The sequence below is a fragment of the Campylobacter concisus genome (assembly GCF_003048445.1).
GTDB lineage: Bacteria > Campylobacterota > Campylobacteria > Campylobacterales > Campylobacteraceae > Campylobacter_A > Campylobacter_A concisus_BF.
The window spans coordinates 57672-115342 of the sequence record NZ_PIQW01000002.1 but is presented as its reverse complement, the minus strand read 5'-3'; the positions used below and the strand labels follow the sequence as shown (position 1 = coordinate 115342).

Annotated in this window: 52 protein-coding genes and 2 tRNA genes (2 of these 54 cut by a window edge); 19 read left to right on the top strand and 35 right to left on the bottom strand. The window is 39.1% G+C overall.

From position 1 onward, the window contains the following. Window positions 1-469, bottom strand: partial view of a molybdopterin molybdotransferase MoeA gene (locus CVT14_RS01795; protein ID WP_107849548.1) — the beginning only. 692 nt of this gene lie to the left of the window's left edge; 469 of the gene's 1161 nt are visible here — the first part of the coding sequence; its start codon is at window positions 467-469; the stop codon falls past the left edge of the window. Window positions 470-471: 2 nt separating this feature from the next. Then, window positions 472-1740 (bottom strand): UDP-N-acetylglucosamine 1-carboxyvinyltransferase, encoded by a 1269-nt coding sequence (gene murA, locus CVT14_RS01790; RefSeq protein WP_107849547.1) that lies wholly within the window; start codon window positions 1738-1740, stop codon window positions 472-474. 138 nt (window positions 1741-1878) lie between these two features. Here murA and CVT14_RS01785 point away from each other — a divergent pair, with 138 nt between their 5' ends. The 4 genes from CVT14_RS01785 to CVT14_RS01770 are packed head-to-tail and all read left to right on the top strand — an operon-like array spanning window position 1879 to window position 4411. Further along, window positions 1879-2559, top strand: a complete 681-nt coding sequence (locus tag CVT14_RS01785) for an NlpC/P60 family protein (protein WP_002939441.1) — start codon at window positions 1879-1881, stop codon at window positions 2557-2559. Beyond that, window positions 2543-3118 (top strand): rhomboid family intramembrane serine protease, encoded by a 576-nt coding sequence (locus tag CVT14_RS01780; RefSeq protein WP_021089154.1) that lies wholly within the window; start codon window positions 2543-2545, stop codon window positions 3116-3118. The genes CVT14_RS01785 and CVT14_RS01780 overlap by 17 nt, the downstream gene beginning before the upstream one ends. After that, window positions 3105-3917, top strand: a complete 813-nt coding sequence (locus CVT14_RS01775; protein WP_021089142.1) for a ferritin-like domain-containing protein — start codon at window positions 3105-3107, stop codon at window positions 3915-3917. Before CVT14_RS01780 ends, CVT14_RS01775 begins: the two co-directional genes overlap by 14 nt. Further along, the gene (locus CVT14_RS01770; RefSeq protein WP_107849546.1) at window positions 3914-4411 is read left to right on the top strand and encodes a SixA phosphatase family protein; all 498 of its coding nucleotides are present in this window, start codon (window positions 3914-3916) and stop codon (window positions 4409-4411) included. Before CVT14_RS01775 ends, CVT14_RS01770 begins: the two co-directional genes overlap by 4 nt. A gap of 931 nt (window positions 4412-5342) precedes the next feature. Here CVT14_RS01770 and CVT14_RS10785 read toward each other — a convergent pair. Genes CVT14_RS10785 through CVT14_RS01745 form a run of 6 tightly spaced genes read right to left on the bottom strand, consistent with a single transcriptional unit; the run spans window position 5343 to window position 12400 of the window. Next, a complete protein-coding gene (locus CVT14_RS10785; protein WP_234403103.1) occupies window positions 5343-5648 on the bottom strand; it encodes a hypothetical protein in 306 nt (101 codons plus the stop codon). A gap of 3 nt (window positions 5649-5651) precedes the next feature. Next, complete coding sequence (locus tag CVT14_RS10780; RefSeq protein ID WP_234403102.1) at window positions 5652-5834, bottom strand: hypothetical protein; 183 nt, start codon at window positions 5832-5834, stop codon at window positions 5652-5654. A 4-nt stretch (window positions 5835-5838) separates the two neighbouring features. After that, a complete protein-coding gene (locus tag CVT14_RS01760) occupies window positions 5839-7185 on the bottom strand; it encodes a TolC family protein (RefSeq protein WP_107849545.1) in 1347 nt (448 codons plus the stop codon). Window position 7186: 1 nt separating this feature from the next. Then, window positions 7187-9115, bottom strand: coding sequence for a MacB family efflux pump subunit (locus tag CVT14_RS01755; RefSeq protein ID WP_107849544.1), 1929 nt, complete (start codon window positions 9113-9115; stop codon window positions 7187-7189). Then, entirely contained in the window at window positions 9116-10312 is a 1197-nt protein-coding gene (locus tag CVT14_RS01750) for an efflux RND transporter periplasmic adaptor subunit (protein WP_107849543.1), read from the bottom strand. Window positions 10313-10366: 54 nt separating this feature from the next. Next, on the bottom strand, window positions 10367-12400 hold the full coding sequence (locus CVT14_RS01745) for an ATP-dependent helicase (RefSeq protein WP_107849542.1): 2034 nt from the start codon (window positions 12398-12400) through the stop codon (window positions 10367-10369). A gap of 65 nt (window positions 12401-12465) precedes the next feature. Here CVT14_RS01745 and pbpC point away from each other — a divergent pair, with 65 nt between their 5' ends. The 8 genes from pbpC (at window position 12466) to CVT14_RS01705 (ending at window position 26778) form a co-directional block, all read left to right on the top strand. After that, window positions 12466-14634, top strand: coding sequence for a penicillin-binding protein 1C (gene pbpC, locus CVT14_RS01740; RefSeq protein ID WP_107849541.1), 2169 nt, complete (start codon window positions 12466-12468; stop codon window positions 14632-14634). 1 nt (window position 14635) lies between these two features. Beyond that, window positions 14636-19759 (top strand): alpha-2-macroglobulin family protein, encoded by a 5124-nt coding sequence (locus tag CVT14_RS01735; protein WP_107849540.1) that lies wholly within the window; start codon window positions 14636-14638, stop codon window positions 19757-19759. A 119-nt stretch (window positions 19760-19878) separates the two neighbouring features. Beyond that, a complete protein-coding gene (locus CVT14_RS01730; protein ID WP_107849539.1) occupies window positions 19879-22503 on the top strand; it encodes a valine--tRNA ligase in 2625 nt (874 codons plus the stop codon). Then, window positions 22503-23459 carry a methionine ABC transporter ATP-binding protein gene (locus CVT14_RS01725; RefSeq protein WP_107849538.1) on the top strand — a complete coding sequence of 319 codons (957 nt, stop codon included), beginning with the start codon at window positions 22503-22505 and terminating at the stop codon, window positions 23457-23459. The genes CVT14_RS01730 and CVT14_RS01725 overlap by 1 nt, the downstream gene beginning before the upstream one ends. Then, window positions 23459-24133, top strand: coding sequence for a methionine ABC transporter permease (locus CVT14_RS01720; protein WP_021084643.1), 675 nt, complete (start codon window positions 23459-23461; stop codon window positions 24131-24133). Before CVT14_RS01725 ends, CVT14_RS01720 begins: the two co-directional genes overlap by 1 nt. Before the next feature lie 258 nt (window positions 24134-24391). Continuing rightward, window positions 24392-25174, top strand: a complete 783-nt coding sequence (locus CVT14_RS01715) for a MetQ/NlpA family ABC transporter substrate-binding protein (RefSeq protein WP_021089199.1) — start codon at window positions 24392-24394, stop codon at window positions 25172-25174. A gap of 75 nt (window positions 25175-25249) precedes the next feature. Beyond that, window positions 25250-26029: a MetQ/NlpA family ABC transporter substrate-binding protein gene (locus CVT14_RS01710; RefSeq protein ID WP_021089150.1), complete on the top strand. Its 780-nt coding sequence runs from the start codon at window positions 25250-25252 to the stop codon at window positions 26027-26029. Between the two features lie 158 nt (window positions 26030-26187). Further along, complete coding sequence (locus tag CVT14_RS01705; RefSeq protein ID WP_035169914.1) at window positions 26188-26778, top strand: DedA family protein; 591 nt, start codon at window positions 26188-26190, stop codon at window positions 26776-26778. Window positions 26779-26846: 68 nt separating this feature from the next. On the opposite strand, the gene murI is transcribed toward CVT14_RS01705, so the two are convergent. Further along, window positions 26847-27635 (bottom strand): glutamate racemase, encoded by a 789-nt coding sequence (gene murI / locus CVT14_RS01700; RefSeq protein WP_107849537.1) that lies wholly within the window; start codon window positions 27633-27635, stop codon window positions 26847-26849. Window positions 27636-27726: 91 nt separating this feature from the next. Between murI and CVT14_RS01695 the strand changes: the two genes are divergently transcribed. Together CVT14_RS01695 and murG are read left to right on the top strand one after the other, a co-directional pair. Continuing rightward, the gene (locus tag CVT14_RS01695; protein ID WP_009293817.1) at window positions 27727-28887 is read left to right on the top strand and encodes an FtsW/RodA/SpoVE family cell cycle protein; all 1161 of its coding nucleotides are present in this window, start codon (window positions 27727-27729) and stop codon (window positions 28885-28887) included. Beyond that, the gene (gene murG, locus CVT14_RS01690) at window positions 28884-29906 is read left to right on the top strand and encodes an undecaprenyldiphospho-muramoylpentapeptide beta-N-acetylglucosaminyltransferase (protein WP_107849536.1); all 1023 of its coding nucleotides are present in this window, start codon (window positions 28884-28886) and stop codon (window positions 29904-29906) included. The genes CVT14_RS01695 and murG overlap by 4 nt, the downstream gene beginning before the upstream one ends. On the opposite strand, the gene CVT14_RS01685 is transcribed toward murG, so the two are convergent. Next, on the bottom strand, window positions 29898-30632 hold the full coding sequence (locus tag CVT14_RS01685) for an imidazole glycerol phosphate synthase (protein WP_103614670.1): 735 nt from the start codon (window positions 30630-30632) through the stop codon (window positions 29898-29900). The genes murG and CVT14_RS01685 overlap by 9 nt on opposite strands. Window positions 30633-30747: 115 nt before the next feature. Between CVT14_RS01685 and CVT14_RS01680 the strand changes: the two genes are divergently transcribed. After that, window positions 30748-31515, top strand: coding sequence for a hypothetical protein (locus tag CVT14_RS01680; RefSeq protein WP_107849535.1), 768 nt, complete (start codon window positions 30748-30750; stop codon window positions 31513-31515). On the opposite strand, the gene CVT14_RS01675 is transcribed toward CVT14_RS01680, so the two are convergent. The 23 genes from CVT14_RS01675 to CVT14_RS01565 form a co-directional block, all read right to left on the bottom strand. Continuing rightward, window positions 31516-32766 (bottom strand): RNA polymerase factor sigma-54, encoded by a 1251-nt coding sequence (locus CVT14_RS01675; protein ID WP_234403106.1) that lies wholly within the window; start codon window positions 32764-32766, stop codon window positions 31516-31518. It abuts the gene before it with no gap. 3 nt (window positions 32767-32769) lie between these two features. Beyond that, entirely contained in the window at window positions 32770-33498 is a 729-nt protein-coding gene (gene lptB / locus CVT14_RS01670; protein ID WP_009293825.1) for an LPS export ABC transporter ATP-binding protein, read from the bottom strand. Further along, entirely contained in the window at window positions 33491-33889 is a 399-nt protein-coding gene (gene tsaE, locus CVT14_RS01665; protein WP_103572319.1) for a tRNA (adenosine(37)-N6)-threonylcarbamoyltransferase complex ATPase subunit type 1 TsaE, read from the bottom strand. The genes lptB and tsaE overlap by 8 nt, the downstream gene beginning before the upstream one ends. Continuing rightward, complete coding sequence (locus tag CVT14_RS01660; protein WP_002940508.1) at window positions 33889-34134, bottom strand: RNA-binding S4 domain-containing protein; 246 nt, start codon at window positions 34132-34134, stop codon at window positions 33889-33891. Before CVT14_RS01660 ends, tsaE begins: the two co-directional genes overlap by 1 nt. A 33-nt stretch (window positions 34135-34167) precedes the next feature. Continuing rightward, window positions 34168-34995 (bottom strand): alpha/beta hydrolase, encoded by an 828-nt coding sequence (locus CVT14_RS01655; protein ID WP_107849533.1) that lies wholly within the window; start codon window positions 34993-34995, stop codon window positions 34168-34170. Continuing rightward, entirely contained in the window at window positions 34989-37088 is a 2100-nt protein-coding gene (locus CVT14_RS01650) for a TonB-dependent receptor domain-containing protein (protein WP_107849532.1), read from the bottom strand. The genes CVT14_RS01655 and CVT14_RS01650 overlap by 7 nt, the downstream gene beginning before the upstream one ends. 182 nt (window positions 37089-37270) lie before the next feature. Further along, window positions 37271-38035 carry a methyl-accepting chemotaxis protein gene (locus tag CVT14_RS11005; RefSeq protein WP_413784373.1) on the bottom strand — a complete coding sequence of 255 codons (765 nt, stop codon included), beginning with the start codon at window positions 38033-38035 and terminating at the stop codon, window positions 37271-37273. A gap of 494 nt (window positions 38036-38529) precedes the next feature. Further along, window positions 38530-39030, bottom strand: a complete 501-nt coding sequence (locus CVT14_RS01640; protein ID WP_107849530.1) for a PAS domain-containing protein — start codon at window positions 39028-39030, stop codon at window positions 38530-38532. A 27-nt stretch (window positions 39031-39057) separates the two neighbouring features. Beyond that, complete coding sequence (locus CVT14_RS01635) at window positions 39058-40293, bottom strand: type II secretion system F family protein (protein ID WP_107849529.1); 1236 nt, start codon at window positions 40291-40293, stop codon at window positions 39058-39060. Next, window positions 40290-42041, bottom strand: a complete 1752-nt coding sequence (locus tag CVT14_RS01630; protein WP_107849528.1) for a GspE/PulE family protein — start codon at window positions 42039-42041, stop codon at window positions 40290-40292. Before CVT14_RS01630 ends, CVT14_RS01635 begins: the two co-directional genes overlap by 4 nt. After that, entirely contained in the window at window positions 42041-42580 is a 540-nt protein-coding gene (locus tag CVT14_RS01625) for a hypothetical protein (RefSeq protein ID WP_107849527.1), read from the bottom strand. The genes CVT14_RS01630 and CVT14_RS01625 overlap by 1 nt, the downstream gene beginning before the upstream one ends. After that, on the bottom strand, window positions 42577-43452 hold the full coding sequence (locus CVT14_RS01620; RefSeq protein WP_107849526.1) for a CDC27 family protein: 876 nt from the start codon (window positions 43450-43452) through the stop codon (window positions 42577-42579). Before CVT14_RS01620 ends, CVT14_RS01625 begins: the two co-directional genes overlap by 4 nt. Then, window positions 43445-44272, bottom strand: coding sequence for an ATP-binding protein (locus CVT14_RS01615; RefSeq protein ID WP_002940497.1), 828 nt, complete (start codon window positions 44270-44272; stop codon window positions 43445-43447). Before CVT14_RS01615 ends, CVT14_RS01620 begins: the two co-directional genes overlap by 8 nt. Then, the gene (mshL, locus tag CVT14_RS01610) at window positions 44265-45791 is read right to left on the bottom strand and encodes a pilus (MSHA type) biogenesis protein MshL (RefSeq protein WP_107849525.1); all 1527 of its coding nucleotides are present in this window, start codon (window positions 45789-45791) and stop codon (window positions 44265-44267) included. The genes CVT14_RS01615 and mshL overlap by 8 nt, the downstream gene beginning before the upstream one ends. After that, a complete protein-coding gene (locus CVT14_RS01605) occupies window positions 45769-46179 on the bottom strand; it encodes a hypothetical protein (RefSeq protein WP_103568806.1) in 411 nt (136 codons plus the stop codon). The genes mshL and CVT14_RS01605 overlap by 23 nt, the downstream gene beginning before the upstream one ends. Continuing rightward, window positions 46179-46826: a hypothetical protein gene (locus CVT14_RS01600; protein ID WP_012001744.1), complete on the bottom strand. Its 648-nt coding sequence runs from the start codon at window positions 46824-46826 to the stop codon at window positions 46179-46181. The genes CVT14_RS01605 and CVT14_RS01600 overlap by 1 nt, the downstream gene beginning before the upstream one ends. Then, the gene (locus tag CVT14_RS01595; protein WP_107849524.1) at window positions 46823-48343 is read right to left on the bottom strand and encodes a C4-dicarboxylate ABC transporter; all 1521 of its coding nucleotides are present in this window, start codon (window positions 48341-48343) and stop codon (window positions 46823-46825) included. The genes CVT14_RS01600 and CVT14_RS01595 overlap by 4 nt, the downstream gene beginning before the upstream one ends. Window positions 48344-48403: 60 nt before the next feature. Beyond that, entirely contained in the window at window positions 48404-49273 is an 870-nt protein-coding gene (era, locus tag CVT14_RS01590) for a GTPase Era (RefSeq protein ID WP_012001742.1), read from the bottom strand. Then, complete coding sequence (gene hslU / locus CVT14_RS01585; RefSeq protein ID WP_012001741.1) at window positions 49270-50592, bottom strand: HslU--HslV peptidase ATPase subunit; 1323 nt, start codon at window positions 50590-50592, stop codon at window positions 49270-49272. The genes era and hslU overlap by 4 nt, the downstream gene beginning before the upstream one ends. An 8-nt stretch (window positions 50593-50600) precedes the next feature. Next, a complete protein-coding gene (gene hslV, locus CVT14_RS01580) occupies window positions 50601-51134 on the bottom strand; it encodes an ATP-dependent protease subunit HslV (protein WP_002940451.1) in 534 nt (177 codons plus the stop codon). Further along, window positions 51135-51581, bottom strand: coding sequence for a 50S ribosomal protein L9 (rplI, locus tag CVT14_RS01575; RefSeq protein WP_087583215.1), 447 nt, complete (start codon window positions 51579-51581; stop codon window positions 51135-51137). 23 nt (window positions 51582-51604) lie between these two features. Next, window positions 51605-52828, bottom strand: coding sequence for an argininosuccinate synthase (locus CVT14_RS01570; RefSeq protein WP_087583214.1), 1224 nt, complete (start codon window positions 52826-52828; stop codon window positions 51605-51607). A 181-nt stretch (window positions 52829-53009) separates the two neighbouring features. After that, on the bottom strand, window positions 53010-54548 hold the full coding sequence (locus tag CVT14_RS01565; protein ID WP_103630673.1) for an inorganic phosphate transporter: 1539 nt from the start codon (window positions 54546-54548) through the stop codon (window positions 53010-53012). A 130-nt stretch (window positions 54549-54678) separates the two neighbouring features. Between CVT14_RS01565 and CVT14_RS01560 the strand changes: the two genes are divergently transcribed. From CVT14_RS01560 to CVT14_RS01545, 4 genes are all read left to right on the top strand, one after another. Continuing rightward, window positions 54679-55581: a disulfide bond formation protein DsbA gene (locus tag CVT14_RS01560; RefSeq protein ID WP_087583212.1), complete on the top strand. Its 903-nt coding sequence runs from the start codon at window positions 54679-54681 to the stop codon at window positions 55579-55581. Window positions 55582-55611: 30 nt separating this feature from the next. Further along, the gene (locus tag CVT14_RS01555; protein ID WP_087581693.1) at window positions 55612-56043 is read left to right on the top strand and encodes a GatB/YqeY domain-containing protein; all 432 of its coding nucleotides are present in this window, start codon (window positions 55612-55614) and stop codon (window positions 56041-56043) included. A gap of 194 nt (window positions 56044-56237) precedes the next feature. Beyond that, window positions 56238-56312 (top strand) — tRNA-Gln (locus CVT14_RS01550). Window positions 56313-56339: 27 nt separating this feature from the next. Then, window positions 56340-56414, top strand: a tRNA-Met gene (locus CVT14_RS01545). Between the two features lie 28 nt (window positions 56415-56442). On the opposite strand, the gene CVT14_RS10930 is transcribed toward CVT14_RS01545, so the two are convergent. Then, window positions 56443-56565 carry a hypothetical protein gene (locus tag CVT14_RS10930; RefSeq protein WP_261789982.1) on the bottom strand — a complete coding sequence of 41 codons (123 nt, stop codon included), beginning with the start codon at window positions 56563-56565 and terminating at the stop codon, window positions 56443-56445. A gap of 410 nt (window positions 56566-56975) precedes the next feature. Further along, on the bottom strand, window positions 56976-57671 hold the 3' portion of the coding sequence (locus CVT14_RS01540; RefSeq protein WP_021089105.1) for a hypothetical protein. The gene runs 303 nt beyond the window's last position; only the last 696 of its 999 coding nucleotides appear in the window; its start codon lies beyond the right edge, outside the window; its stop codon occupies window positions 56976-56978.

Sequence of the window (57671 nt, the reverse complement as noted above, 5' to 3'; positions counted from 1 at the left end):
CCGCTAGCATCATCACGCTTCTTGTGTTTAAAATTTCGCCACTCTTTAGTAAAATTTCACCAACCTTTGTCTCTTCGCCTTTAAAGCGGTAAGCTTCGCCTTTTTTAAGCTTAGCTGGCGCTTTTACAAACTCGCCCTCAACTAAGCAATCTTCAAACCTCATGACCGTGTCAGCGCCCTTTGGCATCTTTGCACCAGTCATTATCTTCACGCATTCGTTTTTGCCGATAGCTAGCTGCTCTTTATCGCCTGCAAAGGCACTTGCGATTATCTTATAAGGTTCATCTTTTTCATCAAATTTAACAGCAAAACCATCAAGCGCTGAGTTATCAAAGCAGGGCAGGTCTTTGACCGCTATCACGTCATTTGCTAAGGTTTTGCCAAGAGTCTCGCTAATGGGTAAAATTTCGCTCTCATTTTTTGGTTTAAATTTAGCTTTTAAAGCCTCAAGTGCGTCATTTACTAGCATTTTTACTCCTCAAGCCTAACAATTTTTGCCCCAAGGCTTTTAAATTTCTCCTCCAGCCTCTCATAACCTCTATCAAGGTGGTAAATTCTATGCACCAAGCTCTCGCCATTTGCGATAAGAGCGGCTAGTATCAGCGCTGAGCTTGCTCTAAGGTCAGTCGCCATGACATCAGCTGCATTTAAATTTGCAGGAGCATAAACGCTTGCTATGTGACCATTTAGGCGGATGTCAGCGCCCATTCTAGCTAGCTCACTAACGTGCATAAAGCGGTTTTCAAAAAGCCTCTCATCTATCGTGCTAACGCCATTTGCTGCAAGACAAAGCGCCATAAACTGAGCTTGCATATCGGTTGGAAAGCCTGGATACTCAGTCGTTCTTATCTCAACTGGTTTTATCTCATTTGTCGGTAAAATCGTGATCTTATCGCCATCGATCTCAATGCCAAAGCCCATCTCTTCAAATTTATTTAAAATGGCTGTCATGTGCGCAGCATTTGCTCTTGTGACTGAAATTTTGCTATTTGTGATAGCTCCAGCGCAAAGGTATGTGCCAGCCTCGATCCTATCTGGGATGACCTCGATATCGCAAATTTCAAGTAGCTTTTGACCGCTGCCAGTTATCTTTAGCTCGCTCGTGCCTATGCCTTCGATCTTGACACCACTTTTTGCCAAAATTTCACAAATTTGCACCACTTCGGGCTCAAGTGCGACGTTAAAAAGCTCTGTCGTGCCGTGCGCTAGAGCCGCTGCCATGATGATGTTTTCGCTGCCAGTTACGGTGATCTTGTCAAAAACGATCTTTGCGCCTTTTAGACCATTTGGTGCGGTTGCGACGACGTAACCTTGCTTTATCTCGATATTTGCGCCCATTTTCTCAAGTGCACTTAGGTGCAGATCAATAGGTCTTTGTCCGATCGCACAGCCTCCAGGAAGGCTCACCTCGCAGTGTCCAAAGCGCGCTAGAAGCGGGCCAAGCGTCAATATAGAAGCGCGCATCTTTCTAACGATGTCGTAGTTTGCTTTGGTCGAATTTACGCTGCTAGTGTCGATACATAGTGAGTTTTCATCTTTAAATTCACACTTTGCTCCAAGATTAACAAGCAACTGGCAAAGCGTCTTTATGTCAGCGACATTTGGGATATTTGTTAAATTTATCTTATTCTTAGCAAGTAGGGTTAGGGCGATGATAGGTAGGGCGGCATTTTTAGCTCCGCTGATCTTTACTTCGCCGCTTAATTTGGCATTGCCTTCTATTTTTAGATAGTGCATCATTATTTTTTGCCTTAAGAAAATATATTTTTTGCCGATTATATTGTTTTTAAACTTAGAGTAAAGAAAACAGGGCGCTATTTTCGCTTTATTTACATTTAAGAGTTAAAATTACGAAAATTAATTATTTTGGATAAAAATATGTTAAGTTTAATAAATAAAAGAATATTTTTTGCACTCTGCATTGCGCTTTTTACAGGTTGTTCTTTCACCTCAAATGAGCCTAAAATCCCACAAAATGACTACAATCAAACCGCCTCTACAAACGAAGACTTTAGCAGACAAACTTCAAGTGAGCTTTTAGACGAAGATGACGGCAGAGCCGATAAAGAATTTGGTTCATTTTTTAAAAAATACTTAAACACTAGAGCAGGGGGCGACTGCTCAGGCTTTGTATCTATCGTAAATGCAAAATATAAAAATATGTATTTTGATGAAAAAACTATCAATAACTACTACAGCAAGGGCGGCAGAAAGTCAAAAGCCATCTACAACTTCTATGAAAGCCAAAATTTGATCACTCATAAAAATCCCAAAAAAGGCGATCTTATCTTTTTTTCAAACACCCTTGGCAAAGGCATACAAAAAAATAAAGACAAGAAAAACGTCACTCACGTTGGCATCGTAACTGCCATACTCCCGGACGAGACGGTGAAATTTATCCACAACTCTGGCGGCAGGATCATCCACAGCTATATGAATTTAAAACAAAAAAACACACATCTAAAAGGCGATAAAGAGATAAATAGCTACGTTGTAAGGTGCTCAAACGCTAGCTGCCTAGCGGCAAACAGATTTGCTGGGTATGGCAAAGCTAAGTAGCCCAGCTACATTTGCGCTTATCCTTTTAAATTTAGCTGCATTTTTTAGCCTCACCTTTCTGCATTCGCGTGAGCTATGGCTCGCGCTTGGTTTAAATATCTATTTTTTAGAAAAACTCTATATATTTCAGCCCCTCACATCTATCTTTATACACGCAGGCGCAGGTCACTTGCTCATGAATATGATCTTTTTATATCAAGTTGGCACGATGAGCGAGCTATATCTTGGTACGAAGAAATTTATCATTTTTTATATCGTTGGCGGCGTTTTGACGCAAATTTTAAGCTTTATTTATATATATTTTGCATTTGAAAATGAGAAATTTATAAATTTAGTCGGTGCAAGCGGCGCTTTGTGTATGCTCTTTGGCATGCTGGCGACCTCGATGCTTTACTCAGACAAAAAGGCGTGGTTTGGCTACTTTGCCATCGTTGTTGCCATGAGCTTTTTGCCGCTACTTATGGGCATAAATGTCGCATGGTACGCGCACTTTATAGGCTGGGGCATTGGCTGTTTGTATGCTAAATTTTACTTAAAGAGAGCAGATGAGATTTTTTGATGAGATCTGGGACATTTTAAACGAGGGCGACGTGGAGCTTAAATTTTTAAAATTTGAGCTGTTTTACGAGAAATTTAGATCAAATTTAGATATTTGTTTTGATGAAATTTCTGCGCCAAATGAGCTAACTATCCCGAGCTACGCTAAATTTTGCGACGTCGTTAGCATGAAAGAGCTAAACAAAAAGGTAAAGCCAAAAGATAAAAACCTAAATTTCATCCACTCAGTCGCTCACATCGAATTTAGCGCTATCGACATCGCGCTTGATGCTTGTTATAGATTTAGAGGGCTGCCAAGGGAGTTTTACGAGGACTGGCTGGAGGTGGCTGAGGATGAGATCAGGCACTTTTGCATGATAGAAAATTTACTCACAAAACAAGGCGGCAGATACGGCGAGCTAAGCGTGCATGACGGCCTTTTTATCGCACTTCAAAAGACTTCAGATAGGCTTACTAGCCGCATGGCACTGCTACCAAGATATATGGAGGCAAACGGCCTTGACGCAAACGCTCACATCATTAAAAGGCTAGAAGGCGAGGGTGGGCAAGAGGAGCTCATTGAGTGCCTAAAAGTTATCTTAAAAGAGGAAGTTTCTCACGTTTATAAGGGCGATAAATGGTTTAAATTTGCCTGCAAAAAAGAGGGCGTCGATGAGAAAAGCTACTTTGACATCATATTAAATTTATATCCAAATTCATTTAAAAGCATTAGAGAGATCAACGAGAAAGACCGCTTAAAGGCAGGTTTTAGCGAGGAAGAGCTTAGTTGGATAAAGAATTTCTCAAAGGAGAGATCATGAGCAAAATTTACTTCATAAGGCATGCAAAAGCAGTTGATGAGAACAAAGACGGCGCAAAAGACGCTTCAAGAGAGCTTAGCCCAAAAGGAAAAGAGGACGCTAAATTTATGGCTAGCAGGCTAAAAATGTATGACGTGATGCCAGGAGCTATCTTTTCAAGCAGCGCTAAAAGATGCGAGCAAACAGCAAAAATCATCGCTAAAACTTTAAAATTTAAAGAAAAATCCATAGAGATAAAAGACGAGCTTTATGACATAAGCTTTGAGGATCTTTTGGAGTTTGTAAGAAATTTAGACAAAAATTTAGATGAAATTTTCATCATCACGCACAATCCAAGTGTAACTGAAATTTGCGAATATCTAAGTGACTCATCGATCGATAATATCCCAACTTCAGGCATTTTTTGCATTGAGTTTGAGTCTGAATTTAAAGAGCTAAAAGAGGGCAGTGCAAAAGCTCTCTTTTTTGATCACCCAAAGAAACATCAGAAATAAGTTTTATTGAAAATCCGCAAATTTATTCACTGCAATTTGACAGGCGCAAAGGATATCTACTTATTTTATTTTTCAAATGCAAGTTTTACTTTTGAACCAAAAAACATTTTCTACTCAAATTTAAAATTTATCACTTTTAAAATTTATCACTCTTAAAAATTTAACCATTTCAAGTTCAAATCACCAAGCATAAAAGCAAATTTAAAATCAACCATAATTGCAATGCTAAAATATGACAAAAGGTAAAATGCAAGATATTTTATATATTTTGTATTGAAAACTGTAATTTTCAAATTGATATTTTAAAATCTTTATTCCGCTCTTTTGAAAGTTTTAAATGACTATATTTGGCTAGGTTTTGCATTTTATCTTTTGTGTGATCTAAATTTATCCATTAAATTTGGTGTAAAAAAATTTGTAAGAAAATGAGTTAAATTTTACACTTTTCAAAAATTGTGAAATTTGCATTTATCTTATATATAACTTAAGATTTAATCTACACTATTTTGAAAAATTGAGTAAGAGCTATCTTTGGAGTTTGTGGTTTTTGCTTTTAAACGCAGAGCACCGATCTTGCAAAAGCCGCGATAAATGTAAATAAAGTGGCTTACTTGAGCTGGCACTTTGGAGACAAATTTAATCCAAAGCTATTTTTTCTAAAAAGCTAATAAGGCGATCTTATGCATATAAAATTTAAGAGCAGCATAAAATAGAATAAATGCGTGGATATCTGTTTTTGTGCGCCAAATATTGATCTTACGTGTTAAATTTTGAAGCAATGGGCTAAATTTAGCAATCAAAAGCAACTATAAAATCAAAATTTATGTAAACTTTTAAAGTTGAGCGATCTTGCGTGCTAAATTTAATATCTAGTAGTTAAATTTACTATAAAAGCACGCCTGAAAACTATTTTTAAAGCTAAAGTGCGTAATTAAAATTTATCGTCAAAGAGTGTGCGGATGTCTAGTGTGTAGTTTTTTGGCATAAAGATCGGTGAGTCTAAAATTTCAAGCAAGCCATCATCAAATGAGAGAAATTCCACTACTCTTTTGCGATTGTTGTCAGTTTTTATGCTCATATCAGCTAAGCGCACTACCTTTATGATCTGCATTTTATCTGCTGTCCATTCAGAAAAAGCTAGAAATTTAGAGTCATCTGAAAACAAAAAGCAAGCAGTCGCTCTTTCGCTAAGTAAAATTTGATCGGCACTGCCATATTCAGCTAAATTTTGATCCAAATTTTATAGTCTTTTTTCGTGGTTTGAAGGCTCATTTTTTAAATTTAGACAGTGCTCGCTATTTATAAAAAGCCTTAGCTCTCCAAGGGTTGGAGCGCCCATAGCGACCTCACAGCCTTCAAATTTGGCGCTAAATTTGCCATCACTGCTACACGCATTTGCCTCGTAGTCCCAAGCCGAGCTCATAAATTTACCTATTAAATTTGCCTGCCATGGCTTTGTAGATATTTAGCTCATCTTGTAAAAGCGTGTATTTTGCTTTTAGTAGCCCTATTTTGGCCTCTAGCTCACTATTTTTAGCCTCTAAAAACTCTTTTAGCTCAACCTTGCCGTAGGAGTATTTTAGCTCGTAAATTTTTGAAATTTCCTCGTAGTTTTTTATCTGCTCTTGATAGTTTGCAAGCAGTGCTTCGTCGTTAAGGTAGCCTTTGTAAAATGCGTCTATCTCGTTTAATGCGCTATTTAGAGTGCTTATGTAGTTTAGCTTTGCAAGCTCGAAATTTGCCTCACTTACTTTTAAATTTGACTTTAGCTTGTGGTAGTTTAAAAATGGCAAATTCAAAGCGATGTTGCCATTTAGAAATTTAAGACTGAAAGCTTCCTCTTTTTTGTTGGTGCTGCTTTTGAGGCTAGCTCCTAGCGTGATGCTTGGATAAAACTCTTTTTGGCTCGCTTTGTAGTTTAAGATGCCCTCTTCTATGCGGTAAATGGCCGCTCTTAGATCAGGTCGGTTTGCTATGGCGCTTGTTGGCACATCTAGATCAACGCCCACTCTTTTAACGGGACTTAGCATGAGGCCTTCAAATTTAAGCTCAAATTCTGGCCTCTCATTTAGCAATATCCTAAGCGTTTTTTTAGCACTAACTAGCTCTTTTTTGGCGCTTTCTATCTTATTTTGAGCGCTTAGTTGCTGTGAGTTTATCTGTTTTAGGCTTAGCGCCTCCTCTTTGCCAAGCTTAAATTTAAGCCCAACTATCTCATTTAGCTTGTTATAAATTTCTAAAATTTGCTCATAAGTTTTTATGCTTTCATTTAGATATAAAATTTGAAAATAAGCGTCTGCTACGGAGTTTATGACGCTTAGTTTGCTAGCCTCCAAGTCAAATTTAGTAGCATCCGCTTCAAACATCGCCGCGTCTTTGCTGTTTGCTAGCTTTTGCCAAAGATCAAGCTCGTAGCTAAGCCCTATGCTTGAGCCAAAACTTCTAGTGACCGCGCCGCCCTCTTTTATGTTTTTGCTACTTGTTGCCTCGATGCCAGCGTTAAAGCTAGGGATCAAATTTGCCTGCAAAACGCCAGCTTGAGCGAGCGCTTTATTTACATTTATCGCGGCTTTTGCAAGGTCGGTGTTGTTTTTAAGTGCAAGTTCTACAAGCTCATTAAGGTAGCTTTGCTGATACTGCTTCCACCAAGAAGTGTCTAAATTTAGCTCACGGCTTGCATTATCTTCAAGTAAAATTTGCTTATATTTTTCATCTATATTTTTAACAGCGCAGCCGCTTAAAACAAGCACTAAAGCTAGGTTTAGAAATTTCATATTACTCCCTTGAAAGCGCATCTATTGGGTTTAGTTTTGAGGCATTTTTGGCAGGCATGTAGCCAAAGATGATGCCAATAGCCATCGACGTGACAAGTGCAAGCACGATCGAGCCGTTTGAAAAGATCATACTAAAGCCGTTTAAGAAGTTGTTAAAGATGTAGCCGATAGCGTAGGATAGGACGATGCCGATGGCTCCGCCGATAAGGCAAAGTAGCACCGCCTCTATCAAAAACTGCTGCAAGATGTTGCTCTGTCTAGCTCCGATCGCCATTTTTATGCCTATCTCTTTGGTGCGCTCGGTGACTGAGACTAGCATGATGTTCATGACGCCTATGCCACCAACTACGAGCGAGACGACGGCGATGCTTGAGATGAGCAGGCGCATGGTCGAGATGGTCTCTTCGATCGTTTGCTTGATGCTGTCTGAGTTTCTTGTAAAAAAGTCCTTTTTGCCGTGCTTGATCTCTAAAAGCTCAGTTAGTGTTTTTTCAGCGATTTGCGCATTGACGCCCTCATTTACTTTGGCGGTGACCGAGCTTATAAATTTATCTCCTGTGACCTTGTTTAGCACGGTCGTGTATGGAGCGTAAATTTTAAGCGTGCTTGAGTCGCCCATCTTAAAATCATCCTTTTGCAAAACGCCGATAATGCGAAGTGGCTTTTTGTTAAAAAGTATGATCTTGCCGATAGGATCATCATTTTTAAAGATGCTATTTTTGGTGTTTTGATCGATTAGTGCGACTGAAGCTGAGTTTACAACCTCGTCATCATCGTAAATTCTGCCCTCTTCTAGCTTTAGCCCATTTACGTCAAAGCTCCCTACTCCACCGCCTTTTAGGCTCGCACTTAGCGAGATATTTTCATAAGTTAGCACGCCTGAAGTGCTTGTATTTGGCGTGACAGAGTCTAGAAAGGACTGCTTGGCAAGCATGTTTGCATCGCTTATGGAGAGCGTTTTTACCTTGCCTGAGAGCATATCGCCAAAGCCTTTGCCAGGCATGATGTCGATCGTGTTTGTGCCGATCTTTCTGATACCAGCTAAAATTTGCTCCTGTGAGCCTTTGCCAAGGGCAACGACGCTAATGACCGCTGTAATGCCAATGATAATGCCAAGCATCGTCAAAAGCGATCTTAGTTTGTGCGCTAGCATCGCATTTACCGACATTTTAAAGCTCTCTATGAGCTGGTCTTTATAGTAGGTAAATTTACTCTTTTCTGGCTGAGTTTGCTTGCTGGTTTCATAAATTTCGCTATTTTTGACATTGTCACTTACGATGTTGCCATCTTTTATCTCGATCACACGGCTTGCATACTCTGCGATCTTTGGGTCGTGCGTGACGATGATGATAGTGTGGCCTTTTTTGTAAAGATCGACTAAAATTTCCATCACCCTAAGCCCACTTTTGCTATCAAGCGCGCCAGTTGGCTCGTCTGCCAAGATGATCTCGCCGCCATTCATCAGCGCCCTTGCTATGGAGACCCTTTGCTGCTGTCCGCCTGAAAGTTTATTTGGTAAATTTTTCGCTTTTTCGCTAAGTCCAAGTGAGCCAAGAAGCTCATTAGCTCTTTTTTCTCGCTCGCTCTTGTTTGCCCCTGCGTAGATGCTAGGCAGCGCTACGTTTTCAAGGGCGTTCATCGTGCTAAGCAGGTTATATCTTTGAAATATAAAGCCAAATTTATCTCGCCTAAGCTTGGCAAGTGCGTCGCTATCAAATTTTGATATGTCTTTTCCATCTAACAGGTACTGCCCGCCACTTGGGCTGTCTAAGCAACCAAGGATGTTCATTAGGGTTGATTTACCAGAGCCAGACTGACCGATGATGGCTATAAATTCACCCTTTTTTATCTCTAAATTTATGCCATGCAAGATCTCTATCTCATTGTCACCTAGCTTAAAGCTTTTAGTGATGTTTTTTAGGCTTATCACTTAAAACTTCTTATGTTCTTTTGCGATCATCTTAGCGATCTCGCTTGATGAGCCTTGAGATGTGATGATCTCATCGCCCTCGTTTATGCCGCTGATGATCTGCGTGTCGAGGTTATCTTTTATGCCAGTTTTGACCGCTGTTTTTACTGGCTTGCCATCTTTTAGTACATAGACAAAAGTGCCATTTTCATCTTTTTTGATGCCGATGCTTGGCACGATGATGGCGCCCTCGACGTTTGCTATTAAAAGCTCGTTTTGTGTGGTCATGCCTATTCTTAAAATTCCATCTTTATTATCAACGATACTTTGCGCGTAATAATAGACCGCCGAGCTGCTACTTGAGCTACTTGAGTATGAAGACTTACTGCTGCTACTTGAGCCGTAGCTGCCGTCACTTAGTGTAGTAAGCCCCGGGTCGATCGAGCTAACAGTCGTTTGAAATTTCTTCGTTGGCTCAGAGAGGATCGAGTACTCAACTGGCGTGCCGACTTTGATCTTTGTGATGTCGCCCTCTGCTATTTGCATCTTCATTTTAACTCGGCTAAGATCAGCGATATTTACGATAGTTGGCGTAGTTTGGTTGGCATTTACAGTCTGACCCTCCTCGACCTGCACGCTTACAACAGTGCCATCTCTTGGCGCGGTGATCTTTGTGTAGCCTAAATTTATCTTAGCTGTGCTTAGCTCGATATTTGTCTGCTTGATCTGCGCTTCAAGCTCCTTTATCTTGGCGCTATTTGCACTATATGTGTTTTTTGCGGTTTCAAATTCTTGCTTTGAGGTGGCGTTTTTAGAAAAGAGTGCGTTTTCTCTATCAAACTGCGTTTTAGCGATATTTAGAGCCACTTTTGCGCTTTCTAGCTGGGCTTTGTAGATGGCAAGCTGTGCTTCTTTATTGTCTATGCTATTTTGCTGGGTCGAGCTATCGATACTTGCGATCATATCGCCCTTTTTTACCTGATCTCCAAGCTTAACGTATAACTTTTTTATCTGACCGCTCACCTGAGCTCCCACGTCGATTAGCTCGGTGGCGAAAATTTCTCCAGTCGCATCGACTTTTTTACTGAATGAACCTTTCTTTGCCTTTTTGGTGATAAATTCCACCTTTTCATCTTTTATCTTAAAAAAATTATCATAGATAAAATATCCACCGACGCCTAAAATAAGCAGGATTATTAAAATTTTAGATTTTTTCATCGCTTCTCTTTGTAAAAAATTGGTCAATTTTACTTAATAAGATTAAAATTCTCTTTAAACTTCCTCTTTTGCCATGCCAGCCTCTATCAAAAACCTACTTGGTTGATAATTTACTTTCTTTATTTTGTCGTATTTTGCGTAGCTAAGATAGAGTTCGTCTTTAGCCCTAGTTACTGCTACGTAAAAGAGCCGCCTCTCCTCTTCTAGGCTGCCGCCCATGCTCATTAGCTTTAAATTTGGAAAGCGGTTTTGCGCGAGATCGACTATGAAAACTTGGTCAAATTCAAGCCCCTTGCTCGCATGCACGCTAAGCAAGCTAACGCCCTGCCCTTCGCTCATCTCGTTGCTGCCAAGGGCTAAGAAGTTATAAAATTTACTGATATCTTGATACTTTTTAGCTAGCTCGCTTAGCACCACGCTCTTTGCCATTATGCGCTCTTTGACCTCTTCTTTGAGCGCCAGATCAACGTTTCCGTTTTTTAGAGTTGCCCTTTTTGTGCTGATGTTTTCAACGATTAGTGAGTAAATTTTACTAGTTTTTATCTCATTTATCATCGTGGCTGGCTTTGAGATATTTCTCATGCCTCTTAAAAAGTTGTAAATTTCATATAAAAACTGCGCCCCACTCTCGCTTAGCTTTTGTAGTTTTAGCACAGAGTGACCTAGAAATTTATCGCTAAAGCCAAGCTTAGAAAACCTTGAAACTTCGGCAAATTCGTCAAGGTCGTCAAAAAGGCCAAGCTGGTAGTTTCGCCTTTTGTTTGATGAGATATTTACGCTATCATCTGGCTCAACTATCCCTTTTATCAAATTTCCATGTCCAAGCTTAAGTAGCGCGTCAAAAATTTCTTTGCTAACTGCGCTGCCAACGCCCTTTGCGTATTCGCAGATGTGGATAAATGCCATTATGTCTTTTGGATTGACATAAATTCCCATGATGTCGATGAGTGCCTTGATCTCGCGGCTCTCAAAAAAGCTCACCCCACCCTTTCGCTTTGAGCCGATGCCTCGCTCTTTTAGCGCGACCTCGATGCCATCGGCTGATGAGTTATTTCTAAAAATTATGGCGATATTTTCTCTATTAAATGGCGAAAATGAGATGATATCGGCGATGTTTTGATACTGATCAAAAAGCTCGTTATAGACAAGCAGCCTTGGCGGCTTGAAATTTCCCTCGCGACTAACTGTTAGGTGCTTTTCATAAAGTCTTGGGTTGTTGTTTATGACCTTGTTTGCAAGTGCAAGTATGCTTGAGCTTGAGCGGTAATTTACATTTAAAGCGTAGATATTTGCGTTTGGAAAGCGATCTTTAAATGAGCCAATGATCTCGATGTTTGCGCCGTTAAATGCATAAATGCTCTGGTCAAAATCGCCCACACAAAAGAGGCTCTTTGTCTTAAATGCGTCTATGAGGCTGCCTTGAAGCGTGTTTGTATCTTGATACTCGTCGATCAAAATTTCATCATAAGCTAAATTTGCCCCATTTTTTAGCTCGTCGCGCATTTTTATGAGAAGGTCGTTAAAGTCAGCGTAAGAAAATTTAGCCTTTTCAGCCTCAAACTCCTCTAGTACGTCTTCATAAATTTCAGCATAAACGCCCTGCTCTTCGCTTTTCTCGCTTATCCATTTGCCAAAAGTAGTGCCCTGCTCGCTGTTTTGAAAGAGCGAATAAAGATCGTATAGATAAGCCCCGCCGTAAGGCTTAACGTCGCTTAAATGGTAAAATTTTCGCCTCTCAACAAGACTTTTTAAAAGCGTCTTTAGCTCGCTTGGTTGCTTTAGCGTGACGCCTTTATCAAGGCTTTTTAAAAGCGAAAATGAGACCGAGTGAAAAGTGCCTGCGGTGATTTTAGAGGTGATTTGTTTATCAAAATATCTGTTTAGTCGCTCTATCATCTCGCTGGCTGCTTTGTTGGTGAAAGTTAGAAGCAAAATTTTCTCAGGCTTTACGCCTAAATTCAAAAGATGAGCGATGCGAGCGACTATGGTGCTAGTCTTGCCAGTGCCAGCTGAGGCGATGATGAGATTGTGTCCAAATGGCGCAGTTGCGGCGGTGTATTGTTCTTTGTTTAACCTAGATAAGGGCATTGTTTCCTCTTTTTTAAAAAGGCCTAATTATAGCTACTTAAACTTTAACAGCTATAATCACGCCGATGAAAAAGTTTAAATTTCTAAAATTCCTTGCCATATTTTTGGCTCTATTGGTCGCTATTTTTTTGATACTGGATCAAATTTATCCACTAAATTTAGACGCGCTCAAAAAAGACGAAGCTAAAATTTTGCTTGATAAAAATGGCGAGATCATAAATATGAAGCTTAGTAGCGATGGAATTTGGAGATTTCACGAGCAAAGCTTCCCAAATTCGCTAAAACAATGCGTCGTGCTCTTTGAAGATAGATATTTTTACTACCATTTTGGCGTAAATTTTGCCTCCATTTTTAGAGCATTTTTCCACAACCTAAGAAGTGACAACCGCATAGGTGCTAGCACTATCACGATGCAAGTGGCAAGAATGCTTGAGCCAAGTGATAGGAGCTATAAAAATAAGATAAAAGAAATTTTTAGAGCATTTCAGCTTGAACTTCACTTTAGCAAGGATGAAATTTTAAATTTATACCTAAATTTAGCCCCATATGGCGGCAATATCGAGGGAGCAAAGGCGGCGAGCTTCTTTTACTTTGGCAAGGAGCTAAACGAGCTTAGCTACGCTCAGGCAGCACTTTTAAGCACGATCCCTAAAAATCCAAATAAAAATAGACTTGACCGCGTCTCAAACATAAACGCACTAAAAAACAGGGTTATAAAGATGCTTTATAAGGCAAATTTAATCGACCTTAGTGCCTTTAAAAGAGCTCAAGCTGAGCCATTTAAAAATGTAAGGATAAGAGCTGTCGTAAATGCAGGCGACTATGCAAATGTCGCTTTTAAAAACCAAATCGCAAAGGCAAGTTTGGATCTAAATTTGCAAAAAGATATGCTTAAAATTTTAAAAGATGCGATGTTTTCGCTAAAGGCTAAAAATGCAAACAACGCCGCAGCCGTGGTCATCGACAATAAAAAAATGAGCGTTGTTGCATTTATCGGCTCGCACGATGAGCGCGCACGTGATGGCAAAAACTCAGCCCTAAATATGAAGCGAAACACCGGCAGCACGCTAAAGCCTTTTATTTACTCTCTTGCGCTTGATAGTGGTCTCATCACGCCAAACTCACAGCTAATAGATACGCAAATTTATGTAAATGAATATGTGCCAAAAAACTTTAGTAACGACTTTTTGGGGCTTGTAAGCGCAAAAGACGCTCTAAATTTTAGCCTAAATATCCCAGTTATAAATTTAGACTTAAAGCTAAAAGATAACTCGCTTTATGAGCTGCTTGAAAAGGTAAATTTAGTTGATGAAAACAAGGAATTTTACGGCTCTTCGATAGTTTTAGGTAGTGCTGAGATGAGCCTGCTTGATCTTGCGCATCTTTATACGATATACGCAAATGAGGGCGTTTATAGGCCGCTTGAGTTTGCTGGCAAAAACTACAAAAATGAAGATAAAAACATAACCCTCATCTCGCCTCAAAGCGCCTATCTAACTGCTAAAATGATGAGCGAGGCCTCAAGATCGTATCTAAAAAACGCTTGGCAATACGCGCAAAACACGCCAAAAATAGCCTTTAAAACTGGCACTAGCGCAAACTCACGCGATCTTTACGCCATAGGAGTTGATGAGGACTATACAATAGCCGTCTGGGTGGGCAACTTTAACGCCGAAAAAACTGACAAACTAACTGGGCTAAATGACGTTTCAAAGATCGTTTTTGATATATTTAAACTTATCGCTCAAAAAAGAAATTTAAGCTTTATGAGCGAGCCAGAGGGCATTGAGAAAGTGCCAACCTGCCTTGATGCTTTTAGCTATGAAACGTGCAAAAAAACGGCGCTTGATGATATGATAGTTGGAGTTAAACTGCAAGATAAGTGCGAGAGTTTAAGAGGCGAGGAGCTTGAGTTTTTGATAAAAAATGGCTTTTTAGACAAAGACGAGGTCAAAAATAGCCCTTGCGCTGAAGTTTTCAAAGACAAAAAGCCAGTTTTTGCCTATCCGTATGACGGCGAAGAGATCGTGACAGATGAAAATGTAACACAAATTATGCTAAAATGCTACGCGTTTTTAGGTGATGAAATTTACCTGAAAGTGGATGATTTGAACTTTTCTAAGATAGAAAATGCAAGCGAAAAAAGGCTAGATCTAACTCTTGGCGAGCACACTTTAAAATGCCTTGATCAAAACTCAAATCAAAGTGAAATAACAATAAAACTAAGGAGATAAAATGCAGCAAAAAGCGCTACTTCTAGCACTTTTAGGAGCAATAAATTTATATGCTTTAAGTCTAAATGGCAGTGTCGAGGTAAAGTCGCCTTTAAGCGTGGAATTTGGACTAGAAGATGATGTTAGTAAAAATCTCATAGGCACGCTAAGCGAGAAAAAACTCATCTCATGCGAGCCAGCGCTAAGTGGCACGGTGAAATTTAACGCTCAAAGTCTTACGCTCTTTACAAAAGATATGCACGCAGGCGTAGAGTATAGCTGTAAGCTAGAAAATGGCAGCAGCGCTAGCTTTGAGACGAAAGAATTTGCGCTTGAGAAGATAGAAAAGCTCACTGATAGCAAATTTATCCTTAAATTTAATGACGAAGTTAGTGACGAGCTTATGAAAAAAATAGCCGTAAAAGGTGCAAGCTTTAATGCCTTGCAGCTCTCTCAAAACAGCTTTGAGCTTGATCTTGATAAAAATATAAGCGAGCCTACTTTTGAGTTTGGAGAAAATTTTGAGAGTAAATTTGGCGCTAAGCTTGCAGGCGATAGCGTAGTGAAATTTAGTGAGCAAGCAAGCAGTGAGAGCGTAAATATAAATGCTGAGGCAAATAGCTTTGAGATAGCTAAAATCTATCCAACTAGCCTTGATAACGGCATCTTGGCCTTTAGAATTTATCTAAAAGAGTGGCTAAGCGATGATAATAATCTAAAGAAATTTATAAAGATAAAAGGCATAAAAAGCTTTAGCATAAGCGACGTGGCATATAAAAATGATGATGAGAACGGCGCGCCAAATTCTGAACTTGAGGGGTATGATTATTACATCGATATCACAAGCGATGAGTTTAAGCCACAAAATAGCTATGAGATCACGATAAAACCGGGCTTTGGAGATGATAGAAATGTCGTAAGAGAGGCCAAAACCTACGAGGTGGTCGCTAGCAACTTCACTCCATTTGCAAATTTCACAAACGAAGAGCCTTACATCTCAAGCGTGGGCGAGATCGGCATTAGAAGCGCAAATTTACCTGAGCTAAATGTAAGCGTTGAAAAGTTAAGCGATCAAAATTTTAGATACTTTTTAAATTTCAACGACAATAGCGAAGATCTAAGCAATTTTAGCTCAAAAGTAGCAAGCAAAAGCTACAAGCTAGAGGGTGCATTAAACGAAATTTCACTAAGTAAGATCAAGCTTGACTTTGCAGGAGCAGGAGATGGCGTCTATAAGATAAGCTTAAACTACGGCAAAGATAAGAGCGTCTCAAAGGTCGTCTATCTAAGCGACATCGCCATAAATGCAAAGCTTGGCAAGGATGAAATTTTCGTCTTTGCAAACCGCCTTGGCGAAAACACAATGCTACCAAATGCAAATGTAAAAATTTATGGAAAAAGAAACGAAGAGATTGCAGTTGGCGCGACAAATGACGTCGGCATCTTTAAATTTAACAAAAAAGATATCTACAAAGAGGTCTCATCGATCGTCGTCTCACTTGGCAAGGAGCAAAATTTCCTCATCATAAAAGATGGCGAAGCGCTAAATGAGGCAAAGCTCATCAGTCAAAATCCAAGCGAGAGCATCGATGCTTACACGCATTTTGCCTCAAATATCATAAGACCAAACGAGAGCCTAAAAGGGGCTATCTATCTAAGAGATAGGAACTTTAACCCGCTTAAAAATATGCCAGTTAAGATCAAATTTATCGATCCACAAGGCAAAAGTAGCGCCCAGATCACGCAAAATACAAATGATGTCGGCATGATAAATTTTGAAAAAGAAATTTTAAGCGATCTAAGCGGTAGATTTAACATGCAGATAATCTACGCTAGCAAGGTGATAGCAAGCGTGCCATTTTACGTCGAGAGCTTCGTGCCAAACAAGATAAAAAATGACATAGCCATAGACGCGGATAAATTCTTTTCAAATGAACTAGTAAAGGTAAATTTGACAAGCAGCTATCTCTTTGGCGGAGCAGCTAGCGACCTAGCTGGCAGCATGCAGGTTAGCTTCTTTGATGATGAGTATAAAAATAGCGAATTTAAAGAGTATAAATTTAAAAACGACACCCTAAAAGCGGCTGCCTATCCAAGCATAGAAAATGATCTAACTCTTTCAAAAGATGGCAAATCAAGCCAGATGATAGATCTTGGCTTTAACACCAAAAACGCACCTTCTATCATAAAAGGTGTCATAAATTTCAACGTAAATGACGATGGCAAAAACGTAAGTGACGCGAAAAGCTTTACACTCTATCCTTATAAAGATATGGTTGGCATCGCTGCTAGCACGGCATTTGCTGATCCAAACGAAGATGTAAAGATAAGAACAGTCGTCGTTGATATGCCAAGCCAAAAGGCAGTGAAGTCAAATTTGAAATTTGATATAAAACGTGTCTCATGGCAGTATCAAAGGGACGCAAATGGCTATATAAAATGGATCCAAACGCTTGAAGATGTGGATAGTTTTTATAAAAATAGTGGCGAGTTTAGCTATAAATTTACGCAAAGTGGCTCATACGTCATCACTGCTACAAATTTAGTAAGTGGCGCGAGCACGAGCCTAGACATCGATGTAAGCGGCTATAACTACTCAACACTAGCGCCTACAAAAGAGCTTAGCAAGTCTCAGATAAAGCTAAACAAAAGCGTCTATAAAAAAGGCGACGAGCTAAGCGCAGACATAAGCTCAGCTATAAAAGAAGGCATCGCGCTTGTCACGCTTGAAGACGCAGGCGTCAAAGCCTACAAGGTCGTCAAGATCAAAAACAACTCAGCAAACGTTAAATTTAAGCTAGACTTTGACTTTAACGGCCTTTATGTGAGTGCAAATATCTACCGCATGACTGACGCTGGGCTAACTCCGTTTAGAACATACGGCAAGGTCTATGCAAACGGCGATAAATCTTCAAGGAAGATAGAGCTTAGCTTAGAAGCACCAAAAAGCGCAAAGAGCGATGAAAATATCAAAATTTCACTAAAAACAAAGCCAAAAGCTTATGTGAATTTATTTATCACAGATGTTGGCGTGCTTGATATCACTTCGCAAAAGCCAGCCGATCCGCTTAAGTTTTTTGACAAAATTTTACCTGATGGCGTTTTTGACTATGACATCTATAATATGCTCACAAACTACAAGGTCGAGGGTAAAACGCTAAGCTTTGGTGGTGATGCCGCGGCGATGGCTGTGGCGGCAAAAATGGCAAAACACGCAAGCCCAGTTGATAGCAAAAATGTAAAAACTTATGCAAATTTAGTGAGTCTTCAAGCAGACGACAAAGGCGAAATTTCATACGAGTTTAAAACGCCAAATGGCTTTAACGGCGCCATTAGAGTAGATGCTGTGGCAAATGACGCAACTGCAATGAACGCCGTAAATAGCGAGATAAAAGTAAAAGATGATGTGATCATTAAGCCAAGCGCTTTGATCTATCTTTTAAAAGGCGATGAGCTAAGCGCAAACTTAAGGCTTATAAATACGACAAATGCCGACAAAAACCTTACTATAAATGTAGCATCAAGTAAAAATTTAAACATCAAAACGCAAGAAAATGCTAACCTTAAGCCGTTTGAAAACAAGGCATTTGTGCTTAAAATTTCAGCCCTTGAAACAGGTGCTGGCGAATACAATGTCACAATAAGCGACAAAAATGGCTCAAAAACGCTTCAAAATTTACTAGACGTCGTTAGCCCTTATACGATCAGCACCTACGCAAAGAGCAGCGTCTTTGACAAAGAGAGTAAAATTTCACTACCAAAAGGCTATCACGATGTGAGCGTTGATGCCTCAAGCTCGGTCTCAAGCGTGCTTTTAGCAGCTTCTAAAAATTTAGTAGAGTATCCTTACGGATGTGCGGAGCAAAGAAGCTCAAGACTGCTTGCACTTTTAAATTTAAAAACAAAAGATGAGCTTGAAAAAAGCGACCAAAAGAGATTTATCGTTAGTGGCATAGATGAGCTAGTCAAGATGCAAAAGCCAGATGGTAGCTTTGGCTACTGGAGCGATCTAGGCGAGACAAATGCATTTGCAAGCATCTTTGCAACTGATGTTTTACTTGATCTTAGCGAGGCTGGATATGAGGTAAGCAAAGGCGTCAAACAAAATGCGCTAAACTCTCTCTTAAAATACGCAAATAACGACCTTGAGGCACTTTACGCTCTTTATGTAAGCTCACGTGCAAATATGGCTGATAGATCGATCTTAAATAAAATTTACGACGACAAAGCCTACAATAAAACAGCACTAAGTAAATACCTAATGGCAGCAGCTCTGAAGCTAAACGGCCTAAATGACGAGGCAAAGGTCGCGCTAAAAGATATCAAAAATGCTAAAACAAGCGAAGAAAATGCATCTGATTTTAGCTCAAAAGTAAGAGATAACGCCTTTATCTTATACTTGCACGCAAAATACTTTGAGAAAGACGACTACTCAGACGACCTTGCAAATTTCTTAATCACAAATTTAAATGAGCTTAGCTCAACGCAGGAGCGTGCATTTACGCTAAGAGCACTAAATGCATACTTTGGCAAAGGTAACGGCGAGAAAAATAACAAATTTAAGCTTAGCTACAACGGCGAAAGTAAAGAATTTGACGGTCTTTTAAGCACCTCTTTTACTACAAAAAATGGCGAATTTAGCATCGCTCCACTAGGCTCAAACAAACTTTATGCGACTATCTTAAGCTACGCTTACTTGCCGCTTGATATTAGGCATAAGATCGAGCCAAAAGAGCTTGACATCTACCGCGTCTTTGTCGATGAAAAAGGCAAAGAGCTAGATCTTAACAGCCTAAAAGTAAATGACGTCATCTACTCAAAAGTGGTGATAAGCTCAAAAACAATGGTCAGAAACGGCGTGATAAACGAGATCGTAAGCAGTTGCTTTGAGCCGATAAATGAAAATTTAAGCAACTTTAGCAAGAGCTTAAAAAACAGCTTGCAAGTTGAGTATAAGAGCATAAAAGATGACCGCGTGCTAAGCTTTTACACGCTTGGTAGCGACGAAAAAGACGCCGTGCTTTACACACCTTATAGAGTAAGACTTGGTGGCAAGTGCTCGCTTGGTGCAGTTACAACTGAAAATATGTATAACGAAAGACAAAACGACTACGACCTAGCCGTGAGAAGCTTTAACGTTAAATAGCTATTTAAACTCTGGGGCGTTTAACCGCCCCAAGCCCATATTTCCCCACTTTTGCAAAGATTTTTTTAAACAAATTTTAGATAACATTAAGCATTTTTTAAACGAAAGAGGATACAAAAGTGGCAGAATTTTACAATGCAAAAGAGATAGAAGATAAATTTTATAAAATTTGGGAAGAACGCGGATATTTCGAGATAGACGCAAACAAAGATATCCAAAAAGATGGACGTAAATTTTGCATTATGATGCCACCTCCAAACGTGACTGGCTCGCTTCACATCGGACACGCCCTAACCTTCACACTTCAAGATATCATGACTCGCTACAAGAGGATGGACGGTTACAAGACACTTTGGCAGCCAGGACTTGACCACGCTGGTATTGCTACTCAAAACGTCGTTGAAAAGCAGCTTTTAGCTCAAGGGATCAAGAAAGAAGAGCTTGGACGTGAGAAATTTGTAGAAAAAGTGTGGGAGTGGAAAGAAAAAAGCGGCGGCATGATCGTCCATCAGATGCGAAAGCTTGGCATCACTCCAGCTTGGTCACGCCAGAGATTTACTATGGATGAGGGCTTAAGAAGAGCTGTGAAAAAAGCCTTTGTAAATTTATACGACAAAGGGCTAATAGTCCAGAAAAACTACATGATAAACTGGTGTACGCATGATGGCGCACTCTCTGACATAGAGGTCGAGCACAAAGAAAACAAAGGCAAGCTTTATCATTTGAGATACTACTTTGCAGACAAGCCAAGCGAATTTGTTGTTGTTGCGACTACTCGTCCTGAAACTTACTTTGGCGACACTGCCGTAATGGTAAATCCAAACGACGAGCGCTATAAAAATTTAATCGGCAAAAAAGTGGTACTACCTATCATAAATAGAGAGATCGAGATCATTGCAGACGAGCACGTTGATATGGAGTTTGGAACAGGCCTTGTTAAGGTCACACCTGCGCACGATCAAAACGACTACGAGGTCGGCAAAAAACACAACCTTGAATTTATTACCGTGTTTGACGAAAAAGGCATCTTAAACGACAAGTGCGATAAATTTGCAGGACTTGAGAGGCTTGAGGCTAGAGATATCGTCGTGGCCGAGCTTGAAAAACTTGGCAATGTTGAAAAGATAGAAGATTACGAAAATCAAGTAGGTTACTGCTACCGCTGCAAAAACGTCGTCGAGCCATACATCTCAAAGCAGTGGTTTGTCAAAAAAGAGATCGCGGACGAAGCGATACAAAAGGTCTCAGAGGGTCTTGCTAAATTTTACCCGCCGCACTGGATAAACAGCTTTAACGCGTGGATGAGAGAGCTAAGAGACTGGTGTATCTCACGCCAGCTTTGGTGGGGACATCAAATTCCAGTATTTTACTGCGATGATTGCGGTCATATGTGGGCTGACGAGGACGAGCCATGCGAGTGCAAAAAGTGCAAAAGTAAAAACATCCACCAAGACCCAGACGTGCTAGATACGTGGTTTAGCTCTGGTCTTTGGCCATTTAGCACACTTGGCTGGGGTAATGAAAATGAACTAAAAAATGAAAAATGGTTTGAAGGCGACTTGGCTGAGTTTTATCCAAATAACCTTCTTATAACTGGCTTTGATATATTATTTTTCTGGGTTGCTAGGATGATGTTTCAGGGTGAAAACGCCCTTGGCAAGCTGCCATTTGACGACATCTACCTGCACGCGCTTGTAAAAGATGAGTTTGGCAGAAAGATGAGCAAAAGCCTTGGCAATGTCATCGACCCACTTGATAGCATAAATGAGTATAGCGCCGATATCTTGCGCTTTACACTAACGCTTCTAGCCGTTCAAGGACGCGATATCAAGCTAAGCGACGCTAAGATGAAACAGGTAAGAAATTTCACCAACAAGCTTTATAACGCGAGCAAATACCTCATGCTAAATGAGAGCAAATTTGCAAATTTAGAGGATATCAAGCTTCAAACAAAGCTTGGAATTTATATGAATAGCCGCTTTAACGAGTGCGTGAGAGAGGTGCGCGAAAACATCGACGCCTACCGCTTCAATGACGCTGCAAACACACTTTACAAATTCCTTTGGGATGAGTTTTGTGACTGGGGCATCGAGCTTAGCAAGGCTGACAAAGCGAGCGTAAAAGAGCTTGGAAGTATATTTAAAGAGGCGATGAAACTGCTAAATCCTTTCATGCCGTTTCTCTCAGAGTATCTATTTCAAGAGCTTAGTGGCACACAGCTTGAAAATGCAAAATCAATAATGGTTATGAGCTATCCAGAGATAAAAGAGCGAAATTTAGAGGTTGAGAAGAAATTTGAGCTAGTTATCGAAGCGATCGTGGCTATTCGCCGTGCAAAAGCGACTATCGATCTTGGCAACTCAAAGATAGCAAAAGCCTTTGTTAAATTTAACGAAAAAATAGATCTTGACGAGGTTAAAGAGTATATTAAACTGCTTGCAAAATGCGAAGAGATCGGCTTTGTAGATGAAAAAATCGAAAATTCAATAAGAGATGTGAGCGAAAATTTAGAGGCATTTATCCCGCTTGAAGGGCTTGATATGAGCGGTATCATCACAAGGCTAAGCTCTCAAAAGACAAAGCTTGAAAAAGAGATAGCCAAACTCTCAGGCATGCTAAATAACCAAAATTTCGTGGCAAACGCACCAAAAGAGGTCATAGAGACGAACAAAGAGGCATTAGAGAGCGCTGAGGCTAAATTTAAAAAAGTATGCGAAGAGTTAGAAGCTCTTGGAGAAAAATAGTGATAAAAATAGAAAATTTAACCAAATTTTACGGTGATACGCAGATCCTTTTTGATGTAAATTTAGAGGTTAAAAAGGGTGAAATTTTTGCTATCGTGGGACACAGCGGTGCTGGTAAATCAACGCTTTTAAGGTGCATAAACGGGCTTGAAAACTATCAAGGTGGCAGCCTAAAAGTCTTTGATAAAGAGATAAAAAATTTAGACGAGACGCAGCAGAGACATTTAAGGCGAGATGTTGGGATGATATTTCAGCATTTTGCTTTGATGGCTAGAAAAAACGTCTTTGAAAACGTCGCTACTCCGCTTAAATTTTGGGGTTATAAAAGCGATGAAACCGAGAAAAGAGTGAGAGAGCTTTTAAATTTAGTCGGTCTTGAAAGCAAGGCAAAAAGCTATCCAAGCGAGCTAAGCGGCGGTCAAAAGCAGCGTGTGGCAATCGCCAGAGCGCTTGCTTTAAATCCTAAAATTTTACTAAGCGACGAGGCAACTTCAGCTCTTGATCCAAACACGACAAATCAAATTTTAGAGCTGCTTGAAAAGATAAACAAAGAGCTAGACATCAGCGTCGTTATCGTCACGCACGAGATGGAGGTTGTAAAATCAATCGCAAAACGTGCGATCTTGCTAGAAGGCGGCAAGATCATAGGCTCTGGAAGCATCGAAGAGCTATTTTTAAAGCCAGATGAGAAGATGAAAGAGTTTTTGGGCGAAGTTGAAATTTTGCCAAGCACTGGCACAAATATCAGGCTATTTTTCCCAAAAGAAGTGGCTCAAAATAGCGTGATCACGCACATGGCAAGAAGCCTAAATATCGACTTTAACATAGTCTGGGGCAAGCTTGAAAAGCTAAACGACAACGTCCTTGGCTCGCTCGTCATAAATATAGATGAAAAAGATAAAGAAAACGTGCTTAATTATATCAAGCAAAGTGGCGTTTTGTGGGAGGTTGCTTGATGTTTGGTATTGATTTTTCTAAATTTCCAGATGTTTTTTCTAGGATACTTTTGCCAGCTATCGGCGAGACGCTATATATGAGCATAGTCTCTACCCTGCTCGCCTTTGCCATAGGCCTCATACCTGCGGTTTTGCTCATCCTTTCAGACAAAGACGGACTAAAGCCAAACAAGCAGCTTTATTTTGTGCTTGATATCGTTATAAACGTGCTTAGAAGCTTTCCATTTATCATTTTGATCATCGTGCTCTTTCCGGTCACAAAAATGATCGTAGGCACGAGTATCGGCACCACAGCTGCGATCGTTCCGCTAACTATTGGCGCGGCTCCGTTTGTGGCAAGGCTCATTGAAAATGCCCTAAAAGAGGTTGATAAAGGCATCATCGAAGCTGCTCAAAGCTTTGGTAGCTCGAAATTTCAGATCATCTTTCGCGTGATGTTTATAGAGGCACTTCCTGGCATCATCTCGGCATTTACACTAACGCTTATCGTAAATATCGGCTTTTCAGCGATGGCTGGTGCAGTTGGCGGTGGCGGACTAGGATCTGTCGCTATAAACTACGGATATCAGAGATTTCGCCCAGATATCATGCTCTACACCGTGGTTATTCTTATCATAATGGTTCAAATTTTTCAAGTTTTAGGCAACTATCTCTATAAAATTTCAAAAAAATAAGGTCACATTTTTTATCTGATTTTAAGCTTTTTTCTTTAAAATTGCCAAATTAATTTTAGCTGAAAGGACAAAAGATGAAATCAGATATGTGCCAGATGTGCCGCCTACTAAAAAACGCGTCGTCGAAAGACTAATCTCTAAGCACAGAATTTCTTTTTAAGTGCTTAGAAATAGCTTAAGCGCTTAAAAAGAAATTTAACCTTCTAGCTTAAATTTATCCTTTTTTGGTGCTTGGCAAATTTTAAAAAAGGATAACAAATGAAAAAACTACTTCTTACCTCTTTAGTTGCCCTAGGCCTTAGCGTTAGCGCAAATGCTGCTGACAAGTCAAAAACAATAATCGTTGGTGCTACACCTATCCCACATGCTGAAATTTTAGAGGTTGTAAAGCCTATTTTGGCAAAAGATGGCTACACACTTGAGATCAAAGAATTTAACGACTACACCACGCCAAACCTTGCGACAGAGGACGGCGACCTTGACGCAAACTTCTTTCAGCACATCCCATATCTTGAAGAATTTAACAAAAACAAAGGCACTCACCTTGTAAAAACAGTTGGCGTGCACCTCGAGCCAATGGGCGTTTATTCTAAAAAGATAAAAGATATCAAAGAGCTAAAAGATGGCGCAGTGGTCTCTATCCCAAATGACCCAACAAACGAGAGCCGCGCACTTGACATCATAGCAAGTACCGGACTTATCAAGCTAAACAACAACCCACTAAAAACTCCGCTTGATATAGTTGATAACCCTAAGAAACTTAAATTTGAAGAGATCGAGACTGCTCAAGTGCCAAGAACGCTTGATGACGTTACTATCGCAGTTATCAACACAAACTACGCGCTAAACGCAAATCTCAATCCAACAAAAGACGCGCTTGTGATCGAGAGCAAAAATAGTCCATATGTAAATTACGTAGTTGTTAAAGCTGGCAACGAGAATAGCCCTAAAATAAAGGCTCTTGATAAAGCGATCAACTCACCAGAAGTTAAGAAATTTATCGAGACAAAATATAACGGCGCTATCATCCCAGCGTTTTAATTAAATTTATAAAAAGCGACGTAAAAGCTTTTACCTTTTTAGCGTCGCTTTACCAAAACAAAAAAAGGAAAAACAATGAAATTTATCAAACTTTTAACCGCATCTTTAGTTGCTCTAAGCCTTCACGCAGCCGACAAGGACCACACTATCATTGTTGGCGTCTCACCAGTGCCACACGCTGAAATTTTAGAATTTGTAAAACCAAAGCTAAAAGATAAAGGCTACGACCTTGTTATCTCTGAAATTTCAGACTACTCTATCCCAAATGTCGCCACAGAAGATGGCAGCTTAGACGCAAATTTCTTTCAGCATTTGCCATATCTTGAGGAGCAAAACAAGGCTAGAGGCTTGCATCTTGTAAGTGTTGCAAATGTCCATGTCGAGCCACTTGGCTTTTACTCTAAAAAGATAAAAAACATAAAAGATCTAAAAGATGGCGCAAAAGTAGCGATCGCTTACGATCCGTCAAATGGCAACAGAGCGCTTAGAATTTTAGAAAAAGCCGGTCTTATCGAGATCGATAAAAACGTAAAAGTTGCAACTGTAAATGACATAACTAAAAATCCTAAGAATTTGCAATTTGTCGAGCTAGAAGGCGCTCAGATCCCAAGAACGCTTGATGATGTCGATATCGCTGCCATTAGCACAAATTTCGTCCTTGATCTTGGCATGAGCGTGGCAAAAGACGCACTTTTACTTGAAGATGCCAACAGTCCTTATGCCAACATCATCGTCACAAGAGCTGGCAACGAGAACAATCCTAAGATTAAAGCTTTAGTCGATGCGGTACTTAGCCCTGATACTAAAAATTTCATCATCACTCGCTACAAAGGCGAGGTCATACCTGCATTTTAAAAACGGGGCGAGCTTTCGCCCTACTTTTGCCTTTAAATTTAAACCTTATAGCTTTTCGTTTTAACTATCTTTTTTAAAATTTATCGCTTTTATTAGTTACTATTAGTAAATAAAGCTTTGCTACAATGCCTCATCTTAAAATAAATTTCGGAGTAAAAATGCTACATGACATTATTGATTTTATAGTCTCAAGCGTGAGTAGCTGGGGCTATGCTGGCATATTTGTGATGATGTTTCTGGAGAGCTCGTTTTTCCCATTTCCAAGCGAAGTGGCGATGATACCAGCTGGATATCTAGCTCACAAAGGCGAGATGAGCTTAGCGCTTGCCTTTATCTCAGGCACGCTTGGCAGCTTGCTTGGAGCCATTTTTAACTACTATCTTTGCTACTTTTTTGGACGCGAGATTGTCTTAAAATACGGCAAATTTGTGGGCATCACTCACGAAAAGATGGATAAATTTGAAGCATTTTTTAATAAACACGGCGAAATTTCAACCTTTAACTCACGCCTAATCCCTGGAATTCGTCAATACATCAGCCTGCCAGCTGGGCTTGCTAAGATGAATATTTTTAGATTTTGCCTATTTACCACACTTGGCGCTGGGATTTGGTGCGCGGTTTTGCTTGGAGTTGGCTACTTTCTAGGCTCAAATCCTGACAAACAGACACTTCTAACGATCACGATCGCTCTTTTGGCGGTGGTTGCGATAATAAGTGCTATCTATATAATAAAGCAAAGAAAGAGATAATACATATAAAAATACATAAAATTTAATGTATTTTGCAAATTTGGATCAAATTTTTAGCTAAATTTAGCCTAGCTGATCGCTCTCATTTTTTCTAATCTAGCTAAATTTCTTGAAATTTTCTCTAGCTCGTTTTGCTCGCAAACCTCGTCACCTGAGTAGAAAAATTTTATATTTGGAGTCAATTTTATATTTGAAATTTGAAGTTTAAGCTCACTTATAAGGCGCTTTATCGTCCCTTCGTTGCCGTCTATTATGCTTACATTTTGTGGCAAAATTTCTCTTAAGCTATCTTTAAAATAGTTAAAATGCGTGCAGCCAAGCACCAAAAAGTCAAATTTACTTAGATCAAATTTAGCTAGCTCTTCTTTTAGATACGACTTAACGTTTTCGCTCTCAAACTCAGCCTTTTCAGCGAAATTTACAAGGCGAGGCAGAGCAAGTAGCTCGGTTTTATCTTTTGCGTTTAAATTTGTGATTAGCTCTTTTAGTTTTGCGCCATTTACGGTGACTGGAGTGGCGATGACAAGCGTTTTTAGGGCATCATCATGGCTTAGATCGTGAGCCTTTTTTACAGCTGGCTCCATGCCGATGATCGGCACGCTTAAATTCGCTCTAAGCTCTTTTATCGCCACGCTTGTTGCAGTGTTGCACGCTACGACGGCAGCTTCTGCGCCATTTTCTATAAGAAATTTAACCGCATCAAAGCTAAATTTTAAAATTTCATCCCTGCTCTTTTGTCCGTATGGGACATTTTTCACGTCTGCGTAATATAAAAATTCATGCTCGCTAAGCTTGCTTAAAGCTTCGTTTAAGACGCTAAGTCCGCCAAGCCCCGAGTCAAATATACCTATCTTCATGCCCATCCTTAAAGCCTGCAATTATAGCAAATAATATCTTTGTAAGCCGTTTTTTATTATACTTTGGCTCATTTTAAAGTTGGAGCTAAATTTGGCAGTTGATAAGGTTATTTTCTATCTTTGCGCGACTTTGATCGCCATAAGCATCATTTTTTCACTATCCTTGCCAGTTTTTACAGTTTTATTTTTTAACTATGACGAATTTCACTTTTTCATCCGCCAGTTTGCAGTCGGCTGCATAGGAATTTTTCTCATGTGGTGGCTCTCAAGGCTAAATCCCGATAAAGCACTCGTTTGGATAGGCTTTGGACTGCTTATCTCGTGCGGTATCGCTATGGGGCTCATGCATGCCTTACCAGCTTCGATGGTGACTGACTCTGGAGGTGCTAGACGCTGGATCAGACTGCCTGGCTTTTCGCTTGCGCCAGTTGAGTTTTTCAAAGTCGGTTTTGTCTATTTTTTGGCGTGGAGTTTTACTAGAAAATTTAGCGACGGCAAGAGGACTTTGATGGCTGAGCTAAAGATACTTTTGCCTTATATCATCCTTTTTGGTATCGCTATCTTTCTTATCGCCGTTATGCAAAATGACCTTGGGCAAGTGGTGGTTTTAGCACTTACTTTTGTGACGATGGCGCTTTTTGCAGGGGCTAGCGTTAGGCTCTTTGGTATCGGTATATTGGGCGCTGCCTTTGTCATGACGGTGGCTATAGTTAGCTCTGAGCACAGAATTTTACGTATAAAGTCATGGTGGGGCACGATACAAAACATGGTTCTCTCTTTCTTGCCAGATAGCGTGGCAAACGTGCTTAGAGTGGCAGACGCACCAGAGCCATATCAAATTTCTCACTCACTAAATGCAATTAAGCATGGCGAGTTTTTTGGCGAGGGGCTTGGAGCTGGGATATTTAAGCTTGGCTTTTTAAGCGAGGTGCATACGGACTTTGTGCTAGCTGGCATAGCTGAAGAGGTCGGTGTTTTTGGCATTTTGTGCATCACAGCGATCTTTATCACGCTACTTTATAGGATATTTAGAATTTCAGCTAGGAGCGAAAACAAGGTATATCACCTATTCTCACTTGGTATCGGGCTTATCTTGTCATTTTCATTTTTGATGAATAGCTACGGCATCACATCGATCACGCCGATAAAAGGTATCGCTGTGCCATTTCTTAGCTATGGCGGTAGCTCCGTGCTTGCTATATGCATCGGCATCGGCATGGTCTTGATGGTTAGTAAAAAGGCAAAACTATGATAGTTATTTGTGGTGGCGGCACTGGTGGGCATTTGGCGATCGCTAGAAGCTTTTGCGAGGAGCTAAATAGACGAGACATAAAGCCTATTTTTATCGGCTCAACTAGTGGGCAGGATAAATTTTGGTTTGAAAATGATGATAAATTTGCAAAGAAATTCTTTTTACCAAGCAGTGGTGTCGTAAATAAAAGAGGCTTAGCAAAGCTAAAATCACTAACAAATATCATAAGCCTAGCTTTAAAATGCAGACAAATTTTTAAAGAAAATGGCGTAAAAGCAGTCATCAGCGTGGGAGGATACTCAGCAGCCCCAGCAGCCATAGCAGCCATCATCTCAAAAACGCCACTTTTCATCCACGAGCAAAATGCCGTAACTGGCAAGCTAAATAAAATTTTAAAGCCGTATGCAAAGGGCTTTTTTAGCTCTTATGATGAGCTCTCGCCCTGCCCTTACCCTGTGGCAAATAAATTTTTTGAAAGCCAAAGAACAAGAGATCAGCTAAAAACTATACTATTTTTAGGTGGCTCACAAGGGGCAAAAGCGATAAATGAGCTAGCTATAAATTTAGCCACATATCTTAAAGAAAAAGGGATAAAGATCATTCATCAATGCGGCAAAAATAGCCTTGATGAGCTGAAAAAGAGATATGATGAGCTTGGCTTTAGCGAGGCAAATTTAGAAATTTTTGACTTTAGCAAAGAGATAGAAAAGAAGATGAGTGAGGCTGATCTTGCCATATCAAGAGCTGGAGCTAGCTCGCTTTGGGAGCTTTGCGCAAATGCCCTGCCTTCTATCTTTGTGCCATTTCCTTATGCTGCTGGCAATCACCAGTTTTATAACGCTAAATTTCTAAAAGATAAAGGCATAGCTGAAATTTGCCTGCAAAATGGCGAAAATTTAGACAAAGATGAAGTCATAAAAATGATCGAGAGCTTTGATCTAAACAAAAGTAGCAAAGCACTAAAAGATATCCTTTTGCCAAATGGGGCAAAAGAGATAATGGATAAAATTTTAAGCTAGATCCTCGCCTATGGCGTAGGCTTTTAGCTCTCGTAGCTCGTAAATGAGGTAGTGATAGATAAGCTCGTTTGTCTTTAGGCTCTTGCCTGAAAGCACAGGTCTTATCATCTCGATGATCCTATCTGTGATACCTGCGATCTCAACCAAAAGTAGCTCATCGCCCCTTTGTTTGGCAACCCTTATGCAGTTATAAAAAAATGTATAGATAGTTTTAAAATTTTCCAAAACGACGTTTGAGACGATTTGAGAGTCGAGATGCAAAATTTTATTCATCCTATTTTGTAGCTCCATTAGCTCTGCAAGTAGCCCTCTTATCATCGCTGTATCGCCACTTCTTGAAAAGATACTCTTTTTCTTTTTTTTATTTTGTATCTGATACTCAGCGACTAAAATTTGCATGATATTTGAGATATTTGTCAGGCTCTCTTGTAAATTTTGATTAGTCTTTAGGCTTACGCCAGCCTTTTCTATCTTGTAATATAAACTTTTGTTTGTCTGCTCTAAATATGAGCTAATGTTTTCGTAGTAATCTTCAGTATTAAAGACATTTTTAAAAAAACTGCCCTCGTCTGTTGTGCTATAAAGTCTTTTTTTGATCTCTTCGACATTTTTATTAAAAGTGAGCGCATCGATCTTTGTTTCAGGCTCGACAACGCCGTTGTTTTCGATAACTTCCAAGTTTTTCTTAAGCGTGTTTATCAGCTTATCAATCTCATTAAAATCCATTTTGCCTCTTTGAAATTTTTGGCTATTTTACTATAAAAAGCTGAAGTTTTCGCTTGCAATTCTTAAAAAGATATTTATACTTCTTTTAATAAAATATCTCAAAAAAGGAGCAAAAATGAATGGTGAAGTTTTTAACGCTTGCATTATCGTAGCATCCATAAAGCAAGCCTTAAAGTCAAATTTAGAGCTAAACTACAAAAGCGAAAAATTTATAAAAAGCCTAGTTTTTGACTATGTCTTAGGTGATGAGCCAGAAAAAAGAGAGCAAGCTAGCATAAATGAGTGGTTTAAGCACGCCTTAAAGCTTGGACTAAGCGACGTGAGATACACCACAAATTTGACGGTCTCTTCAGAGGAGCGCTCGCTGCAAGGCTTTTCAAACGTAAGCCACAAGTCAATTCTTTGCATTTATAAAGATAATATGAGCTATCTCGTGCCGCACTGGAGCTTTAAAGAAGATAAAAAGGGCTGGGATGTCTGGGATATAGTCTATAAAGAATTTAGTCTAGATAGCATGCCAGAAATTCAAAAATTTAGCGATAACACTTTGGAATTTAAAGATATCCTAACTATGACCTCTAAATTTGCAGATGAGATAGAGTGTGAGAACTTTGGTGATTGCTTTAGAAAGGGGCTAAAAGCGCTAAATGAGCCAGAAAAGATAGAGCAAAATATCCTAAATGCGCCACTTATGCCAAAGCTAAATTTAGCCCTTTTTACTGCGGCAAGTGCGGCTGATGTCTTTGGTGGTATGGGCTCATGGAATGACGACGCAGCAGGCTGGGCGCAGCATAAAAAACGAGGCAAAGAGTATGATGAGCTTAGCAGTGAGCTTTTTACGCAGATGCGAAAAGCTACACTTTTTGCCATAAATGAGTGGTAGCTAGCCGTTTATATGATATATCTTTTTTCGCTGGCTTGAGCTACCGATGTTTAGAATTTTGCGGTATTTGGTGATGGTTCGGCGAACGATTTGGATGTTAAATTTAGCTTGGATTAGCTCTTGGATTTTTAGATCAGAAAGTGGCTTTTTGTGGTCTTCATTTTTGATAAGCTCTAGCAAAAATTCCTTTATCGCGGCGTTTGAAGTCTCCTCGTCAAAGCCAGTTGCAAAGAAATTTTTAAGTGCGACCGTGCCTCTTGGAGAGCTTAGATATTTGTTTGCGATGGCTCTTGAGATGGTTGAAGGGTTGCGCCCTAGCTCGTCTGCTAGGTCTTTTAGCTTCATAGGCTTTATGTCGCCACCCAAAAAGTAATCATACTGATACTCAACTATCATAAGCCCTATCTTATAAAGTGTCGCCTTTCTCATCTCAAGGGCGTCTATGAGCTCGCTTGCCTCTTTTATGCGTGAGCTGACAAAGACCTCTTTTTCGTCTAGTCCCTCGGTGTCGATAGAAATTTCAGGATAATAGTCGTCATTTATCTGCACACCAATGCCACTACTAGTGCTTAGCACGAATATGTCAGGCACCGCCTCTTTTTCATCTTCAAGATACTCAATGGCTGGTGGATTTTTAAATTTCTTTATAATCTTTAGCGCGTCGTCATAGAATTTAAGCTTTCTAAGCTTTTCTATATTTTCAAAATTTAAGATGATCTTTTTCGCGCACTCTATGATCTCATCACTCGCCTCTGCCTCGCCAAGCTGAAACAAAAAGCTCTCTTTAACATCCTTTGCACCCACGCCACAGGGCTCAAGGTAGGCAAATCTCGCCCTAACTCGCTCCACCTCATTCTCATTAAAACCCGCAAAAATTTCATCATCATAAGAAAAATATCCCTCATCGTCTAAACACTCAATGATTTTATATGCGATATCTTGGGACTTTTGCGTGGGGAAAAGTGGTGGATTTATCTGGCTAACGAGCTTTTCATAGAGGCTTTCTTTATAGATGCTTAAAGCCTCAATGCTCTCGCTAACCGAGTTTTTGCTAACCTGCTCGAAAAAATTTCGCTTTTTTTCGCTTTTTTCTAAATTTTTGTGTTCGATCGTAGCAAATGGATTCTCTTTTATAAAAGGCTCAAGCGTCTCTTTTAGCTCATCAAGCCCGCTTTGAAGGATAGGAAGCCAGCTTCTTAGCGTTTGGTTTAGTTTGATCTTTGGCGCTAAAGTTTGCTTTTGCCTTAGCATCATCTACTCAAGTAGCTTAAATTCTTCGCCAAGATAGTGCGTTCTAACGAGCTTGTTGTTTGCCACTTCGCTAGCACTGCCGCTTGCTAGCAGCGAGCCATCTTTGATGACGTAGGCTCTGTCGCAAATGGCTAGTGTCTCACGGACGTTGTGGTCAGTTATCAAAACGCCTATGCCTAGCTTTTTAAGGTCTCTAACGATGCTCTGGATATCGCTAACTGCGATAGGATCGACGCCTGCAAATGGCTCATCAAGTAGCAAAAATTTTGGTTTTATGATGAGACTTCTTGCGATCTCACAGCGTCTGCGCTCGCCACCACTTAGGCTAACGCCCTTTCTTAGGCGGATAGGCTCGATATTTAGCATATTTAGCATCTCATTTACTCTTTTAGAGATCTCTTCTTTGCTTTGATTTAAAATTTCAGCCCCAAGGAGCAAATTTTCTTCGACGCTTAGCTCTTTAAATATGCTTGACTCTTGCGGCAAATAGCCAATACCAAGGTGCGCTCTTTTGTGAAGCGGGACGTTTGTGATCTTTTCGTCATTTAAAAAGACATCTCCGCTAGTTGGCGAGATGAGCCCGCAGATCATATAAAAAGTGGTCGTCTTTCCAGCACCATTTGGCCCAAGAAGCCCCACGACTTCGCCACTATTTACCTCTAAAGATATACCTTTTATGATCTCACTTTTCTTAATCGTCTTTTTTAGATCTTTTACTTCTAGTTTATGCACTTATAACCTCGTATTTTCTGCCATTTTTGCTAGGAGAAATTTTTACTAACGTATAGCTCTCGCCGTTTTTCTTTAGAGCTTTTTCTAAATTTTCATCGCCCCACTCTACTAGATGAAGCCCCTCTTCAAACAAATTTTCAAAAAGCCCATTTTTTGCCATCCCGTCAAATCCGATCTGATAAATGTCGTAGTGGTAGATATCTTTACCATAAATTTGCATCAAAGAAAATGTTGGCGACGTCACGCTCTCATCTATGCCATGAGCCTTGATGATCGCCTTTACAAGCGTAGTTTTGCCACTTGCTAGATCGCCGCTTAGTAGCACCACGCCACTTTTTGGCAGCACCCGCACAAGCCGATCAAGCTCATTTTCCAAAAGCTCAAAAACCATCAAAGCTCTTTTACATATTCGCTTTGAGCGCTTTTTGGTATGCTTTTTGTAGTTGGGATCGCTAGCACCTCGTATCTCGCCTCGCGAGCTAGAAATTTGATAGTGATAACGTCGCCGATCTTTACATCTTTTGCCGCTTTTGCCTGCACGCCGTTGATGCTCACAACGCCGCTTTTGCACATATCTTCGCTAACTGCACGCCTTTTGGTGATATTTACTACGTTTAAAAATTTATCTACTCTCATGCGGCGGATTTTAACAAAAATAGCCTTAAATTTTTAATCCTTTAGATATTTTAAAAGCTCTTTTAAATTTAGAGGTATGACGCTGCCATGGGTTTCATTTTTAAAAAGCTCAAAGTGAGAATTTACGCCACTTTGTTTTAAGATCAAAGCCAAATCGCTCGCCTTTAAAATGCCAGCTTTGTCTGTTTTGCCCTTTCTCTTTTCAAGCTCGCCAACGCTAAGAAAGACGAATTTAGCCTTTAGTTTCTCTTTAAATTTACCCTTGCTCACATTTTGCTTTAAAATTTTAGATTCACCCCACCAAAGAGATGGCGAAGCGATAAAGAAATTTGAAAATATGCCATCATTTTTAAGCAAGGCATAGAGCGTAAAAAGCCCACCAAAAGAGTGTCCATAAAGGCTCTTTTGGCTGCTTTGCACGTTAAATTTCTCATCGATTAGCGGGACTAAATTTCTAGTTAAAAAGTGATAAAACGCATCAGCGCCACCACCTTTGCTAAATTCCTCGCCCTCTGCCTTTGGCGTGAGATCCCTTGTGCGTTTTTCTACTTCGTAGCTTTTGTTGCTGTCATATCCTATGCCTATTATTAGCGGGGCAGCCTTGCCATCAAATTCATTTAAGAGCATGTTAAACTGGGCGTTTGCGTCAAGCAAGAAAAGCACATTTTTAAATTCATTTTGCCCTTTTAGCTTGGCTGTGTAAATTTTATAAATTTCATCATTTGCGCTCATTTTAAAGGTTGAAATTTCAAATTTACTAGCAGCTTTTTGGCTAAGTGGCTCAGGCGTTTGTTGCGGAGCTGCTTGTAAAATTTGCGTCACACCAAGCGTAAAAAGCAAAAATTTAAACGCTCTTACCATTTTGCAGCGACCTTAAACCAAAATCTCCTGCCCTCTTGCGGATACCAGTAGTAGTCTTTGTCATTTATTTGCGCCTCTTCGTATCTTACCTTATCAAAGATATTGTAGGCATTTAGGCTAAGCGTTAAGTGCTTGTTTGCGTCCCAGCTGACGCCTGTATCAAATGTAAGTAAATTTTTCTCATTTTCTCTTACTCTGTTACCAGGGCCAAATTGTACGCTTGTTAGCTTACTCTCGTAGTTTGCACCAAAAAATGTCTTTACGCTTTTTATAGGCTTATATGTAAGCGTGGCGTGAAGTGCGTGCTCTGGCGTTGCGGTAAGGCTCTTTGCGTCAAGTCTAGCTAGATTTGTTTCGCTAAATTTCATAGGGCCTCTTGGCGTGTTTATCGTTGGGTTGCCGGTTTTTATCTTTGACTTATTATATGTGTAGTTTGAGCTTAAATTTAGGTTTGAAAGGATGTCATAGTCGCCACTTAGCTCTACGCCCCAAACGGTCGCACCCTCTATGTTAAAGTAAGTTCCCCAGCCAGGACAAGTAACGTGTGGTGCATTTGTGCAAGTGCCATAAGCTGGAATTTTATTTACGTTGCTTCTGTCGGTGTCTAGGATTTTATCCTTAAATTCATTTCTAAAAAGCGTTACCGAGCCTCTAAAATCAGCCTGATTGTCATAATACGCCCCAACTTCATAAGTCGTGCTCTTTTCTGGCTTTAGGTCTTTGTTACCAAAATCAACTATGCTCCAGCTACCCTGGATAGTGCCTACTTCTGGGGAGATTTGATTGACATCTGGTGTTTTATAGCCAGTTGCTACGCCGCCTTTTAGGCTTAGCGTATCTGTGGCGTTATAGACTAGGTAGGCTCTTGGCGAGAGGTGGTTACCAAAAAATTCGTTGTGCGTAAGCCTTGAACCAAGCGTTAAAAATAGCTTCTCATCTAAAATTTGCCACTCATCTTCGATAAATCCCGCATGCTCGCTCATCGAGTAGGTCTTTGGATCTTTTAAGCCGTTTCTTGAAGCGTTTGAGACGATGAAGGTCGTGCCTACATTTTGCTTATGAAAGTCATAACCAAAAGTTAGCGTATGCGCGCCAAAAAACGTTGTAAATTTAGAGTTAAAGTTGTGATTTTTAGCTTTTGCAGGTATGAATTGGTCAAAAAGGCTCGTTCTTTGCGTCTCATCATAGATGTAGCTAAGATCGGCATTTAGGCTATCAAATTCTCCAAGGTAGCCCACGCCATAGCTCTTTTTATCGTAGTCGTAAGCGTTTAAGACGTTCATTCTTGGATTTGGATCGGCTGACTTGCCAAAAGTGCGCGAATAGTCATGCCTTTCGTTTGAACCAAGGATGAAAAATTTATTGTGCTCATCTGGTGTGATCCAAAGTTTTGCACTTAAATTTCTCTTATCGCTTTTTTGGTAGCCACCAACATAACTATCCTCATCTCTTAGCTTTTTATAGCCCCAAAGTTGAAACGCGAAAAGCTCTTTATAAAGAGGTAAATTTAGATAAAAGTCGCCCTGCCTGCCGTCGCCTATGCCTTTGTGAGTGTTTATCGTGGTTGAGATGCCGACGTTGCCACTAAATTTTGAAAAGTCTTTTTTAGTAATGATATTTATAACGCCTCCAACTGCGTCGCTACCATAAAGCGAGCTCATAGGACCGCGGATGATCTCTATACGCTCGATCGCCTCGGCCGGTGGGATGAAATTTGAGTTCATATCCCCTGCTCCACCCTTTGGATTTGCGCTGCTTGAATTTACTCTTTTGCCATCTATCAAAACTAGCGTTTGAGAGCTTTCCATACCGCGTATCGAGATACCACTAGCTGGACCATCCTCGCCGCCAACGACATTTACGCCTGGCACTTTTTGGGCGATTGAGTGAAGTGAAGTAAAGCTATCTTTTGTAAGCTCATCTCCGCTTATCACACTAATGCTTGCAGGGGCTTCTTTGATCTGCTGCGAGAAGCCGCTCGCACTTACTACGACGCCATCTAGCTTAGTTTCGTTGTTCTCTTTCTCTACTGCATAGAGAGAATTTGCCACACAAGCACTAAGGCAAATGGCGATAAATTTTGATCTATTCACGGATATCCTTTTGTTAAATTTAATTTTTGATAATGAAAGCGAAACGCAAATTTAACAAAGCAAGCATAAAAACAATATTAATTATCATAATTTTAAATAACAATATAGAAAAAATTTATGAAAATAAAATTTAGATCAATCTAAGAGGAGCTAGGCCCAAAGCGAGTCTAGCAAATTTGAAGTTATTTTGAAGCGACCATTTCGTTGTATGAGTTAAATATCTCTCTACTAAGATCTTCGAGCTTTCTAAACTCAGTGACAAAATGTTTTAAATTTTTCTCGTTATAGCCCTTGCCAGCTTCTATCAAGATAGCTTTGATATTTTTGTTAAACTCATCCACCAAATGGCGTGATTTCTCATAAGTTTTAGTGTGGCTAAAGCTCTTTGCGCACTCATTTTCATACCACGCTACAAGATCGTCTGCGTCTTTTGCTATATCATCGCCGTAACCTTGCTCATTTACAGTGTCTGAATAAACACCCACTTTATAGACGATGATAGCTATCTTTGCGATGATGCCAAAGGTCTTGTCTTCTACATATTTTGATCTTTGGGCTGTCTCTTTTGCATTTTGGTTAAAGCTAGCTAAAGTTTGTTTGAAATTTTCGACATTTGCTGTGGCGATCTTTGAAATTTCATCTATCTTTTTAGAATTTTCATCGATATCTTTGGCTTCTTGCTGAAGTGTTTGGATATTTACGCCGATCTCGTGTGTCGCTTTTTGTGTGTTTTCAGCTAGTTTTCTAACCTCATCAGCGACAACAGCAAAGCCGCGTCCATGCTCACCTGCTCGTGCTGCCTCGATGGCTGCGTTTAGAGCTAGTAAATTTGTCTGCTCAGCTATATCTTTTATCAAATTTACAACTGAAGTGATGTCATCTGTTCTGCTATTTAGCGTGCTTATAGCGTGGCTTGAGCCCTCTATTAGCTCCTCAAGTGAGCTCATATTTACGCTTAGCTCATTGATGCTTTGCGTCGTATCCTCAGCGATCCTAGCTGTATCTTTTGCCATGTGTGCCATTTGGCTTAGGTTTTTTATGCTCTCGTTTAGATCGTTTCTAACGTCTTCTATACCGTCGTTGCCATTGCCAAGTGCGTCAAGCTCTTTTGAAAGCAGGCCTCTTACCTTACTTTTGTGACTATCTTTTATACCAGTTACACCGTTGCTCATAGAGATGGCATTTTGTTTAAATATACCGCGAAATCCCTCTGTAAAGATATTTCTATATGTTAGTCCGCTTTGAGCAGCGTCTATTGAGGTTGAAATTTCTCTTTGAAGTGCCTCTACCTGATCAAGCAAGTCATTTATACCAAGTGCTACTTCATAAAGTGGGTCATTTTCTTTTACATTTACTATCCTAGGCTCTAAGATGCCGTTTCGAGCTGAGCCTACTACGCTTAAAATTTCATTTATAGAGTCAAGTTTTTTTCCAAACATCATTATAGCCTTTGTAGGTTATTTATAAATTCATCATAACTTATATTTTTTTCTTTTAAAAATTCAGTTAAAAATTTCATCGAAGCATCCATGCCACCGCTCTTTTCTACCGATAACAACTTTTGATATATAGGCTCTATTATCTCAATCGCCTTTGGATTTGGCTTGCGTCTAACTGAGTAGTAGCCAACTGGATTGTTTTGCACATCAAGCGAAGTTGTGATGTTTGCAAAGACCCAGTAAAACCCACCATCAAAGCTTTTGTTTTTAACATAAGCAAAAATTTCTTCTTTATTTTTTATGCGCTCCCAAAGTAGCTTAAAAACAGCTCTTGGCATATCTGGGTGTCTTATGATGTTGTGAGGCTTACCCAAGACTTCAGCTTGCTTTGCTCCAACTATCTTTAAAAATGGCTCGTTACAATATGTAATACGTCCTTTTAAGTCGGTCTTTGAGACCAAAAAGGCGCTCTCTTCGACCATGTGTTCTTTGTTTTCAGACATCTTCTCTCCTTTAAGATTTTAATTATTTTAGTTTTTAACGGCTTTTGATAGATCCCACATCGGCAAAAATATACCAAGAGCTAGTAAAAGCACCATACCTGCTATAAAAACGAGCAAGATAGGCTCGATATAGTTTGAGATGTTATCAATAATATCGTTAAATTTCATCCTGTAATAGTCAGTTACTTTTCCAGTCATATCGTCTAAGCTACCGCTTTGCTCGCCAGCGCTTATCATCTGTATGAGCATATTTTCATATAAATTTGTATCTCTAAAAGCCTCCGTTAGGCTAACACCCCTACCAACAAGTATCTTAACGCCACTTAGCTTCTTTTTGATATCCTTGTTTGAAACCGTTATCACAGCCGTATCAAGGGCATCTGCTATAGGCAAACCAGCTCGAACAAGCTCTGTAAAGATGAGGTTAAACCTGCTCATATTCGAATAAAATATGATCTTGCCGATGAGATAGACTTTCAAAAGGTATTTATCGACCTTATCTTGAAATTCTTCACTCTCAAGGTAGTATTTTCTAAGCAAATATCCGATAAACGCAAGTGCTCCAAGGATATAAAAGCCGTAGTTTGTCATGACGTATTCGATATTTAGCAAAATTTTAGTTGGCAGTGGTAGCTCTGCATTTAACTGTTCGAAAATTTCTCTAAACTGCGGCACAACAAGTATCATAAGGATGACAAAGGCTATGATGATCGCGCAGATGACGGTTATCGGGTAGCGGATAGCTTTTTTAAATTTTTGCTGATTATCCCAGACCTCTTGCAAGATAGAGGCGAGCTTTGCAAGCGCGTCAGCCATATTACCAGTGCTTTCCCCTAGCCTTATCATCGCTAGCGTCACGTCGCCTAGCTCTTCTTTAAAATTTTCTATGCTATTTGTGAGGCTTGAGCCTTGATTTAGCTCCTCATCTATGGTTTGAAATATAAATTTAAGGCGCTTATCCTCAGTAGAGTTTGCAACCTCTTTAATGCTATCGTGGATAGAAATTCCAGCATTTGTCATAACGCTAAGCTGTCTTATGGTGGCAACCAAATTTGGAATTTTAACCTTTGGACTAGTAAAAGCTTTTGCGATCACATTTTGTAAATTTTCAAAGTTATTTATGCTAGAAGTTTGCGTCTCCTTGATCTTTACGATCATGCCAGTAACATTTGCTTTATCTTTGATCTCACTTTTATTGTTCGCTCTTAGGCTCATCTTATGGCGTTTGCCGTTTTGGATGTACTCAACCTCAAAGTATTTCATATCTTAGCAACCCTATAAACTTCTTCAAGCGTAGTTATGCCATTTGCCGCTCTTATGACACCATCATGAAACATATCTATAAAGCCCTCTTCGTAGGCTACGCTTTTAAGCTCGTCTTTAGAAGCGCCATTTGCAACCATGCTTGCTATATGGTCACTAATAGGTAAAATTTCACTTATCATCTCGCGTCCTAGATACCCAGTTTGTGAGCATTGCGGACATCCGACGCTTTTGTAAAACTGGTAGTTTTCAGGGACAAATTTCTTAACCTCGTCAAATGCCTTTTGAGATAGTGTGATCTTTTGTTTGCAGTGTGGGCAGAGCTTTCTAACAAGCCTTTGAGCCTCTATGCAAACGAGCGCGCCACTTACTAGATAAGGCTCGATGCCCATATCTATCATACGAGGAAGCGCGCTAATGGCATCATTTGTGTGAAGTGTAGAAAAGACAAGGTGACCAGTAAGTGCCGCTTGTATCGCTATGCGGAGCGTCTCTTGATCCCTGATCTCACCTATCATTATGACATCTGGATCTTGCCTCAAGATAGAGCGAAGAGCTGAGACAAAGGTAAGTCCAGCCTTTTCATTTACATGCACTTGTTGGATCATATTTAGCTGGTATTCGACCGGATCTTCAACTGTGATGATCTTAGTTTTTACGCTTTTTATATCATTTAGCGCGCCATAAAGCGTCGTAGTCTTACCTGAGCCTGTTGGGCCAGTAACTAGGATGATGCCATAAGGCGCTTTCATACTCTTTTTAAATTTAGCGAAGTTATCAGGATGCATGCCAAGATCTTCTAAATTTATAATAACCTTTGACTTATCCAAAATCCTTAAAACTATACTTTCGCCGTTTAAGATAGGTAACGTCGAGATACGAAAATCATACTCTTTGTCTAAAATTTGAGCTGAAAATCTACCATCTTGTGGGCGGCGGCGCTCTGCGATGTCCATATTTGAAAGTAGCTTCATACGGCTAACCATCGGCGGATAGATATCTTTATCAAAAATAAATGTTTCGCTTAGCATGCCATCGATCCTGCTTCTTACGATGCAGTTTGTCTCGGTCGGCTCGATGTGGATGTCGCTGGCTCTACTTTGGATAGATGTTTTTAAGATGATCTCTATTAGCTTTAAAATTCCAGAGTTTTCACTGTTTTGACCTTGACTAGCTGAGCTTGAAAGCTCTCTTCTGATCTCTGTTATCACATCTTTTATGCTCTCATTTAGCGCTAGCTTGCTTATATATTTTTCTATCTGGGTTGGCTGAGCAATGGCAACTTTTAGTAGTTTTCTATTAAATAAATTTTGCACCTTATCTTGAGCGATAACGTCAAATGGATTTTTAAAAGCGACATATACGCTTATCTCATCTTCTTTTACTGGGATCGCGCTATATGTCTTTAGCTGAGCGGTGCTTAGCTTCTCGCTTATGCGGTAGTCGATGTCGATATCATCAAGGTCAAAGTATAAAACCTTAAATTTCTCGCTTATAAATTTAACAAAAGCCTTTATATCAAGCTCAAGATCGTTTGAAATTTCATCGATATTTACATGTCCTCTTCTGTAAATATCAGACAAAATTTCCATAAAGTCTTCATCATTTATTAAATTTTCATCTCTTAAAATTTTAACAAGACCTTTGCCTTCTTGCTCGCTTATCTGCTTTATCTTTTCTATATCTGATGTGCTTAGTTTGCCGTTTTGTTCTATATTTTTTAAGATTACATTTTCTACATTTTTCATTATCTATACTCTATTTGTGATTTCAGGTCGTTATTTTTAAAAATTTTAAGCACTAGCTTTGGTATTTGTCCATTTGTTGGGCTTATCTCATATCTTGTGTCAGAATTTGGCTCTTCAAAGATAAATGTGCCAAGCTCTTCGACATACTCTTTTTTTACAAATTTATCAAACAAAAATGAAAGTATATAATCACTCTTTGGAAGCCTGATATAGCTTATATCAACGCCATCTATCATAGCGTGAAATAAGAGCTTTTTCTTAAATAAGATGTCAGCAAAATAGGCAGCATTTTCTCTTGATTTTTCGCTCTTTACTAGCTTATCGATCGGAGTTGCTAGCCTGTTTAGATCGTTCATCTTTATGCAAGCGATGCCAAACATAGAAATTTGCTCTTCGTTATTTTGTGTTTTTAAAAAATCCTCAACTTTTTGGTTGCAGACTTTTGCATAGTTTGCGCCATTAAAGTCATCCCTTATCTCAGTTAGACTAACAGCAAAAACTTCACAAACAAAAACCAAAAAAATAACAAAAAATCTCATAATGTTCCACTTTTTATCTTATTTATAAGCTCATTTATCGAAGCTTTGTTTAAGTTTTTATTATACTCCCTTAGAGCTTTGACGGCATCATCGCTTTGTTTTAGCTTATATTTTGACTTTGCAAAGATGATCCACGACTCCTCTAAGCTATTATCTATATCGTTCGCGGTAAGCGACCACTTTATAGCTTCTTTGAAATTATTATTTCTAAAATTTAATCTAGCAAGCTCAAGTGCGATAGTTGGATTATTTGTCTTTAAAAACTGCTCTCTTAGCACACTCTCTTCATTTGATGCTGAAGTTACTTGTATATTTACACGCTTTCTAGCTGGTTTTGCCTCAAGATCTATCACTTCATCTTGTGGCACGCTCATGCCGTTTATGCCATTTTGTTCGGTAAGTGGCTCTTCATCAGGGATATTTAGCTTAAGCCAACCTTGTGAGCTTCTTTGTCTTTTTGGGTCATTTTTTGAAGTATCGTTTGTTTCGTTTATCTTTACAACCTCTTCTAGCTTTTTGGCTATCTTGTCAGCTAGCTCATCTTGCTTTTTACCCTCTTCAAATTTAGCCTTAGCAACCTCGCTCTTTTGCTTTAGCCCACTAAGAATGCTTGCATTTGTCTCGTTTTTTTCTACCATTTTTACTGCGGTTGCATTTTTGGCTAAAAATTTATCGCTTTTACTAGTAAGATTTGGGGTTTTCTCTATGCTTAGCACTATCAACGCAACCAACAAAATGATGATAAGTAAAAGCTCGATGATTAAAATTTTAGAGTTTTTGGCATTAAAAATTTTATGCAAAAAACCGCCATTTTTTTTCTTGTAGCTTTCATAAAGCTTTTCTAGTCTTTGAATTTCTTGTGGTTCAAGCATCGATTAGCCCCGCATCAAGTGCAGCCATGGTAAGTATCATGGTATTTGCCTTATCACCGCTAAGCTTTGAAGGCTGATACTGCTCGTAGTATTCGCAAATTTCATAGAATTTATACATTATCTTGTTTAGCGTTCTTAAATTTCCGCCGCAAAATGAGTAGGCGCACTCGTAATCTTTTTTCTCAAATTTAAGGTATTTGTCATAGTTTTTTTGACTAAGCTTTCTTTGCAAGTAGATGATGATCTCATTTACATCAGCGCTACTTAGCTCGATGCTCTCCCAAATTCTAGTCTGAAAATAATCTTTTGCCAAAATATCTTCGTTTTCGGTTTTGTGTATCGTAAAGAGAAATTTAAACATCCTAGTATCAGCCATAAGCCTTATCTTCTCGATAAGCTCAGTCGGATAGAGCTGCGCTTCATCTAGGATAACCGTCATTTGATTTTTTAAAATTTCATCTTTACTGCTAAAGTCTTTTGAATAAAATTTTATAAAGCTCTCAAAGTTGTTTATATCTTCAAGCTTTTTGCCATAAATTTGCTCACAAAGTGCTTCGATAAATGTCGCCTCGCTAAAAAATGGATGCGGGAAAAAGATGAGGCTTTTATCTTCTTTTAGATCATTTGCGATCTTGTTTAGCAAAAAGGTCTTGCCGCTACCTGGCTTGCCATAAAACAAGATGAGTTTAAGTGGCTTTTTTAAAGCTAAAACTATCTTGTTGTAGCAGCTTATAGAGTTGTCTAAATTTACGAAATTTAAACTCTCGTCTTCATCTATGAAAACATCTTTTATATGCGTATAAATATTTTCGTTACTCATAGATTGATTTAGAAAATCCTAGATCTTTTAGCGACTGCTGAACTGGTTTTGGATCTTCAAGATCAACAACTCTTGGCGTGATGACAAAGATAAGCTCAGTAGTTCTTACGCCATCTCTTGTGCTTTTAAAGACACTACCTATCAAAGGTATGTCGGCTAGAAGTGGCACAGCTGTATTTTGCTTATCTTTGGTCTGTCCGATAAGTCCGCCAAGTATGATCGTATCGCCGCTATTTACCTGAACGACGGTTGAGAGTTTTTTCTGAACTGTATCAGGGGCGATCTCTCTAATGGCTGTATTTTGTGATCTTGTGTCATCTTCTGCATACTTAAAGCTACTTAAGCTTGGGTTGATGCGAAGCATGATCTTGTTATTATCTGAGACTTCTGGAAGTAAATTTAACAAGATACCGATAAATACAGAGTATTGCTTATAAGTTGTTGTAAGCCTATTGTTATTGTTATTATTGCTACCATTATCTGTCTCTTCCATCACGCGGTAGTTTATATTATCACCCACAGAGATTAGCGCTTGTTGGTTGTTTAGAGTGGTTACTTTTGGACTTGAAACAACCTTTGTTTTACCATTTGTTTCAAGGAAATTTATCATACCATCAAGGCTAAAGTTTAAATTTGCAGCGATGTTTAACGTGCGTCCAAAGCCATCGCTTAAGCTGTTACCCTTGTTTGTCCAGCTTGCACCAGAGCTTGCATTAGCAGCTGAGTTACCTATATATGAGTTAAATCCAAGCTCAAATTTACTCCAATCAACGCCTTGTTTATACTCATTGTTTAGATCAACTGCGATGATAGAAACATCGATGATGACTTGCTTTTTAAGTCTTCTTTGCATTTCAGCTATATATTTTTCAACACGTTTTAGCTGTGATGGGGTAGCTGTAACCGTGATAAGTCCAGCATTTTGGTTTATGATAGGATCTGGCGCTGTGATGTGCTCACTGCTATTGTTTAAGATAGCTTTTAGCTCAGCATCAAGCTTCTCCCAGAAGTCAAATTTCTCAGTTGTTCTTATCAAGTTGTTTTCATTTTTTATATCATTTGAGCTAGTATCGCTGCTTGAGCTACTGCCTACTTCTGACGGAGAAGCATCAACTGAAGCTTTTGTGATAGCTGTGCCTTCACGGATAGAGGTGATATAGTCTATTTTAAAAATTTTTGTTTGAAGAGATGAGATTTTTAAGACATTATTTGAAAACTCATAGCTTAAATTTTTCTCATTTAAAAGCAGATCAAAGACCTCGCTTAGGCTCATGTTTCTTATGTTTACGCCAAAGACTTTATCATCAAGCTCTTTTTTGCTATAAGCATCTTTTGCAACGATACTAAAATCACACATTTCAGAGAGCTGATTTAAAACATCTCCAAGGCTTATATCGTCTGTGATCTTCATACTAAAATTTTTACTCAAGCATGTGCTTGGTTTTGCCATTATAGGGGTAGCTAAAAATGAAGCTAACGCCACAGTTATAATAAATTTACTTAATTTTGATACCAACATTTTTACTTCCATTTTTAAGAGTTAGTTCTTGTTTTTCATCATCTTTTACGATGATAACCTTACTGCCTTGAACACTTGTGATGTTGTAATCATCAACCATATCTCCCACTTTATACCACTTGCCATTTATATTTGCTTTATTTAGCAAAATGGCCTTTAGCATAAACCCCCTTGCAGAAGAGTATTTTGTAGTGTTTTGATCGCCTTTTGGAGCAACTGGCAAATTTAGCTTGAAAGGATCTTGCAAGCTAGAAATTTCACCGCTGTTAAGCCCTTTTCTTTGCTCCTTTATCTTAACAAAAACTTCATCATAGTTTTTCATCTCGCCTTCAAACTCACTGCCAAATAGACTTAGAGCTAAGATTAAAAATAAACCAAATTTTTTCATCAGTACTTCATACCCCACACTGAGATAGAGAGCTTAGCTCCTAGATCTTTTTGAGTGGAATTTATATCCATTTTGTGAAGATCTACTACGAGTTTTGACTCTTCAAGTCCGTTTATATAGCTAAGCATATCTTTAAAATTTCCAAGGCAAGTGACATCTATATTTAAAATTTGCTCTATCTTTTGGAAATTTGGCTCTTTTATATCACTTTTAAGCTCTAAAATTTTTATATTATTTTGTTTTGCCAAAAGCACGATACTATCTATATAGTTTGCCCAGTTTTGATTGTCAAAAAGCAAAAATGAAAGCTCTTTAAGCTTTGAGTCAAAATAGGTATTAAATTTCAAAATATTCGTGTAGCGAAGTTTTAGATTGCTTAAATTTCTATTTTCTTCATTTATCTTAAAATTTCTATCGCCGTCAGGAGAGCTCACTGAGGCTAGATAGTTTCTAGTGTTTTCTAGCTTTGTAGAAATTCTCGTATGTTTATCAAGCTTTTCATCAAAGAAATTTTGCGCAGGATCAAAGCATAGCATATAGACTAGGTAAGCTATGATAAGCGCTGAGCCAAGAAAAATGAGGTTTGTTTCGTTTGGCTTTTTGCTATCAAAGTATTGATCTATTTTGCTTAAAATATCTTGTCTCATTGTCTAATCTCTATGCTTATATTACTTTCATACTCGTGTTTAGCGTCATCTGAACGAATTTTTTTAGTATTTACCAAGTATTTTTCATCTTTGCTGATATCTTTGATCAACTGAGTTATCCTTTTTTCATTATCGCTAACTGCAGTTATGGTCAAATTTCTATCGTTATTTACGATGTTTGTGATATGAACTGCGTTTAGATTTAAAATATCGGTAATTTTAAAAAGATTTAAACCCTTCATAGCGTAATTATCTTTTTTATTTTCGATCTCAGCAAGCAGACCTTTTCTGAAATTTAGCTTTTCATTCTCTTTTTGAGTCTGTTCTTTTACCGCCTCTTGTTCTCTTGAAATTTTAGCTAGCGTCTCTTTTATCTGCATCTCTTGGGCGTTTAGGACGCTATATTCGTCATTTAGTCTTGCGCTGTCTTTTTCATAAACAAGACCAGCTATGTAGTTGTAAGCTGGATATAACATACTTAGCGCAAATGCCGCAGCGCAAGTGAGCAAAAATTTACCACTTTTTCTTTTGACAAATGGATCTGGACGAAGCATATTTGAGAGGTTAAAATTTTCATAAAATGGCTCTTTGGTATAAAATCTACCAAATAAAGCCATAACGTTATAACGCTCATTTATAGTATAGTTTTTGTTGTTTATCGCAACTTTTATGTTTATATACTCTGCATCCAAACCAAGTTTGGTTGAGATAAAATTTGCGAAATTTTTGATCTCATAGTCGCAATCTATGTAAATTTTCTTTATAGATATGCCATTTTGGCTATTTATAATGTTTAAAATATCGTTAAAGTAAAAGATATAATCTTCAAAAACTGTGTTTAGATCGTAGTTAAAGCCATCATCATCTTTATTTACAAGTCCTCTTTGAGATAAAACTTCGAGAAATTTATCATCGCTTAGGCGGTCGCCGCTTTGCTCTAAAAATTTATCTTTGAGATAGTTTAGGTTATAGCGAATTTCTCTTGCAGTAAAAAAATCACCATCTAAATATATACTTAAAAATGATTCATCTTTTCTAAGCGCGATAAAGCAGTCTGCTTGTGTGCTAGGCAGCAAGCCTTTTTTATAAATAGCAGAGTAGATCAAAGGCTCAGGCGCAAGGTAGTCGATATATGGGACCTTTTTTGCAACTGCTTTAAAGGTCGAATTTATATCTTCATTTGTGATAGCAAAAACAGTAAAAATTCTCTCTTGAGCTTTTGTAGTGCCTTCTGAAAAGAATATCTTATTATCAAGCGCAGGATCAAGTGAGAGCTCTGCATAGACCTTTGAATAAAGCTCCTCATAAAGGGTGTCATTATCAACGCTTCTAGGGATAAAAATAGTTGTTGTTTTTAAGTCTTTAAATTTTATGTATGAGATGAAAAAGTCGCGTTTATTGACTGTTTTTGAAAAGTTAAAAGCTTCTACATTGCTGTTGTGATAACGAAATCCTTTATAGTCATACGGATCTAGTGCAACTATAGAAATTTCACTATTTTTTTTAATATTCATCATGAATCAAAAAACCTTCCTAAACGCTTATATTTGGTATTTTAATATCTTTAAAATAAAAAATCAATAGCCGATTATCTGATTTAGGCTCTTTTCTTCTTTACTCCAGCCTTTTTTAACGACTACGTCGAGCTTTAGAAAGACCTTTGTGTTGGTTAAATTTTGTATTAACTTTCTTGCAAAAATTCCTATTCTTTTAATGGTTTCACCATTTTTTCCAATGATCATACTTTTATGAATGTCACGCTCCGTGATGATACTCGCATAAATTTCAGTTATACCTGTTTTTTCTTTTACGCTTTTTATGATCGCATCGCTAAGATATGGTATCTCGTCACTTAAATTTTCATAGATCGCTTCAAGTATAAATTCTCTAAAAATTTCTTTTTCATTTGTCGGCGTGAGAAATTCTGGATCATAAAAGTACTCATGCTCTGGCAAAAGCTTGCAAATTTCATCAAGAAGCGGCTTTTTATATGTAGGCTGCTTGGTGCTAAAAGTAAGCAAAGCTGCAAATTTATCTTGAAATTTTTGATACTTTGTGATCTTTTCAAGTACTTTAGCATTTGAGCTCTCATCGACTTTTGTTAGCACTAAGATGTGTGGTTTTTCAGGATTTAGAGCTAGAAATTTCTCATAGTCGCTTGTATCATCATGGATAGGCGCTAAAAATACGATGAGATCGCAGTCTCCCATCGATTTTATAGCTTGGCTAATTAGCAGTTGATTTATCGCTTTGTTGCTCTCGTGAAGCCCTGGCGTGTCGGTGAAGATGATCTGATCTTCACCGTTCATTACTATACCATTTATCTTTCTGCGAGTTGCGTTTTGCTTGTGCGAGACAATGGCGATCTTTTCGTTCAATAAGGCATTTAAAAACGAGCTTTTGCCAGCATTTGTGCGTCCTATGATGCTAACAAAGCCCGATTTCAAAGTATATACCTCGCTAGATCTTGATCCTCAACCACGTCTTTTAGGCGCTCTTTTACAAGCTCTTTTGTCACATTTATCTTCTCGCCGCTCTTTTCGCTAGCCTCAAAGCTGATATCTTCTATCACGCGCTCGATCACCGTATGAAGGCGTCTAGCACCGATATCTTCCATCTTTTCATTTGCTGCGTGAGCGATCCTTGCTATCTCTTTTATCGCTTCATCGTCAAATTCTAGCTCGACATTTTCAGTTGAAAGAAGTGCGATATATTGTTTTAAAAGTGAATTTTTTGGCTGAGTTAAAATTTGATAAAGCGCGTCCTCATCAAGGCTATCAAGCTCAACCCTTAGTGGGAAACGGCCTTGAAGCTCAGGGATGAGATCGCTTGGCTTGCTTATGTGAAAGGCGCCAGCTGCGATAAATAAAATATGATCTGTCTTTAAATTTCCAAATTTAGTATTTACATTTGAGCCCTCAACGATAGGTAGCAAGTCTCTTTGCACGCCTTCTTTGCTAGGATCTTGCCTATTTGAGCTACCTGAGCCAACAGCGACCTTATCGATCTCATCTATAAAGATGATGCCCTCGTTTTCAGCTCTTCTTAAAGCCTCTGTTTTTACGCTCTCAAGGTCTAAAATTTTATCATTTGCCTCGCTTTGAAGGGCTTTTTTAGCGTCTTTTACCTTCATCTCTTTTTTGATGTTTTTGCCGCCGATGCCAATTATCTTGATAAAGCTCTCTTGCATCTGCGCCATATCAGGTGGCACGTTTGAGCCAGCTTCAAGTGGGTTTTGCTGCACCTCGATCTCGATACTTAGCTCATCAAGCTCGCCGTTTCTTAGCCTATTTAGCATCTTGTCATAGCTCTTTGCGTACTCTGCTTGCTTCTCTTCGCTAGCACCTTTTGGGAGTGGCGGAAGTAGCTTTGAGACGATCTTTTCTTCGATGTAGGCGTTGATTTTATCTTGATTTTTCTCGCTTTGCTCGTTTTTTACGAGATTATATGACGCCATAGCAAGGTCTCTTACCATGCTCTCAACGTCACGACCAACAAAGCCAACCTCAGTATATTTGCTAGCCTCGACCTTGATAAATGGCAGACCCATCATCTTTGAAAGACGCCTTGCGATCTCAGTTTTACCAACGCCTGTTGAGCCGATCATCAAGATATTTTTTGGCATGATGTCATCTTGCAAGCTCTTTTCAAGCTTCATACGGCGATAGCGATTGCGAAGTGCTATCGCTATGATCTTTTTGGCGTCCTTTTGACCGATCACATAGTCATCTAAAAATTTAACAATTTCTCTTGGTGTTAAGTTCATTTTCTCTCTTATTCTAAAACATAAGTTTTGATGTTTGTATTTGTATAGATGCAAATTTCGCCAGCGATCTTGAGACTCTCTTTGACTAGCTCCTCTTCGTCGATATCGGCAAATTTATCTAGGGCACGAGCCGCTGAGAGAGCGTAGTTTCCGCCGCTTCCGATAGCTGCTATCTTACCATCTTCTGGCTCAACAACATCACCAGTGCCACTAAGTAAGAAAATTTTATCCCTATCAAGCACAAGCATCATCGCCTCAAGCTTTCTTAGATACTTGTCTTTGCGCCACTCTTTGCTAAATTCTATCACCGCCTTTAGCAAGTCCCCTTTTGTATGCTCTAAATTTTTCTCAAACATATCAAAGAGATTAAACGCGTCAGCAGTGCTGCCAGCAAAGCCAGCTAGGACTTTGCCGTTGTGAATTTTGCGGATTTTTACGGCGTTGCCCTTTAAGACGGTGTTGCCAAAGCTAACCTGTCCATCACCGCCGATGACCGCTTTATTTTTGCCTTTGTAGGCTAAGATGGTTGTCGCATGAAACATCTACTCTCCTTGCACATCAACCTTTAAGGTCGCATTTATAGAGTGTCCAAGCTTTATAGAGACGTCATAAAGACCAACTGTTTTTAGGTGAGTGTCTAGGTCGATAGCCTTTTTCTCAACCACCAAATGATGCGTCTTTTCAAGCTCTGCTGCGATCTCCTCTTTTGAAACTGAGCCAAAAAGAGAGCCATTTGCGCCAAGAGTTTTCTTGACGACGACTGTCACTTTTGAAAGCTCTTCTTTAAGCTTTTCTAAATTTGCGATCTCATATTTTAGCTCTTCAGCCTTTCTCTTTTGAGCTGCTTCGTATTGACGAAGGACATCTGGAGTGGCAGCTTTTGCAAAGCCTTTGCCGATTAAGAAGTTGTTGCCGTAGCCGTCTTTTACCTCTTTTATCTCGCCAGCTTTACCAAGTCCTTTTACATCTTTTATTAATAATACTTTCATTTTTATCCTTTTAAATTTTATTTTTAGTCAAATTTTCGCCCATTTTTGCGTGCGATGATGAAACGAAGCGCATTTAGTTTGATAAATCCAGCTGCATCTTTTTGATCATAAACACTATCTTCTTCAAATGTGCAGTATGCCTCACTAAATAGATTATCATCTTTGCTATTTCTACCAAGGATGATCACATTGCCTTTATAAAGCTCTACTTTCACGGAACCATTTACGTGCTCTTGGCTCTTGTCGATAAGAGCTTGGAGCATATTTCGCTCAGGTGACCACCAGTAGCCGTTGTAAATTAGCTCGGCATATTTTGGCATGATCTCATCTTTTAAGTGAGCTGCACCGCGGTCAAGTGTGATGCTCTCGATCGCTCTGTGAGCTTTTAGCATTATCGTGCCGCCAGGAGTTTCGTAGCAGCCGCGACTCTTCATACCAACTGAGCGGTTTTCTACGATGTCAAGTCTGCCGATGCCGTGTTTTGCGCCAAGGCGGTTTAGCTCGGTTAAAATTTCAGCTGGGTTCATCTTTTTGCCGTTTATGCTCACTGGATCGCCTTTTTCATAGCCAATCTCGATGATCTCGCTCTTATCTGGAGCATCTTTTGGGCTTACTGTCCATCTCCACATATCATCTTCTGGTGCGTGACTTGGGTCTTCAAGCACTAGACCCTCATAGCTTATGTGAAGTAAATTTGCGTCCATTGAGTATGGGCTTTTGCCTGGTTTTTTGGTGATATCTATGCCGTTTTTCTCAGCGTATGCCAAAAGTTTTTCACGGCTGTTTAGATCCCACTCGCGCCATGGAGCGATGATAGTTAGGTTGTCACCAAGTGCGTAGTAGCCAAGCTCAAAGCGAACTTGGTCGTTGCCTTTGCCTGTTGCTCCGTGGCTCACACCATCAGCGCCAACAAGTCTTGCGATCTCGCTTTGGCGTTTTGCGATTAGTGGGCGCGCGATTGATGTGCCAAGCAGATATTCGCCCTCATAGACTGCGTTTGCTCTAAACATTGGAAATACATAATCACGTACAAATTCTTCTCTTAAGTCTTCTATAAAAATATTTTCAGGTTTTACACCAAGCGCTAGGGCTTTTTTGCGTGCAGGCTCTAGCTCTTCGCCTTGTCCGATGTCAGCTGTAAATGTGACTACTTCGCATTTGTATTCGTCTTGAAGCCACTTTAAAATAATACTTGTGTCAAGTCCGCCTGAGTATGCTAAAACAACTTTTTTTACATCTTTTTTCATAGCTGTCCTTTTGTTGAAATGGTCGTATTTTAGCCTAAATTGATTAATCTTTAATAAATTAATCTATTAAATAATGTAAGTAAAATTTTATTTTTCTGATAGTTTTTATCCGTAGAAATTAGAAATTTTAGTTTAAATGAAATTTGCTTGCAAATTTTAAATTTACAAGCAAAGTGTTTTTCTAAACGCCTAGAAATTTAGCAAGAGCAAAATAAAATATAGCTGATGATATTGCAGCTGCTGGAAGCGTGATGAGCCAAGCTAGGATGATAGGTCTTACCATTTTCCAGTTTGCATTTTTATTTACGATACCAATGCCCAAAACCGCGCCTATTAGGATATGTGTCGAGCTAACTGGTATGCCAAGCTTTGTAGCTAGAAGTATGACGATACTTGAGGCAAGCTCCGCGCTAAAGCCAGTCGTAGGTAAAATTTCGGCTAGTTTTGAGCCAATAGTTGTGATCACCTCTTTGCCTAAAAACCAAAGTCCAACGACAAGCGAGATGCCAAAAGTTACCATTGCGATGCTTGGGATCGGTGAGCTTTCGTTTATAGAGCCAGTTTTTAGCACGTCAAGCACAGCTGCAAATGGTCCAACTGCGTTTGCGATGTCGTTTGCGCCATGTGAAAAAGCAAAAGATGAAGCGGTAAAAATTTGAAACCATGAGAAAATTCTATTGATGCTCTTTTCGCTATCGTTTTTGCTCATGACATTTATGATAGCAAGGCTTGCAAGATACGCTAGAGCTCCGATGACAAATATGATCCAGACTGTTTGGATGATACTAAAGGCTAAATTTATATGCTCAAGCCCTTTAAAAAGCATCATTGATGAGATGACCATTGCGGCAAATCCAGCGATGATAGGGATGTGCTTTTTCATAGCTTTAAAAGTATCTATCTCTTTTTCGCTATCTTTCATGATGCGAATTTTTGAGCGGTATTCGCTATATTCAGTGGTTTCGATCTCGTCCTCATCGATAACTGCGATCTTTGAAAGAGTGGCTATCTGCTCCTCAGCTGGCTTTGTTTTGAGCGCTTTTATAAAGCTTTCTTTATAGGCTTTTCTCTCAGCTTTTAGCGCTTTTAAATTTGTCTTTAGTTCGTGCGTTGGCTCGATTATTTTGCTCTTTACGTAGCCAAATATGATATAAGACATCACGCCACCAAGCAGTGGTGAGATGACCCAGCTAACGGCGATCCTGCCGATCTCGCCCCAAGAGACCATATTAAATGGCTCAGGGTCTTTTATCATAAACCCCATGGCAAGTCCTGCGCCAACGATGCCACCAACTATCGAGTGAGTTGTCGAGACTGGCAGACCTTTTTTGGACGCATAAAATAGCCAAAGACCTGAGCTTAGGAGGGCTGAGATCATAATGATTACAAATTTCATCGGGTTTATGTCGCTTGGAAATTTCACGATCTCGTTTCTAATCGTATTTGTAACCTCAGATCCTGCAAATATCGCGCCGCTAAGCTCAAAAATGGCTGCGATTACAAGAGCTTGTTTTAGTGTGAGTGTTTTTGCGCCAACGCTTGTGCCAAAGCTGTTTGCAACGTCATTTCCGCCGATATTAAACGCCATAAAAAGACCAAACATACCAGCGATCAAGAATAAAAAGTAGTTATTTGTCGGGATGTATTGATAGCCCCAAACGAAAAATCCAACGCTGCAAATCGCAAAAATAACTAACGCCAAGAAGTTATCTCGAAGCAATCAAGCCCCCTTGTAAGAGTTTTTGGCAAAATTATATCTTGAAAATTATTAAAGTTTTTAGAATTTTCTCACTTTAAATGATACTAAATTATCATATGTTAGAATTTGGCAAAAATATTAAGGATAAATTTTGGTTATAGCGATCGATCTTGGCTCAAACACCTTTCGCGTGGCGCTTATAAAAAAGGTGCAAAATGGCTTTAGCAACGAGCAAATTTATGAAAAAATAGTTGGAGCTGCAAGGGGCTTAAACGAAAGTGGCAAGATAGGTTTGGAGGCTAAAAATAGGCTTTTTGAAGCGATAGTGGAGGCTAAAAGCAAATTTGACTTTGCTAAATTTAAATGTGTGGCAGTCGCAACTGAAGCTTTTAGAGCAGCATCAAATAGCGAAGAAATTTTTAGTGAGATAAGAGAGAAATTTGGCATAAATTTTCATATCATTGACGGGCAATCTGAAGCAAAACTTACATTTTTAGGCGTGCAAAATGCTTTAAGAAAGCTTGGCATAAATGATAAATTTAGCATCATCGACATCGGCGGTGCAAGCTCAGAGATAGGCGACGATGGCAAATTTATAAGCTTTAAATTTGGCATCATCACCTTTTACGAGAGGTTTAAAGCGCTTGATCTGATGCAAGAAAATGCAAAAATTTATACAAAAGAGGCAAGGGAATTTTTAACAAGTCTTAACAATAGACTTATCGTGCTAACTTCTGGCGTGCCGACCACTATCGCAGCGCTAAAGCTTGGGCTAAACTACGAAAGCTACGATCCCAAAAAAGTGAGTGGATATGAGCTTAAAAATGATGATCTTACTTGGTTTGTAAATGAGCTTTTAAAGATGGATGACAAAAGCGCTGACCTGGCGGTTGGAAGAAGCAGAAAGTATCCGCTCATCGCTGGAACGCTGCTTTTAAAAGAGCTTTTAAGCGGGCAAGAAGCGAAATTTATAGTAATAGACGATGGGCTTAGAGAGGGCGTTGGAGCGGCTTATTTAAAAGGCATATTTCAAGAAATTATCACAAAATTTTAGTTATGATTTCAAAAATTTAAAGGAGATAAAATGAGCATAAGAGAGCAAATTTTGGCCGACATAAAAGAGGCTATGAAAGCAAAAGATGAGTTTAAAAGAGACACCTTAAGGACGCTAAATGCGGCGCTTAAGCAGGTCGAAGTCGATCAAAGGATCGAGATGACCGATGAGGTCGTGCTTCCGCTACTTCAAAAAGAGATCAAAAAGAGAGCTGACTCGGTTGAGCTCTATCTAAAGGGAGCAAGAGAGGATCTAGCCAAAAAAGAGCAAAGCGAGATCGAGCTGATCAAGGCATATCTGCCAGCTCAGCTAAATGATGACGAGTTAAAAGATAAGATAAAAAGTATAATTGAAAAGGTTGGTAAAAATTTAGGCGCTGTGATGAAAATGGCAAAAGACGAGATCGGAGCGAGCGCTGAAGCAAAACGCATAAGCATGATCGCAAAAGAACTTTTGGCATAAAACTAGATAAACCCATGTAAATTTTCGCATGGGTTTTAAAAGTTATAGTTAAATTTTATACGCTATAAAAGTATTTTATTTATTTTTAAATTTTTAAAAAGCTACTTTGAAAAAGTAAAATAAATTTACATATTTTTTTAAAAAACCTTGACAAATGGCATTAAAGTCTATATAATTACAACTCTTAAAAACATTGGGGTATCGCCAAGCGGTAAGGCAACTGGTTTTGGTCCAGTCATTCAGAGGTTCGAATCCTCTTACCCCATCCACTTTTAAAAATCCCAAACAACTCTTATCGCGGAGTAGAGCAGTGGTAGCTCGTCGGGCTCATAACCCGAAGGTCGGCGGTTCAAATCCGTCCTCCGCAACCAAATACCAAGGACTTTTACCACCTTTTAACTAAACACCAACTCCCATACCATCACGTATATCATCAACATTTAGATGCACGTAATGCAGGCTACTTTTAATATCTGTGTGACCCATAAAAGCCATCAGTTTATGAGCATTAAATCCCTTCAAACTCACTAACCTAGAAGCCACCGTATGGCGTTAATACGTAAAGTCCGTGTGTGTTGCTAGTCCCTAAATATCCAAGATGGTTTCTCACAGCCCACCACATACGATTTGCAGTATCCTGATTTAGGTGGGTTATAATCAAGTGGTAGGTCTTTGCAGTTATCATAAGGCTAATTAAAAGTGTCAAATTTATTTCGTTAACGTCAAGAGCAATGTTTTTTGTAGTTATGATATAGCTCTTTTAGGTATCAATTAGCACGTTATACGGATTTTCTTCATAAAGAGTTTAAATATTTTTAAATGCTTTTAGCTATTTTTAAAATTTATTTTTAAATTTTTAACAATGGCTTTAATTTACAAACTTTTATCATCAATTAAATTTAGTAGATAAATTTAAATTAACACAAGGCTTTTTATATCTTGTCCGCGACACATCTAACAAGTTCATCTTCATTATCGCTCGGATATTCACTCCAAAAATCAATCTTCAAAATTTTTCCTAACTGCTTTGAATTTTGCAAATCATCCAGCCAACGACCATCTATATAATCAACCTTTTTAACTTCTGAGAGTAGAATTTCTTGTGTTTTTAGCTCGTAAGTTTTTCTAATAAACGATCCATCATAATCATCCTCTTCTTGTGCATCATCAAAAGATCTGTACTTTTCTATACACTCTTCGTATCTCTTATACTCCTCATTTCCACGGTATAGCAAATTCGCACTTTTTTCTAGCCTATGATTTACAAAGTCCATTTGCACTATATACTCTGGCATAGGACCATTATTAACATTACTCAAATACTTTACAAGCCTAAAATCTTTTCCGTCTAGTGCAAAAATATACTCCCAGTATCCGTACTTGCCATAACTATAGAAAAATTTTAGCTCACTATTTTTTATCTCTACTGCAAGCTCTGGTGGAAAATAAGCTCCGCCATCTTCATTTGGGCTCTCAAAGATATCTCTCTTAGTTACTACAGCCTCATATTTGTCGCCATTTGAGAGCAAGATCACGACACCACGACGATTTTTATTTACTATTTGACACCATTTATCATCCTTGGTGCTCTCATCACAACCATCACTAAAAGGTAAAAATTTATCCTT

Coding starts and splice junctions, on each gene's coding strand:
- murA (WP_107849547.1), bottom strand. CDS start 1,740: ATGATGCACTATCTAAAAATAGAAGGCAATGCCAAATTAAGCGGCGAA.
- CVT14_RS01785 (WP_002939441.1), top strand. CDS start 1,879: ATGTTAAGTTTAATAAATAAAAGAATATTTTTTGCACTCTGCATTGCG.
- CVT14_RS01780 (WP_021089154.1), top strand. CDS start 2,543: ATGGCAAAGCTAAGTAGCCCAGCTACATTTGCGCTTATCCTTTTAAAT.
- CVT14_RS01775 (WP_021089142.1), top strand. CDS start 3,105: ATGAGATTTTTTGATGAGATCTGGGACATTTTAAACGAGGGCGACGTG.
- CVT14_RS01770 (WP_107849546.1), top strand. CDS start 3,914: ATGAGCAAAATTTACTTCATAAGGCATGCAAAAGCAGTTGATGAGAAC.
- CVT14_RS10780 (WP_234403102.1), bottom strand. CDS start 5,834: ATGAGCTCGGCTTGGGACTACGAGGCAAATGCGTGTAGCAGTGATGGC.
- CVT14_RS01760 (WP_107849545.1), bottom strand. CDS start 7,185: ATGAAATTTCTAAACCTAGCTTTAGTGCTTGTTTTAAGCGGCTGCGCT.
- CVT14_RS01750 (WP_107849543.1), bottom strand. CDS start 10,312: ATGAAAAAATCTAAAATTTTAATAATCCTGCTTATTTTAGGCGTCGGT.
- CVT14_RS01745 (WP_107849542.1), bottom strand. CDS start 12,400: ATGCCCTTATCTAGGTTAAACAAAGAACAATACACCGCCGCAACTGCG.
- pbpC (WP_107849541.1), top strand. CDS start 12,466: ATGAAAAAGTTTAAATTTCTAAAATTCCTTGCCATATTTTTGGCTCTA.
- CVT14_RS01735 (WP_107849540.1), top strand. CDS start 14,636: ATGCAGCAAAAAGCGCTACTTCTAGCACTTTTAGGAGCAATAAATTTA.
- CVT14_RS01720 (WP_021084643.1), top strand. CDS start 23,459: ATGTTTGGTATTGATTTTTCTAAATTTCCAGATGTTTTTTCTAGGATA.
- CVT14_RS01715 (WP_021089199.1), top strand. CDS start 24,392: ATGAAAAAACTACTTCTTACCTCTTTAGTTGCCCTAGGCCTTAGCGTT.
- CVT14_RS01710 (WP_021089150.1), top strand. CDS start 25,250: ATGAAATTTATCAAACTTTTAACCGCATCTTTAGTTGCTCTAAGCCTT.
- CVT14_RS01705 (WP_035169914.1), top strand. CDS start 26,188: ATGCTACATGACATTATTGATTTTATAGTCTCAAGCGTGAGTAGCTGG.
- murI (WP_107849537.1), bottom strand. CDS start 27,635: ATGAAGATAGGTATATTTGACTCGGGGCTTGGCGGACTTAGCGTCTTA.
- murG (WP_107849536.1), top strand. CDS start 28,884: ATGATAGTTATTTGTGGTGGCGGCACTGGTGGGCATTTGGCGATCGCT.
- CVT14_RS01685 (WP_103614670.1), bottom strand. CDS start 30,632: ATGGATTTTAATGAGATTGATAAGCTGATAAACACGCTTAAGAAAAAC.
- CVT14_RS01680 (WP_107849535.1), top strand. CDS start 30,748: ATGAATGGTGAAGTTTTTAACGCTTGCATTATCGTAGCATCCATAAAG.
- CVT14_RS01675 (WP_234403106.1), bottom strand. CDS start 32,766: ATGCTAAGGCAAAAGCAAACTTTAGCGCCAAAGATCAAACTAAACCAA.
- tsaE (WP_103572319.1), bottom strand. CDS start 33,889: ATGGTTTTTGAGCTTTTGGAAAATGAGCTTGATCGGCTTGTGCGGGTG.
- CVT14_RS01660 (WP_002940508.1), bottom strand. CDS start 34,134: ATGAGAGTAGATAAATTTTTAAACGTAGTAAATATCACCAAAAGGCGT.
- CVT14_RS01655 (WP_107849533.1), bottom strand. CDS start 34,995: ATGGTAAGAGCGTTTAAATTTTTGCTTTTTACGCTTGGTGTGACGCAA.
- CVT14_RS11005 (WP_413784373.1), bottom strand. CDS start 38,035: ATGAGCTCACTTGAGGAGCTAATAGAGGGCTCAAGCCACGCTATAAGC.
- CVT14_RS01640 (WP_107849530.1), bottom strand. CDS start 39,030: ATGTCTGAAAACAAAGAACACATGGTCGAAGAGAGCGCCTTTTTGGTC.
- CVT14_RS01635 (WP_107849529.1), bottom strand. CDS start 40,293: ATGAAATACTTTGAGGTTGAGTACATCCAAAACGGCAAACGCCATAAG.
- CVT14_RS01630 (WP_107849528.1), bottom strand. CDS start 42,041: ATGAAAAATGTAGAAAATGTAATCTTAAAAAATATAGAACAAAACGGC.
- CVT14_RS01625 (WP_107849527.1), bottom strand. CDS start 42,580: ATGAGATTTTTTGTTATTTTTTTGGTTTTTGTTTGTGAAGTTTTTGCT.
- CVT14_RS01620 (WP_107849526.1), bottom strand. CDS start 43,452: ATGCTTGAACCACAAGAAATTCAAAGACTAGAAAAGCTTTATGAAAGC.
- CVT14_RS01615 (WP_002940497.1), bottom strand. CDS start 44,272: ATGAGTAACGAAAATATTTATACGCATATAAAAGATGTTTTCATAGAT.
- mshL (WP_107849525.1), bottom strand. CDS start 45,791: ATGTTGGTATCAAAATTAAGTAAATTTATTATAACTGTGGCGTTAGCT.
- CVT14_RS01605 (WP_103568806.1), bottom strand. CDS start 46,179: ATGAAAAAATTTGGTTTATTTTTAATCTTAGCTCTAAGTCTATTTGGC.
- CVT14_RS01600 (WP_012001744.1), bottom strand. CDS start 46,826: ATGAGACAAGATATTTTAAGCAAAATAGATCAATACTTTGATAGCAAA.
- CVT14_RS01595 (WP_107849524.1), bottom strand. CDS start 48,343: ATGATGAATATTAAAAAAAATAGTGAAATTTCTATAGTTGCACTAGAT.
- hslU (WP_012001741.1), bottom strand. CDS start 50,592: ATGAACTTAACACCAAGAGAAATTGTTAAATTTTTAGATGACTATGTG.
- hslV (WP_002940451.1), bottom strand. CDS start 51,134: ATGTTTCATGCGACAACCATCTTAGCCTACAAAGGCAAAAATAAAGCG.
- rplI (WP_087583215.1), bottom strand. CDS start 51,581: ATGAAAGTATTATTAATAAAAGATGTAAAAGGACTTGGTAAAGCTGGC.
- CVT14_RS01570 (WP_087583214.1), bottom strand. CDS start 52,828: ATGAAAAAAGATGTAAAAAAAGTTGTTTTAGCATACTCAGGCGGACTT.
- CVT14_RS01555 (WP_087581693.1), top strand. CDS start 55,612: ATGAGCATAAGAGAGCAAATTTTGGCCGACATAAAAGAGGCTATGAAA.